The organism is Caulobacter sp. GW821-FHT10F06 (assembly GCF_058809215.1).
Map to the genome: position 1 here is coordinate 57672 of NZ_JBXASK010000001.1, position 54781 is coordinate 112452.

At 68.3% G+C, this 54781-nt stretch carries 55 protein-coding genes and 2 pseudogenes (2 of these 57 only partly in view); 32 read left to right on the forward strand and 25 right to left on the reverse strand.

Annotated features, from left to right (window positions below):
- Positions 1-256: the beginning of a TonB-dependent receptor gene (locus AC1RUS_RS00220; protein ID WP_492911844.1), read on the reverse strand. The gene continues 2570 nt to the left of window position 1, outside the view; the window shows 256 of its 2826 coding nt (coding positions 1-256); the start codon lies at positions 254-256; its stop codon lies beyond the left edge, outside the window.
- A 525-nt stretch (positions 257-781) separates the two neighbouring features.
- Here AC1RUS_RS00220 and queC point away from each other — a divergent pair.
- The 3 genes from queC to AC1RUS_RS00235 all read left to right on the forward strand — a co-directional run bounded on the left by queC (position 782) and on the right by AC1RUS_RS00235 (position 2677).
- Positions 782-1498: a 7-cyano-7-deazaguanine synthase QueC gene (gene queC, locus AC1RUS_RS00225; RefSeq protein ID WP_492911845.1), complete on the forward strand. Its 717-nt coding sequence runs from the start codon at positions 782-784 to the stop codon at positions 1496-1498.
- A 108-nt stretch (positions 1499-1606) separates the two neighbouring features.
- Positions 1607-2239: a 7-carboxy-7-deazaguanine synthase gene (gene queE / locus AC1RUS_RS00230; RefSeq protein ID WP_492911847.1), complete on the forward strand. Its 633-nt coding sequence runs from the start codon at positions 1607-1609 to the stop codon at positions 2237-2239.
- 72 nt (positions 2240-2311) lie between these two features.
- On the forward strand, positions 2312-2677 hold the full coding sequence (locus AC1RUS_RS00235; protein ID WP_492911849.1) for a 6-pyruvoyl trahydropterin synthase family protein: 366 nt from the start codon (positions 2312-2314) through the stop codon (positions 2675-2677).
- A gap of 9 nt (positions 2678-2686) precedes the next feature.
- Here AC1RUS_RS00235 and AC1RUS_RS00240 read toward each other — a convergent pair whose 3' ends face one another.
- From AC1RUS_RS00240 to AC1RUS_RS00280, 9 genes are all read right to left on the reverse strand, one after another.
- Complete coding sequence (locus AC1RUS_RS00240) at positions 2687-2938, reverse strand: hypothetical protein (protein WP_492911851.1); 252 nt, start codon at positions 2936-2938, stop codon at positions 2687-2689.
- Between the two features lie 96 nt (positions 2939-3034).
- Positions 3035-3529 carry a response regulator gene (locus AC1RUS_RS00245; RefSeq protein WP_492911853.1) on the reverse strand — a complete coding sequence of 165 codons (495 nt, stop codon included), beginning with the start codon at positions 3527-3529 and terminating at the stop codon, positions 3035-3037.
- Positions 3530-3696: 167 nt separating this feature from the next.
- Positions 3697-4818: a chorismate synthase gene (aroC, locus tag AC1RUS_RS00250; RefSeq protein WP_492911855.1), complete on the reverse strand. Its 1122-nt coding sequence runs from the start codon at positions 4816-4818 to the stop codon at positions 3697-3699.
- Between the two features lie 167 nt (positions 4819-4985).
- Positions 4986-6353, reverse strand: coding sequence for a pectate lyase (locus AC1RUS_RS00255; protein WP_492911857.1), 1368 nt, complete (start codon positions 6351-6353; stop codon positions 4986-4988).
- A 123-nt stretch (positions 6354-6476) separates the two neighbouring features.
- Positions 6477-8060: a M56 family metallopeptidase gene (locus tag AC1RUS_RS00260; RefSeq protein ID WP_492911859.1), complete on the reverse strand. Its 1584-nt coding sequence runs from the start codon at positions 8058-8060 to the stop codon at positions 6477-6479.
- Positions 8057-8434, reverse strand: coding sequence for a BlaI/MecI/CopY family transcriptional regulator (locus AC1RUS_RS00265; RefSeq protein ID WP_492911861.1), 378 nt, complete (start codon positions 8432-8434; stop codon positions 8057-8059). Before AC1RUS_RS00265 ends, AC1RUS_RS00260 begins: the two co-directional genes overlap by 4 nt.
- Positions 8435-8593: 159 nt before the next feature.
- A complete protein-coding gene (locus tag AC1RUS_RS00270; RefSeq protein WP_492911863.1) occupies positions 8594-9910 on the reverse strand; it encodes a serine hydrolase domain-containing protein in 1317 nt (438 codons plus the stop codon).
- A 119-nt stretch (positions 9911-10029) separates the two neighbouring features.
- Positions 10030-10548, reverse strand: a complete 519-nt coding sequence (locus AC1RUS_RS00275; protein ID WP_492911865.1) for a GNAT family N-acetyltransferase — start codon at positions 10546-10548, stop codon at positions 10030-10032.
- A gap of 60 nt (positions 10549-10608) precedes the next feature.
- A complete protein-coding gene (locus AC1RUS_RS00280; protein WP_492911867.1) occupies positions 10609-11841 on the reverse strand; it encodes a YihY/virulence factor BrkB family protein in 1233 nt (410 codons plus the stop codon).
- A gap of 82 nt (positions 11842-11923) precedes the next feature.
- Between AC1RUS_RS00280 and AC1RUS_RS00285 the strand changes: the two genes are divergently transcribed.
- From AC1RUS_RS00285 to AC1RUS_RS00300, 4 genes are all read left to right on the forward strand, one after another.
- The gene (locus tag AC1RUS_RS00285; protein ID WP_492911869.1) at positions 11924-12685 is read left to right on the forward strand and encodes an MOSC domain-containing protein; all 762 of its coding nucleotides are present in this window, start codon (positions 11924-11926) and stop codon (positions 12683-12685) included.
- A gap of 94 nt (positions 12686-12779) precedes the next feature.
- Positions 12780-13649: a peptide chain release factor N(5)-glutamine methyltransferase gene (prmC, locus tag AC1RUS_RS00290; RefSeq protein WP_492911871.1), complete on the forward strand. Its 870-nt coding sequence runs from the start codon at positions 12780-12782 to the stop codon at positions 13647-13649.
- Between the two features lie 243 nt (positions 13650-13892).
- Positions 13893-15032, forward strand: a complete 1140-nt coding sequence (locus tag AC1RUS_RS00295; RefSeq protein ID WP_492911873.1) for a DUF4167 domain-containing protein — start codon at positions 13893-13895, stop codon at positions 15030-15032.
- Positions 15033-15193: 161 nt separating this feature from the next.
- Entirely contained in the window at positions 15194-15769 is a 576-nt protein-coding gene (locus tag AC1RUS_RS00300) for a sigma-70 family RNA polymerase sigma factor (protein ID WP_492911875.1), read from the forward strand.
- Positions 15770-15772: 3 nt separating this feature from the next.
- Here AC1RUS_RS00300 and AC1RUS_RS00305 read toward each other — a convergent pair whose 3' ends face one another.
- The 4 genes from AC1RUS_RS00305 to ilvD all read right to left on the reverse strand — a co-directional run bounded on the left by AC1RUS_RS00305 (position 15773) and on the right by ilvD (position 19903).
- On the reverse strand, positions 15773-16864 hold the full coding sequence (locus AC1RUS_RS00305) for a winged helix-turn-helix domain-containing protein (protein ID WP_492911877.1): 1092 nt from the start codon (positions 16862-16864) through the stop codon (positions 15773-15775).
- 101 nt (positions 16865-16965) lie between these two features.
- Positions 16966-17499, reverse strand: coding sequence for an SRPBCC family protein (locus AC1RUS_RS00310; RefSeq protein ID WP_492911879.1), 534 nt, complete (start codon positions 17497-17499; stop codon positions 16966-16968).
- Complete coding sequence (locus tag AC1RUS_RS00315) at positions 17496-17861, reverse strand: ArsR/SmtB family transcription factor (RefSeq protein ID WP_492911881.1); 366 nt, start codon at positions 17859-17861, stop codon at positions 17496-17498. The genes AC1RUS_RS00310 and AC1RUS_RS00315 overlap by 4 nt, the downstream gene beginning before the upstream one ends.
- 188 nt (positions 17862-18049) lie before the next feature.
- Positions 18050-19903 (reverse strand): dihydroxy-acid dehydratase, encoded by a 1854-nt coding sequence (gene ilvD, locus AC1RUS_RS00320; protein ID WP_492911883.1) that lies wholly within the window; start codon positions 19901-19903, stop codon positions 18050-18052.
- Between the two features lie 95 nt (positions 19904-19998).
- Here ilvD and AC1RUS_RS00325 point away from each other — a divergent pair, with 95 nt between their 5' ends.
- Entirely contained in the window at positions 19999-20931 is a 933-nt protein-coding gene (locus tag AC1RUS_RS00325; RefSeq protein ID WP_492911885.1) for a LysR family transcriptional regulator, read from the forward strand.
- Here the strand turns inward: AC1RUS_RS00325 and aptA are convergent.
- Positions 20928-22247 (reverse strand): omega-aminotransferase AptA, encoded by a 1320-nt coding sequence (gene aptA / locus AC1RUS_RS00330; RefSeq protein ID WP_492911887.1) that lies wholly within the window; start codon positions 22245-22247, stop codon positions 20928-20930. The genes AC1RUS_RS00325 and aptA overlap by 4 nt on opposite strands.
- 83 nt (positions 22248-22330) lie before the next feature.
- Between aptA and AC1RUS_RS00335 the strand changes: the two genes are divergently transcribed.
- The 14 genes from AC1RUS_RS00335 to AC1RUS_RS00400 all read left to right on the forward strand — a co-directional run bounded on the left by AC1RUS_RS00335 (position 22331) and on the right by AC1RUS_RS00400 (position 39268).
- The gene (locus tag AC1RUS_RS00335; protein ID WP_492911889.1) at positions 22331-23011 is read left to right on the forward strand and encodes a GntR family transcriptional regulator; all 681 of its coding nucleotides are present in this window, start codon (positions 22331-22333) and stop codon (positions 23009-23011) included.
- A 64-nt stretch (positions 23012-23075) separates the two neighbouring features.
- A complete protein-coding gene (locus AC1RUS_RS00340) occupies positions 23076-24566 on the forward strand; it encodes an aldehyde dehydrogenase (RefSeq protein ID WP_492911891.1) in 1491 nt (496 codons plus the stop codon).
- 5 nt (positions 24567-24571) lie between these two features.
- Positions 24572-26008, forward strand: coding sequence for an NAD-dependent succinate-semialdehyde dehydrogenase (locus AC1RUS_RS00345; RefSeq protein ID WP_492911893.1), 1437 nt, complete (start codon positions 24572-24574; stop codon positions 26006-26008).
- Between the two features lie 181 nt (positions 26009-26189).
- Positions 26190-27551 carry an aspartate aminotransferase family protein gene (locus AC1RUS_RS00350; protein WP_492911895.1) on the forward strand — a complete coding sequence of 454 codons (1362 nt, stop codon included), beginning with the start codon at positions 26190-26192 and terminating at the stop codon, positions 27549-27551.
- Positions 27552-27708: 157 nt separating this feature from the next.
- Positions 27709-29088: a glutamine synthetase family protein gene (locus tag AC1RUS_RS00355; protein WP_492911897.1), complete on the forward strand. Its 1380-nt coding sequence runs from the start codon at positions 27709-27711 to the stop codon at positions 29086-29088.
- A gap of 74 nt (positions 29089-29162) precedes the next feature.
- Positions 29163-30260: an ABC transporter substrate-binding protein gene (locus AC1RUS_RS00360; RefSeq protein WP_492911899.1), complete on the forward strand. Its 1098-nt coding sequence runs from the start codon at positions 29163-29165 to the stop codon at positions 30258-30260.
- A gap of 158 nt (positions 30261-30418) precedes the next feature.
- Positions 30419-31327 (forward strand): ABC transporter permease, encoded by a 909-nt coding sequence (locus AC1RUS_RS00365; RefSeq protein WP_492911901.1) that lies wholly within the window; start codon positions 30419-30421, stop codon positions 31325-31327.
- Between the two features lie 187 nt (positions 31328-31514).
- The gene (locus AC1RUS_RS00370) at positions 31515-32369 is read left to right on the forward strand and encodes an ABC transporter permease (protein ID WP_492911903.1); all 855 of its coding nucleotides are present in this window, start codon (positions 31515-31517) and stop codon (positions 32367-32369) included.
- Positions 32366-33481: an ABC transporter ATP-binding protein gene (locus tag AC1RUS_RS00375; protein ID WP_492911905.1), complete on the forward strand. Its 1116-nt coding sequence runs from the start codon at positions 32366-32368 to the stop codon at positions 33479-33481. Before AC1RUS_RS00370 ends, AC1RUS_RS00375 begins: the two co-directional genes overlap by 4 nt.
- A 152-nt stretch (positions 33482-33633) precedes the next feature.
- Positions 33634-34449 carry a gamma-glutamyl-gamma-aminobutyrate hydrolase family protein gene (locus AC1RUS_RS00380; RefSeq protein ID WP_492911907.1) on the forward strand — a complete coding sequence of 272 codons (816 nt, stop codon included), beginning with the start codon at positions 33634-33636 and terminating at the stop codon, positions 34447-34449.
- Positions 34450-34537: 88 nt separating this feature from the next.
- The gene (locus AC1RUS_RS00385) at positions 34538-35941 is read left to right on the forward strand and encodes an aspartate aminotransferase family protein (RefSeq protein ID WP_492911909.1); all 1404 of its coding nucleotides are present in this window, start codon (positions 34538-34540) and stop codon (positions 35939-35941) included.
- The gene (locus tag AC1RUS_RS00390) at positions 35938-37341 is read left to right on the forward strand and encodes a glutamine synthetase family protein (RefSeq protein ID WP_492911911.1); all 1404 of its coding nucleotides are present in this window, start codon (positions 35938-35940) and stop codon (positions 37339-37341) included. Before AC1RUS_RS00385 ends, AC1RUS_RS00390 begins: the two co-directional genes overlap by 4 nt.
- A gap of 129 nt (positions 37342-37470) precedes the next feature.
- Positions 37471-38739 carry an NAD(P)/FAD-dependent oxidoreductase gene (locus tag AC1RUS_RS00395; protein WP_492911913.1) on the forward strand — a complete coding sequence of 423 codons (1269 nt, stop codon included), beginning with the start codon at positions 37471-37473 and terminating at the stop codon, positions 38737-38739.
- Positions 38740-39028: 289 nt separating this feature from the next.
- The gene (locus tag AC1RUS_RS00400) at positions 39029-39268 is read left to right on the forward strand and encodes a hypothetical protein (protein WP_492911915.1); all 240 of its coding nucleotides are present in this window, start codon (positions 39029-39031) and stop codon (positions 39266-39268) included.
- Here AC1RUS_RS00400 and AC1RUS_RS00405 read toward each other — a convergent pair.
- The 5 genes and pseudogenes from AC1RUS_RS00405 to AC1RUS_RS00425 form a co-directional block, all read right to left on the reverse strand.
- Complete coding sequence (locus AC1RUS_RS00405) at positions 39265-39873, reverse strand: TetR family transcriptional regulator C-terminal domain-containing protein (RefSeq protein ID WP_492911917.1); 609 nt, start codon at positions 39871-39873, stop codon at positions 39265-39267. The two genes, AC1RUS_RS00400 and AC1RUS_RS00405, sit on opposite strands and share 4 nt — an antisense overlap.
- Positions 39874-39904: 31 nt before the next feature.
- Positions 39905-40037, reverse strand: a pseudogene (locus AC1RUS_RS00410) (hypothetical protein).
- Positions 40031-40159 (reverse strand): annotated as a pseudogene (locus tag AC1RUS_RS00415) (aromatic ring-hydroxylating oxygenase subunit alpha); the annotation flags it as partial. The pseudogenes AC1RUS_RS00410 and AC1RUS_RS00415, both read right to left, overlap by 7 nt.
- An 8-nt stretch (positions 40160-40167) precedes the next feature.
- A complete protein-coding gene (locus tag AC1RUS_RS00420) occupies positions 40168-41811 on the reverse strand; it encodes a phytoene desaturase family protein (protein ID WP_492911919.1) in 1644 nt (547 codons plus the stop codon).
- A gap of 95 nt (positions 41812-41906) precedes the next feature.
- Positions 41907-42551 (reverse strand): glutathione S-transferase, encoded by a 645-nt coding sequence (locus tag AC1RUS_RS00425; protein ID WP_492911921.1) that lies wholly within the window; start codon positions 42549-42551, stop codon positions 41907-41909.
- 107 nt (positions 42552-42658) lie between these two features.
- Here AC1RUS_RS00425 and AC1RUS_RS00430 point away from each other — a divergent pair, with 107 nt between their 5' ends.
- Both AC1RUS_RS00430 and AC1RUS_RS00435 read left to right on the forward strand, forming a co-directional pair.
- Positions 42659-43228, forward strand: a complete 570-nt coding sequence (locus AC1RUS_RS00430) for a TetR/AcrR family transcriptional regulator (protein WP_492911923.1) — start codon at positions 42659-42661, stop codon at positions 43226-43228.
- Positions 43229-43307: 79 nt separating this feature from the next.
- Positions 43308-43511, forward strand: coding sequence for a hypothetical protein (locus AC1RUS_RS00435; RefSeq protein ID WP_492912943.1), 204 nt, complete (start codon positions 43308-43310; stop codon positions 43509-43511).
- Here the strand turns inward: AC1RUS_RS00435 and AC1RUS_RS00440 are convergent.
- On the reverse strand, positions 43508-44869 hold the full coding sequence (locus tag AC1RUS_RS00440; protein WP_492911925.1) for an aminotransferase-like domain-containing protein: 1362 nt from the start codon (positions 44867-44869) through the stop codon (positions 43508-43510). The two genes, AC1RUS_RS00435 and AC1RUS_RS00440, sit on opposite strands and share 4 nt — an antisense overlap.
- Positions 44870-44951: 82 nt before the next feature.
- Between AC1RUS_RS00440 and AC1RUS_RS00445 the strand changes: the two genes are divergently transcribed.
- The gene (locus AC1RUS_RS00445) at positions 44952-45359 is read left to right on the forward strand and encodes a DUF983 domain-containing protein (protein ID WP_492911927.1); all 408 of its coding nucleotides are present in this window, start codon (positions 44952-44954) and stop codon (positions 45357-45359) included.
- On the opposite strand, the gene AC1RUS_RS00450 is transcribed toward AC1RUS_RS00445, so the two are convergent.
- On the reverse strand, positions 45360-45674 hold the full coding sequence (locus AC1RUS_RS00450; RefSeq protein WP_492911929.1) for a polyhydroxyalkanoic acid system family protein: 315 nt from the start codon (positions 45672-45674) through the stop codon (positions 45360-45362).
- A 108-nt stretch (positions 45675-45782) separates the two neighbouring features.
- On the opposite strand from AC1RUS_RS00450, the gene didA reads away from it, so the two are divergent.
- The 5 genes from didA (at position 45783) to AC1RUS_RS00475 (ending at position 50768) form a co-directional block, all read left to right on the forward strand.
- A complete protein-coding gene (didA, locus tag AC1RUS_RS00455) occupies positions 45783-45989 on the forward strand; it encodes a DNA damage-induced SOS-independent cell division inhibitor A (RefSeq protein WP_492911931.1) in 207 nt (68 codons plus the stop codon).
- 57 nt (positions 45990-46046) lie between these two features.
- Entirely contained in the window at positions 46047-47060 is a 1014-nt protein-coding gene (gene dgcA / locus AC1RUS_RS00460) for an N-acetyl-D-Glu racemase DgcA (protein ID WP_492911933.1), read from the forward strand.
- Between the two features lie 232 nt (positions 47061-47292).
- Positions 47293-48567 carry a dicarboxylate/amino acid:cation symporter gene (locus AC1RUS_RS00465; RefSeq protein WP_492911936.1) on the forward strand — a complete coding sequence of 425 codons (1275 nt, stop codon included), beginning with the start codon at positions 47293-47295 and terminating at the stop codon, positions 48565-48567.
- Positions 48568-48599: 32 nt separating this feature from the next.
- Positions 48600-49625 carry a mechanosensitive ion channel family protein gene (locus AC1RUS_RS00470; RefSeq protein ID WP_492912945.1) on the forward strand — a complete coding sequence of 342 codons (1026 nt, stop codon included), beginning with the start codon at positions 48600-48602 and terminating at the stop codon, positions 49623-49625.
- A gap of 93 nt (positions 49626-49718) precedes the next feature.
- The gene (locus AC1RUS_RS00475) at positions 49719-50768 is read left to right on the forward strand and encodes an HpcH/HpaI aldolase/citrate lyase family protein (protein ID WP_492911938.1); all 1050 of its coding nucleotides are present in this window, start codon (positions 49719-49721) and stop codon (positions 50766-50768) included.
- A 132-nt stretch (positions 50769-50900) separates the two neighbouring features.
- Here AC1RUS_RS00475 and AC1RUS_RS00480 read toward each other — a convergent pair whose 3' ends face one another.
- The 3 genes from AC1RUS_RS00480 to AC1RUS_RS00490 form a co-directional block, all read right to left on the reverse strand.
- The gene (locus AC1RUS_RS00480) at positions 50901-51314 is read right to left on the reverse strand and encodes an OsmC family protein (RefSeq protein ID WP_492911940.1); all 414 of its coding nucleotides are present in this window, start codon (positions 51312-51314) and stop codon (positions 50901-50903) included.
- Between the two features lie 71 nt (positions 51315-51385).
- Positions 51386-52762 carry a cytochrome P450 gene (locus AC1RUS_RS00485; protein ID WP_492911942.1) on the reverse strand — a complete coding sequence of 459 codons (1377 nt, stop codon included), beginning with the start codon at positions 52760-52762 and terminating at the stop codon, positions 51386-51388.
- A gap of 93 nt (positions 52763-52855) precedes the next feature.
- On the reverse strand, positions 52856-53056 hold the full coding sequence (locus AC1RUS_RS00490) for a hypothetical protein (RefSeq protein ID WP_492911944.1): 201 nt from the start codon (positions 53054-53056) through the stop codon (positions 52856-52858).
- A 274-nt stretch (positions 53057-53330) separates the two neighbouring features.
- On the opposite strand from AC1RUS_RS00490, the gene AC1RUS_RS00495 reads away from it, so the two are divergent.
- Together AC1RUS_RS00495 and AC1RUS_RS00500 are read left to right on the forward strand one after the other, a co-directional pair.
- On the forward strand, positions 53331-54293 hold the full coding sequence (locus AC1RUS_RS00495; protein WP_492911946.1) for an acetyl-CoA carboxylase carboxyltransferase subunit alpha: 963 nt from the start codon (positions 53331-53333) through the stop codon (positions 54291-54293).
- Positions 54294-54386: 93 nt separating this feature from the next.
- Positions 54387-54781, forward strand: partial view of a carboxymuconolactone decarboxylase family protein gene (locus AC1RUS_RS00500; protein ID WP_492911948.1) — the 5' portion only. It continues 40 nt past the right edge of the window; the window shows 395 of its 435 coding nt (coding positions 1-395); the start codon lies at positions 54387-54389; its stop codon lies off the right edge, out of view.

Here is a 54781-nt window from a genome sequence, read left to right on the forward strand (position 1 = left end):
TCGGGATCGCCTGCTGGAGGTTGGGGCCCCCGTCGATCTTCTGGGCTTCCAGGGTGTCCTGGCTGAAGGCGGAGACCGCGATCGGCACGTCCTGAAGGGCTTCTTCCTTCTTCTGGGCGGTGACGACCAGTTCCTCGATGACGGTGGTCTGCTGGCCGCTGGCCTGCTGGGCGAAAGTGGGGGTGGCGATGGCTGTCAGCGCGGCCGCCGAAGCGCCCATGGCCAACAGGCTCCGCAAACGCAGAGATTGCGACATTCGAATTCCCTCCCTGAACGCCGCGAGTCCTTTTGCCGGACTTCTGCGGGCGTCGTTTGTTTCCTCGGCGCCGTACAATTGGCGCTACGCGGGCGTACGGCCGACCCCTCGCAGCATAAGGCGATTGCATACTTGCGTTCTTTGACTGTCAACTGCCGCCAACCTAAGTGATCAGCGATAGGTTACGCCTTTTCACTTTCCCCCGCGTCACGTTCTCCTGTTTGGAGCAAGTTTCCACTCATATTAGAAAAACGGGTTTGGCGCTTACGTTACGGAAATCTGTTCCTTAACGCCCAAAACTCAAGCATGGCTGTGAGCAGGGTTCTCAAGACTATCCGGCTTCATGAGTCGGGTATCGTCAAGCAAAGTCCATTTTTCGGGGTTTCGGAGGCCTGTCCGGCGCGCGGAAACGACGTCGCGCCGCCTCGGGCGTTTCGAGCCGACGCCGCCTCGTGTAGAGGGAGGCCATGGTTTGCCTTTTCGACCTTCAAGCCGCTCGGCGCGCGCCGAGCCGGAGATCCGTTCATGACTGACGCCGCCCTGGTGCTGTTCTCCGGCGGCCAGGACAGCAGCGTCTGCCTGGCCTGGGCGCTGGAGCGCTACGACCGCGTCGAGACGGTCGGCTTCGACTACGGCCAGCGCCATGTCGTCGAGATGGAGGCGCGCGTGGCCGTGCGTCACCAGATCGCCGCGCGCTTCCCGCATTGGGCGCAGCGCCTGGGCGAGGACCACGTGCTGGACATCCGGAGTTTCGGCGCGGTGGCCCAGTCGGCCCTGACCGACGATCGCGCCATCGAGATGACCGAGCGCGGCCTGCCCTCGACCTTCGTGCCGGGCCGCAACCTCGTGTTCCTGATCTACGCGGCCGCCCTGGCCGACCGCCGGGGCCTGAACGCCCTGGTCGGCGGCATGTGCGAGACCGACTTCTCGGGCTATCCCGATTGTCGGCGCGACACGCTGGACGCCATGCAGTCGGCCCTGAACCTGGGCATGGACCGCGACTTCCGGGTCGAGACCCCGCTGATGAAGCTGACCAAGGCCGAGACCTGGGCCCTGGCCAAGACGCTGGGCGGCGAGGACCTCGTCGACCTGATCGTGGTCGAGAGCCACACCTGCTATCAGGGCGAACGCGGCGACCTTCACCCCTGGGGCCACGGCTGCGGTGACTGCCCGGCCTGCGACCTGCGCCAGAAGGGCTATGAGGAATGGGACGCGGCGGGCCGGGAGGTGCTCGGTGCGTGAAAACCTCGCCCTTCGACAGGCTCAGGGTGAGGTTTTCAGTCTGGCCATCCGCAGTCGTCCTCATCCTGAGCTTGTCGAAGGACGAGGACGGGCCCAGGTAGCGGTCCGATGACCTACACCGTCAAGGAGATCTTCCTGACCCTACAGGGCGAGGGCGGCCAGGCAGGCAAGGCGGCGGTGTTCTGCCGCTTTTCCGGCTGCAACCTGTGGACCGGGCGCGAGCAGGACCGCCACAAGGCCGTCTGCACCTTCTGCGACACCGACTTCGTCGGGACCGACGGCGAGAACGGCGGCAAGTTCCCCACGGCCGAAGCCCTGGCAGACGCGGTCGAGGCCCAATGGACCGGCGGCCCGGACGATCGCCTGGTGGTCTGCACCGGCGGCGAGCCGCTGCTGCAACTGGACCAGGCCGCCATCGACGCCCTTCACGCCCGGGGCTTCATAATCGCCTGCGAGAGCAACGGCACCGTCGTCGCGCCCGAGGGGATCGACTGGGTTTGCGTCAGCCCCAAGGCCGACGCGCCGGTCGTGCAGACCAAGGGCCAGGAGCTGAAACTGGTCTATCCGCAGGACAAGGCGCTTCCGGAGCGTTTCGCGGGCCTGGATTTCGAGCGTTTCTACCTGCAGCCGATGGACGGCCCGGACCGCGAGCGGAACACGCAATTGGCGGTCGCCTATTGCCTTTCCCACCCTCAATGGCGTTTAAGCGTCCAAACGCACAAATATCTCGGCCTGCCCTGACGGATAAGGCGCTCGACTTGGTGACAGGGTCGTTGCGCTAGAGCCTCCCAGGCCTAGTCAAAGAAGCAACAGATGAAGCCCGTCTTCGAGATCACGAAGGCCGCGCATTTCGACGCGGCGCATTACATCGAGCAAGGTCCCGCCGACCATCGCTACCGCAAGCTGCACGGCCACTCGTTCAAGGTGGAAGCCAGCGTGAAGGGGACGATGCAGGATGCCGGCTGGGTCGCCGACCTGGATGGCCTGGACGCCGCGCTCAAGGCGGTGGCCACCGAGCTGGATCATGGCCTGCTGAACGATCGCCCCGGTCTGGAAAGCCCGACCCTGGAGCGCATCTGCCTCTATTTCGCCGAGCGCCTGACGCCGGCGTTTCCCGGCCTGTCGCGCGTGGTGATCTCGCGCCCGACCATCGGCGAGAGCTGCGCGCTCAACCTCTAGGGGCTGGGATCAGCGCGAGCGCTTCCACTCGTCGTATTCGCGCTTCTCGCGATCCTTGTCGCTTTCGCCGGGGATGACCGCCTTGCCGGTGGCCACCACGGCCTTGCCGCCGACCTTGGCCGCGCCGCCGACTACGGCTCCGGTGACGCCGATCGCGGTGCCGGCGACGGTGCCGACCGCGCTGGCCGCCATGCAGCCCTGCAGGCTCAGGCCGAGCGTGACGACGGCGGCGACGGAGAGGAGCTGTTTGGCGCGGGTCATGATGGGCTCATGGCGAAGGACAACGGCTTCATCATGGCTAACAGGTCTTAAGGCTGCGTGAGCGCCTGGCGTCCGGCCCGCGCGGATTGTCGCACCTCAGATGGCGATGGCGTCCTCGTCGCGGCGCCACGGCCCCTTGTGGTCGTCGGCGACGCGGCGGCGACGGTCCGGGCCGAAATAGTCGCCGCTGCGCACATAGGCGCGGGGCTGGTCGATCAGCAGGGTCAGGCGGTGGACCAGAGCGCGGCCTGTCACCGGCTTGGTCAGGAACTCGTTGACCCCCGCGTCGCGGGCGTCCTGCACGCGGCGCGCCGTCGAGTGGCCGGTCAGCATGATCACCGGGGCGAACGGGTTGGGGCTGTCGGGCGAGCGGCGGAGCTGGTTGACGAAGTCGATGCCGCCCAGGCCGCCCATCTTCAGGTCGCTGATGACGATGTCGATCGGCACGCGACGCATCAGGGCCAGCGCCTCCATGCCGTCCAGCGCCTCGAAGATGTGGCGCACGCCGATGGCGCGCAGCATCTCGGTCAGCAGCAGCCGCATGTGGCTGTTGTCGTCGACCAGCAGGATTTTCAGCGGATCGAAACGCACGCGCTGCTGTCTTCCCCCAAGGCTTGCCCTTGCAACCTTTTGGGGAATTTCCCCAAGGTTATTCGCCTGCCGGAAGCATTACAGTTTTGCAATGTGGAAGGTCAAGCCGCCCCGCCGAGCGTTTTGACGGAGCGGCCCGCCGTTTCCGGTATCGATCGATGCCCGTTCTAGATCCGACCCTCTTGGCCAGGCTGGAAGGCCCCGCCGCCGGTCTGGGCGCGGTGGCGCAGGAAGGCGTCGGCCAGCACGCAGGCGGTCATGGCCTCGACCACCGGCACCCCTCTGATGCCGACGCAGGGGTCGTGGCGGCCCTTGGTGCGCAGCTCGATGTCCTGGCCCGCCTCGTTGACCGTCTCGCGCGGGATCAGGATCGAGGACGTCGGCTTGAAGGCCACGCGGGCCACCACCGGCTGGCCGGTCGACAGGCCGCCCAGCACGCCGCCGGCGTGGTTGGTCAGGAACACCGGGCCGTCATTGCCCATCCGCATCTGGTCGGCGTTGTCCTCGCCGGTCAGGGCCGCGCTGGCGAAGCCTTCGCCGATCTCGACGCCCTTGGCGGCGTTGATCGACATCAGGGCGGCGGCTAGTTCGGCGTCGAGCTTGCCATAGAGCGGCGCGCCCCAGCCGGCGGGCACGCCCGTGGCCTCGACCTCGACGACGGCCCCGGTCGAGGAGCCGGCCTTACGGATCTTCTCCAGGTGCTCTTCCCAGACGGGGATGATCGCCGCGTCGGGCGACCAGTAGGGGTTCTCGGTCGTCTGGTCCCAATCCCAATTGGCGCGATCGATCGCGTGCGGGCCGATCTGGACCAGGGCCGCGCGAACCGTCACGCCAGGGATCACCAGCCGGGCCACGGCGCCGGCGGCCACGCGGGCGGCGGTCTCGCGGGCCGAACTGCGGCCGCCGCCGCGGTAGTCGCGCACGCCGTACTTGGCGAAATAGGGATAGTCGGCGTGGCCCGGCCGGAAGGCCTGGGCGATCTCGCCATAGTCCTTGGACCGCTGGTCGGTGTTCTCGATCATCAGGCTGATCGGCGTGCCGGTGGTGCGCAGGCCGTCTGTGCGCTCGTCCTCGAACACCCCCGACAGGATGCGCACAGCGTCCGGCTCCTGGCGCTGGGTGACGAACTTGCCCTGGCCGGGGCGGCGCTTGTCGAGGAAGCCCTGGATCATCTCGGCCGTGATGGCCAGGCCGGGCGGCACGCCGTCGACGACGCAGCCAAGCGCCGGCCCATGGCTTTCGCCCCAGGTGGTGACGCGGAACAGGTGACCGAAGGTGTTGTGCGACATGGCGGCGCTTCTAGCGGAAAGCGCGCAGGCGGGCAAAGGCGGGTCGGTGATTGCGCGCTCGCCCCCTCCGCGCTTCGCGCTCCTCCCCCATAGGGGGAAGATGAGGTCGGTTCATCCGCCCCCTATGGGGGCGGACGATCGCGAAGCGATCCGGTGGGGGCGAGTGTTCAGCCCCGCACCTTCGCCGCATCGGCCAGATAGAGCTCCAGGTTCGTCCAGCCCGAGCCATCCTTGGCCAGCGCCGCGCCGTCGGCCTTCTTCGGGTTGAAGCCGTGCGCCGTCTCCCAGGCGTCGGGCATGCCGTCGCCGTCGGTGTCGAGCGCCGCCTTGCCAGTCGCCAGGGCGGGCCAGCCGCCGACGTCCTGTTCGTTGTTGATGACCTTGCCGGTTCGGGTCTTCACGCCCTCGATCACCCGCAGGTCGACCGCGTCGCGGCTGACCGAGGCTCCGGCGGCGGCCAGGATGCGGCCATAGGCGCTGGCCGCCGGTTCGGGCGTGATCGGCGCGATGTCGATCGGGGCGGTCTGGCGGTAGCCCTCGGCCTGGACGCCGGTGACCAGGCTCCACGGATCGGCGGGGATCTCGCCGTTCATGCTGTTGCCGGCAAAGTAGGCCTTGGCCAGCGTGTTGCTCTCCTGGAAGGCCACCATCTTCTCGGAATTGGGCCCGGCCACGTAGCTGTTGTCGACGAAGTTGTAGGCCACCAGCGCGGCCTTGTCGGCGTCGTAGCCCGCATAGCCCTTGCCCCAGTTGTAGAAGATGTTGGAGCGGAACTCGATGAAGGCCCCGAGCGGGTCCTTCTCGGGGGCGTCGTAATTGCCCGGACGCGGCATGCGGGCCATGTGGTTGGCCCACAGATTGTGGTGGAAGGTGATTTTTGAACCCTTGCCGCCGCGGATCAGGCTGCCATAGCCGTGGTCGCCCTTGACGTGGATCGAGTGGGCCAGGCTTTCGGCGATCACCGACCACTGCACGGTCAGGTCATAGAAGCCCTGGTCGGGATTGTCGAAACGGGCCGAGGCCGAGAGGGTCTCGTCCACCGACCAGCTGGCCGAGACGTGGTCGAGGATGATCCTGCGGCCCTTGGCGATCCAGATGGCGTCGCCCTCGGTCTTGCTCTCGGCCCCCAGGCGCGAGCGGATGAAGCGGATGATCACGTCGTCGGCCGCGACGACCAGGGTGTGGTCGCGGACCGTGATCCCGCCGCCCGGCGCGGTCTGGCCGGCGATGGTGATCTGGCCGTTGGCGATCTTCAGCTCGCTCTTCAGCTGGATCGTACCGGCCACGTCGAAGACCACGGTGCGCGGGCCCTTGGCCTCGATCGCGGCGCGCAGGGAGCCGGGACCGGCGTCGTCCAGGTTGGTCACCCGGAGCACCGCCCCGCCGCGACCGCCGACCGAGAGGCGACCCGCGCCCTCGGCGCCGGGGAAGGCGACGACATCCTTCGGGGCGGCGACGGACGGTCCCGTCGCGCAGGCCGTTGCGGCGAGAGCCAGGGCGACGAGCCCGGCGGCGTTCTGAAGGTGGCGGCGCATGCTGTGTTTCATCCCCGACGGACCGGCGGCGTCTGATGCGCCGCCTGAAGGTTCGGGGCGAAAATGCCGGTGGAAAATGGCTTTGTCCACCGGTGTCATTTCCGAGATTGCAGGCGTTTGGACCTAGAGCGGCTTGGTGACGATCTTGACCACGGTGGTGAGATCCTTCTCGCGGCCCTTGCTGGTCACATCCAGGCCCGCGATGCTGTCGAGCGGGACCGTGTCGGGGTCGAACCCGGCCGGCTGCCTCACGCCATTGAGCAGATAGGTCGGGTGCGCGGCGCCGGACAGGATCGCGGGGTGTTGCGAAAGCCGTTTCACGTCGCCGAAAGATTCCTGCGGCTTTGCGGCGGCGGACGGGATCGAGCTGCTTCCGGCCTCAGGACCCGACTTGGCCAGGGTGACGTCCAACGTGACGTTGGTGTGCTCGCCATCGAGACGGTTGGTGACCACCACGCGCTTGATCGCGCCAGGGGGCAGGCGGTCCGGAGCGAAGTCGGCCGGCGCGGCGCGGCCGTCGACCAGGATGACCACAGCCGGAGATTTCTGCCGGACCTTCATGCGGACATCGCCTTCATAGGCCGAGACGTCCTTGCCCAGGATCTGGGCGTAGGCGCCGGTGATCTCCACGTCGATGCGCCGCCCTTTTTCGTCGGAACGGATCGTGGTCCGGTTCACCGCATGGCCGCCTTCGCGATGTTCGGCGGCGGCGAACGAGCAGGCGCCGACGGCGGCCAGGGCCAATGCGCCCATCATGGTCAGGACCGCTTGACGGGCCAGAGCGGCGGGGCGGCGGGGTTCGAGGATGGCTTTCAGGCGCATGACGGTCGGGTGTCCTTCCTTGCCGGTGAAGGCGGGGTGGAGCGAGGGCGCGGCGCGCAGGCGCAGCACCTGGATCAGGCTGTCGGCATAGGCGCGACGGGCCTGGGGCGGGGCGTCGCGCAGGGCCAGACGATCGCACAGCTCCTCGCGGGCGGCGTCGGCCCGGGCGCGCAAGGTGATCGCCGGCGGGACCATCCAGAACAGGCCGCCCAGTACGCTTTCGGCCAGCAGCCGCCAGTTGTCGCGGCGCTTCAGATGCGCCAGCTCATGGGCGCAGATCAGGGTCAGGCGCTCGACGTCCAAGCTGTCGGCCAGAGGCGACGGCAGCAGGATGGCCGGACGGCGCAGGCCGGCCAGCAGCGGCTGGTCGACCGCGTCGCTGAGCAGCACCGGCGGCGCGGTCACGCCCAGGCGAGCGGCGGCGGCCTGGGTCGCCCGTGACAGCGCGGCGGACGCGGGACGAGCGTCGCGCACGATCCTGGCCAGTCGCTTCAAGCCCACGCCTTGACGCATGGCGGCGACGGCGAGACCGGTGAGCGAGACGGCGATCAGGGCGGCGGCGCCCAGTTCGAATAGGTTGGGCAGGTCGGGGAGGGCCGGAGCCTGGGCGGCGATGGCCTGGCCCACGGCCTGAGCCTTGGCGACCGTCTCCGGAGCGGCGAAGGTTTCGACCACCGGCGGGGCGACGCTGGCCGGGATCTGCGAGGCCAGCGCCAGCAGGCTCAGGGTGGCGAAGGGCAGAGCGCGGGCCAGGGCCCAGGTCTTGGCGCGCGGGCCCGGATCGTCTGTGACGGCGTCGGCGGTCTTGCCCAGGGCCCAGCCCAGGCCGGCGGCGGGCCAGGCGGCCAGCAGGCCGATGGCGGTCGAGGTCAGCAGCGCGCTCATGACGGCTTGTCCGGATCCAACGTGGCGTTCAGCAAGGTCTCGAGTTCGGCGATCTCGTCGGCCGACAGGATCTGGCTGCCGGCGAAGGCCGAGGCGGGCAGGCGGCCGTCGATCTCCAGCAGGCCGCGCAGGCGCTTCAGCACGCCGCCGATCACGTCGACCTTGGCCTTGTGGGCCTCGTAGACGGCCAAGCCATGCACCGATTTCCTCACCAACAGGCCCTTGGCCACCATGCGCTCGATCACCGTGCGGGTGGTCGACGGCGTCCAGCCCAGTTCGGGGGCGATCAAGGACTGGGCCTCGCGAGCGCTCATCGCGCCGCCGCGCCAGAAGGCCTTCAGGACTTCGAGTTCAAGATCGGAGGGGTCGGTCACGGCGGCTCACGGCATTATGTAGTGAGTACGCTACAAATGTCACGAGTGGGCGTCAAGTGTGGTTTGGAGCGTCGCTCGCCCTTCGCGCCTGCTGGGCTCCTGCCTACCGAGTCGTTTGCTGGGTCTGGGAGGACTGGCCTGCTCGACCGGCCGCCGACCTCACCCCGGGACGCGCGCTTGCGCGATCGCCGTCGTGGCCGGGGCGTCCTTCAACTCCAGCCAGTCGGTGAACGGCAGGCCATAAGCGCGGTCGAACACCTCGGCCTGGAAGCGGAAGGGCAGGTTGGCGTCGCTGTTCCACAGCATCACCACGCCGGTCCTGGTCGCGGGATCGAACATCATGGTCGAGCGATAGCCCGACACCCCGCCGCTGTGGCCGATCAGGCGGTGGCCCTTGTAGGTGAAGCTGCGCATGCCCAGGCCATAGCCGGCGTTCTTCAGCTCCCGCCCGATCGACAGCCGGCCGTAGGGGCGGGCGGTGTTGACCCGAGGCTGCTGGACGGCGGCCAGGATCGGGGCCGGCAGCACATCGGGCCGCAGTCCCATCTGGGCCTGCATCCAAAGCGCCAGATCGACGATGGTGGAGTTCACCCCCGCCGCCGCCGGCACCCGGTAATAGGCCTCGGACATCGTCAGGGTCTTGCCGTTGCGATGCGGACGGGCCCATTCGGCGGCGCCGGTCAGGCCCGCCGCGCCGATCGTGGCGCTGGTCATGCCCAGCGGCGCGAACAGGCGGCGCTGCACGGTGGCGTCATAGGCCTCGCCGGTGCGGGCGCGGATGACCTCGCTGATCGTGTCGTAGGCGACGTTCTGGTAGCTGTGGCAGGTGCCGGGCGCGCAGGCCTCCGGCACCGCGCCCAGGGCGGCGCGGATCGCGGCCGGGTCCTGGCCGTCCTCCAGCCGGTCGTCATAGGCGTTCTTGGGCAGGCCCGTGCGCTGCGACAGCAGCTGCTCCACCGTCAGGCCGCGCTGAGCGTCGCCGGGCAGGCGCAGGCTGGTGTGGAAGAGCTCCAGCGGATCAGTCAGCGAGAACACGCCGTCAGCCGCCAGCCGGGCGCTGAGCGTGCCCGAAACCGTCTTCGACAACGAGGCCCAGCGGAACACCGTGCGGGCGTCGACGGGTTGGCCGTGCTCGGCCGAGGTCAGGCCATACCCATGGACGAACGACAGCCGGCCGTCCTCGACGACGGCGATCGCCAGCCCCTCCATCGACGGGTCGGTCATCATGGCGTTCAGCCGTCCGTCCAGCGCGCGATAGTCGATCTTGCCGCGCCAGTCGGCCGGCTTGGTCGGCAAGACCAGCGGCGCGGCGGCGGGGATCGAGGTCCGGGCTTTAGGGCCGCCGGTCTTTGAATGGGGCCACAGGAACGCGCCCAGCAGCAGGAGCGGCGCCAGGCCGGCGGCCAGCCACTTCAGCCGGCGGCGCAGGACCAGCGGATCTTGGGTGGGTAGGCCTTGTTGGCCTGCGTCCGGCACGGGCGTCTAACTCTCGAAACAGGCTGGCAAATCAGGCGACGAACACTTCGCCGCCCATCCTTATTGGCCCCTGTCGCGGGCGAGGTAAACGCCAAATCCCGCACCGTGGCGACGCGCCGCTACAGCGCCTTTTCCATCACCGCGAACTTCAGCTCGCTGGTGGTGTCGCCGATCCGGCGGTCGTTGTAGGGGAAGGGCTCGAAGCCGGCTCGCTGGAAGCCCCGCCGCTCGTACCAGGCGATCAGGGTGTCGCGGATGTCGATCACCGTCAGCTTCAGGAGCTTGCCGCCGCGGGCGCGGACATAGGCCTCGCTCGTCTCGATCAGGGCGCGCCCGGCGCCGCTGTCCTGGCGGTGGGGGTCGACGGCCAGCATGCCCAGCAGCCAGACGTCGTCGGCCTGCGGCTCCAGCCAGACGCAGGCGAAGGGACGGTCGTATTCGTTGTCGCGCAGGGTCAGGATCACCGCGCCCGGCTTGGCGGCCAGGTCGGCGCGCAGACTGGCCGAGTCAGTGCGCTTGCCGCCCATGAAGGCCGCCTCGGTCGTCCAGCCCTTGCTGGCCTCGCCGCCGCGATAGGCCAGGTTGACCAGGTCGGCGACGGCGGGAAGGTCCTTGTCGTGGGCGACGACGAGCAGCATGTGGAGCTCCGGAAAAAACGGCAGCGGACCTAGCCATGGCCGGACCGGTTTTCCAAGCCCTCAGCGCCGCCGGACCTTGCCCCAGGCCCCGCCGGCCACGCGGCGCACCATGCCCGCCTCGCGCTTGATCATCTCCCAGGGGTGGAAGGCCAGGCCCACCGTGTCGGCCATGGCCGCGCCGCGCTCGCCCATCGGACGCTCGGGACCGGTCGTCGAGTCGATGGCGGTCTGGTGCTCGATCTCGGCGTTCAACTCGGCCCCGACCAGCACGGCCATGATCGAGAACCACATCCAGATCATGAAGGCGATCACCGCGCCCAGCGGGCCGTAGGTGGCGTCGTAGTGAGCCACGCGGGTGAGATAGACCGAAAAGCCCAGCGACCCGGCCAGCCAGCCGCCGGCGGCCAGCAGCGCCCCCAGCACCACCCATCGCCATCTGGCCCGGGCCCGGCAGGGGGCGAAGCGATAGAGGATGGCGAACGCGACGGCGGTCATCAGCCAGACCAGCATCCAGCGGATCGGGGCCCAGATCTCGACCAGGGCCGACAGGCGCGCGCGCTCCATCAGGATCGGGGTGGCGATCAGGATCACGGCCGCGGCGGCCGCGTAAAGCACCCCGCACAGGGTGAAGAGGTAGGTCAGGGCGGTGCGCGTAACCAGGTGGCGCTTCTCTTCCTCGTCATAGGCGATGTTCAGCCCATCGAAGAGCGCCTTCATGCTGGCGTTGGCGCTCCACACCGACAGCAGAAGGCTGATGATGAAGGCCGCGCCCAGCTTGGTCTGTTCCTGGCTGGCCAGACGCAACATCTGCTCGCCGACGATCTGGATGACGCTGGCGGGAAAGACGCCGGACATCTCGTTCAGCTGCTTCTGCACCTGGCCGACATCGGCGAAGAGGCCGTACAGCGACACGAAGGCGCCGATGGCCGGGAACAGGGCCAGCAGGCTGTAGAAGGTCACGCCCCCGGCCACGGCCGGCAGCCGGTCGACGGTGATCTCGCGCCAGGTGCGCCAGGCGATATCGCGCCAGCCCAGCAGGGGGATGTGGCGCGGATGACGCGCGGCCCGACCGCGCATCGGCTCGGCCTGGTCGAAGTCGTCGGGCGGCAGGACGCGATCCTCCGACAAGCCCGGCGGAGCTTCGTGGACGATCTCCTTGGGCTTGGGAAAAGCGAAGGGGGCCAGGGCCAGCAGCACGATCCACGGCGTCAGGCCGTAAGGACGCGAGGCCAGCCAGCCCCGGATCGGTCGTTTCGGTCCAGGCGCGGAGTCAGGCGCGGCGTCTTCGGTCATGGACCCTCCCGCGGAAGGAAAGCGTGAGCACGCGGGCCGTTCCCGCCTTGCGTCACGGCGAGTCGTCGCCGACCTTGGCCGCATGGAAGCCCGCATCGCCGCCCTCTATCGCCATCCCGTCAAGGGCTTCACGCCCGAGCGCCTGGAAACGGCCGACCTGGCGGCCGGCGCGTGTTTCCCCTGCGACCGGCTCTACGCGGTGGAGGACGGCCCCAGCGGCTTCGATCCCGCCGCGCCGGCTCACATCTCGAAGATGAAGTTCACGGTGTTGGCCAAGATCCCGGCCGTGGCCAAGGCCCGCACCGCCTATGACGAGGCGACGGGCGTCTTCCGCTGCACGGCCGAGGGCGCGCCCGACTTCGCCGGCGACCTGAGCACGAACGCGGGGCGGGCGGGCCTCGAGGCCTGGCTGACGGCTTTGCTCGACGGCGACATCAAGGGCCCGCTGCGCGTGGTCGAGGGCCCGGGCGCCTACCGGTTCATGGATAGCCGCTCGGGCTACGTCTCGATCGTCAACCTGGCCAGCGTGCGCGACCTAGAGGCCAGGCTCGGCGTGCCTGTCGATCCCTTGCGGTTCAGGGCCAACCTCTATGTCGAGGGCTGGCCGGCCTGGATCGAGAATGACTGGACGGGGCGGACGATGACCGTGGGCGGGGCGGTCGCCGAGGTGCTCAAGCCCATCGTCCGCTGCGCGGCCACCCACGTCGACCCGGTCACCGCCGAGCGCGACATCGAGCTGGTGAAGAGCCTCTTCGACCTCTACGGCCACATGTTCTGCGGAATCTATCTCAACGTCACCGAGGGCGGCGCGGTGGCGGAGGGGGATCTTTTGGCGTTGGCGTGACCCACCCTCACGCCCTCGGCTTTTGCCGGGAAAACGGGTGAAAAAGCCGAATCCAGATTCGCCTTGATTGTCTTGTGGGAGTAAGAGCCCGCCCATGACCCTGACCCTCGTCAAAGCCTGGACCGCCGCCAAGGAACGACTGAAGAACGTTCAGATCGACCAGCCGGCCATCGACGCCCGCCTGCTGCTGGAGGTGGCCGCCGACGTCAGTCGCACCGAGATCATCACCGATCCCTATCGCGTGCTGACCCAGGCCCAGATGGACACCCTGGACGACTATCTGAACCGCCGCGCCCGCCGCGAGCCGGTCAGCCACATCATCGGCCGCAAGGGGTTCTGGAAGATCCTGCTGCAGGTAAACAAGAACGTCCTGACGCCGCGTCCCGAGACCGAGGTCATCGTCGACGAGGTGCTGAAGGCCTTCCCGGAGAACATGGCCTTCAACATGCTGGACCTGGGCGTCGGCTCGGGCACGATCCTGCTGGCGGTGCTGGCCGAGCGTCCGGCGGCCAAGGGCCTGGGTGTCGATGTCTCGGAAGAGGCGCTGGCCGTGGCCCGCGAGAACGCCGCCAATCTCGACCTCAACACCCGCAGCACCTTCCTGCGCGGCGACTGGACGGCAGGCCTGCACGACAACGGCTTCGACCTGGTGGTCTCCAACCCACCCTACATCGCCACCCACGTCATCGAGACCCTGGAGCCGGAGGTTCGCGATCACGAACCGCGCCTGGCCCTGGATGGCGGCGCCGATGGCCTGGACCACTACCGCCTGCTCGCGCCCGAGATCCTGCGGGTGCTGAAGCCGGGCGGCATGTTCGCCGTCGAGATCGGCTACGACCAGTCGGCCGACGTCGAAGCCCTGTTCCGCCAGGCCGGCGCGATGGAGGTCCGGACTATCAAGGATCTGTCGACGCATGACCGCGTGGTGGCCGGGGTGAAAAATCCCTTGGAAAGCCTTACGTGACGGGCTAGACGAGAGAGGTCTCCTCTCCAAAAGCCGGGTGACGGGAAAAGCGATCGTCGAAGACGGTCGTAAAGCTCCTCCGGCAGGCGCGCACGGTCCCAAAGCCGGTCGCCGCGCCAGAACCAGGGCGGGGGCTCTACGGAAACCAGTGTCTCGAGAACTTTCAGGGTTCGACCCGACTAGAGACCAACAAGACCGGATGGCTCAGCTCAGACTGACACCCGGACAGGTTCAGAAGAGAACATGAGAGATTTCAAGGGCATGAAGCGCCAGCGCGGCCGCAACAATCGCGGCGGCGGCAACAATGGCGGCAAGCCTCAGCAGCACAACGCCAACCGCGCCTTCGATTCGAACGGCCCCGAAGGCGTCAAGGTGCGCGGCGCGGCCCAGGGCGTTTACGAGAAGTACCAGCAGCTGGCTCGCGACGCCTCGTCGTCCGGCGACCGGGTTTTGGCCGAGAACTACCTGCAGCACGCCGAGCACTATTTCCGCGTCCTGCGGGCCATCCAGCCGAATCGTCCCGTCAGCGACATCATCGGCAAGGACGCCTACTCGGCGTACGAGATCGACTTCGAGGCCGAGCCCGAGGAGGCTCCGGAAGTCGTCGAGACCCCGGCCGCCGAAGGCAATGACGACGGCGAAGGCCAGCGCGACGACCGTCCCCGCGACCGGTTCGAGAACCGTCCCCGCGAAGATCGCCAGAACCGCGACGATCGCCCGCGTGATCAGAACCGCGACGGCCAGAACCGCGACCGTTACGACAACAACCAGAACAACCAAGGGCAGGGCCAGAGCCGCCGTGACCGCTGGCGCGACCGCGACGACCGTCCGCGTGACGGCCAGAACCAGAACCGCGACGACCGCCCTCGCGATGATCGCCCCCGTGACGATCGTCCGCGCGAGGATCGCTTCCGCGACGACCGTCCCCGTGATGATCGTCCGCGTGACGACCGCCCGCGCGAAGAGCGCGCGCCCCGAGAGGACCGCTTCCGTGATCGCGACGACCGCCCCCGGGAAGACCGAGTGCGCGAGGAGCGTCCGGCCGCCGTCGAGGCCGCTCCGGCCGAGGCGCCCGTCGCCGAGGGTCGCCGCGAGCGCGCCCCGCGCCGCGAACGGGCTCCCCGCGACCGTGATCCGTTGGCCGTGATCGAGCCGCAGGCCACGCCGCTGACCGAAAGCGCCGGCGAGGGTTCGCCCGTGCTGCGCGGCCAGGACGGCGCCGTCAGCCACGCCCCGGCCTTCCTGGGCCGCTCGTCCGCCGCGCCGGAGGCTCCCGCCGTCGAGGGCGGCGAAGAAGTCAAGAAGCCCCGTCGCCGCCGCGCCCCGCGCAGCTTCGAGGGCGGCGAAGGCGCGCCGACTCCGTCTGAGTCCGAAGAGGCCTGATCGGCGTCTTCATCGAAGTTGGAAGGGGTCGCGAAAGCGGCCCCTTTTTTCGTTGCGCGTCGCTTTAAGCGGCGGAGGGATGCAACCCCAAACGGTCCAGCTTCGTTAGGTCCCTGTCAGGGCGCGAAGGTTCGGTCCTGGCTGTTTGATTGGAGCGACCCATGACCGCTTGCGCCGCCCCCGATTTCCAGCGCGACCTGATCGCGCTTATCCCGCAGATGCGGGCCTTCGCGCGCAGCCTCTGCAACGACGCCACCGCCGCCGACGACCTGGCCCAGGAAGCCCTGGCCAAGGCCTGGAAGAGCCGCGAGAGCTACGCCCTCGGCACCAATCTGCGCGCCTGGGCCTTCATGATCCTGCGCAACCAGTTCTATTCGGAAAAGCGCCGGTCGTGGCGTTCGACGCCGCTCGACCAGGAGCAGGCCGAACGCACCCTGGTGGCGGTCAACAACGCCGAGGACGTCCTGGCCATCGACGACGTTCGCCAGGCCATGGCCATGCTGCCCGACACCCAGCGCGAGGCGCTGGTCATGGTCGGCGCCGGCGGGTTCTCGTACGAGGAAGTCGCCGAGATCACCGGCGTGGCCATCGGCACGATCAAGAGCCGGGTCAGCCGCGCACGGGTCGACCTGCAGAAGATTCTCGAAACCGGCCGCTATCCCCGCGACGGCCAGCCGGCCGACTGCGCCATGGCGTCCCTACTGGCCCAGGCCGGCATCCGCGAGATCGCCGCCTAGCCTTCAGTTCAGCGGGGCGGCGTGGCCGTCCCGCGCGAGGCTTCGCGCCGCCAGCGCCATGGCCGCCGCCACGCAGGCGCCGAACAGCGCGCCTTCTGCCGCGCCGGTCACCGCCTGGCTGAGCGGGCCGAAACCCGCCTCGCCGAACAGCCCTCCCACCTCGTCCAGTCGCAGACGCGAGCCTGGGAAACTGCGGGCCAGCAGGTCCAGGCTGCCGCCCATCAGCCGACCGCCCAGCAGGATAATGGCCAGGGCCCCCACGCCGCCTGTCAGGCCGCCGGCGATCAGGCCGCGGCTCCATCCGATCCGGTCTGGGTCACGCGCCGCCAGCCAGACGCCCAGGCCGACGGCCGCGCCCAGCGCCAAGCCCTCGAACGCGCCGGTGATATCGCCGGGCGATCGGCCGAACAGCAGGTCGAAGGCGTCCAGGCCCAATAGCTTGACTCCGGCTCCCACCACCAGTCCGCCCCCGCCGCCGCCCAGCAGGGCCCGCAGCCACGCCCGTCCCGGCGCCAGGCTGGCGGACGCGACGCCGAACCCGACCCCCGCGCCGCCCAGCAAACCGACCAGCACGGTCAGGCACAGCAGCACCAGCAGCACCGACGCCGCGCCCATGTCCGGATGCAGCGGGTGGGAAGTGAGGAGGCCGTAGAGCACGCCGCCCACGGCGCCCGCGAAGCCGCCGCCCGCCGTCCCGGCTCCGCCCAGCACGAAGATCCTGCGCCAGACGCCGGTCGGCGTCGCCGCCGTGGGCGCTGGAGCGGTGGGCTCGTGCTCCACCCAGTCGACCGGTGCGATGAAGCGATAGCCGTGCTTGGGCACGGTCTGGATGAAGCGCGGGCTGCCGGCCTCGTCGCCGAGCTGCCGACGCAGGGTGCGGATGCACTGGGTCAGGGCCTCGTCCGTCACCGGCGCGCCGCGCCAGACCTCGTCCAGAAAGCGGTCCTTGGAGACCAACTGGCCATGCTCGCGCAGCAACAGGGCCAGGGCGTCCAGATAACGGGCGTTCAGGGCCACGGGGGCGTCATCGCGCCGAAGCTGGCGGTCTTGCAGGTCCAGGGAAAAGCGTTCGAAGCGGAAGCTGCCGCGGGCCACGATCGGGTCAGACCTTTGAATTTTCGCCACTCGGCCGCAGCCCGAGCCGCCGCAGACTCACCTACGCCGAAAGGCAAGGCAAGGTCGACGCGCTCGAAGGCCTACTCCGGCAAGCGCTTTTCGTAGTCGGCCTTCAGGGCCTGCCAGCCTTCCCAGAAGGTGGTGGCGGGCTGTTTGCCGGCCAGCTTGGCGGCCAGGACGTCCAGGTGCATGTGCCAGCCGGCGCTGACATTGAGCGTGCTGGAGCGGTCAGGCAGGCGGCGGTGGATGACCGTCAGCAGCACCTCCTCGCCCTGAGGCTCCAGCTCGAACGACACCTCGCCTTGGTTCCAGGCGATGGCCAGCTTGCGGTTGGGCTCGAGGGCCAGGATGCGGCTTTCCAGGCGATGCTCGGTGGGAAAGCCCTCGGGCCGCTGGCCTGGCGGGTCGGTCAGCTCGTCGTTGCGCCAGACGAACTCGAACGGCGAGTCGACGGCCATCTGCATCGCCCCCGAGGCCAGCCATTGGCGGCGCAGCTCGCTCTGGGTCAGATAGGCCCAAACCCGGTCGACGGGGCCCGGCAGCAGGCGCTGGATCTTCAGCGTGGCGGGCTCGATCAGGACGCCGTGGGCGTCCAGGGTCACGGCGTCGGTCATTGTTCGTCTCCGGAGGGAAGGGGGGCGTTGGCGGCGGCGTCCAGGCGCAGCAGGCCTTCGAGCACGTCGAGGCGACTGGTCCAGAAGCGTTCGTAGAAGCTCAGCCATTCCTGGGCGCTGGCCAGGGGCGCGGGCTCCAGGCGGCACAGGTGGGTGCGGCCGCGCACCTCGCGGCGGATCAGGCCGGCGCTTTCCAGGGCCTTGATGTGCTTGGAAGCGGCCGCCAGCGATATCGAGAACGGCTCGGCCAGCTGGCCCACCGTCCGCTCGCCGCCGGCCAGCTCGCGCAACATCCGCCGCCGCGTGGCGTCGCCGAGCGCGTGGAAGACGGTGTCGAGCTGGGGCGCGGATAATTCAACCATGTGGTTGAATATGTAGGTGCGAGATTAGAGAGTCAACCGATTGGTTGAATGTGGCGCGTTGCGTCCTTCGAGGCCCGCTGCGCGGGCGCCTCAGGATGAGGAGATCAAAGGCAAAGAGTCCTCATCCTGAGGTGCTCGCCCCCAGGCGAGCCTCGAAGGACGCAAGGGTTCTCCAGGTTCGTGCAGTCCTACGACCGCTCCACCTGGCTGACGTCGCGCACGGCGCCGCGCGCCGCGTTGGTGGTCATGGCCGCGTAGGCGCGCAGGGCGGGGGAGACCTCGCGCTTGCGGTCCAGGGGCTTCCAGGCGTCCTTGCCCCGGGCCAGCATGGCCGCGCGGCGCTCGGCGATCACCGCGTCTGGCAGGTCCAGGGTGATGCCGCGGTTGGGGATGTCGATGACGATCGGGTCGCCGGTCTCGACCAGGGCGATCAGGCCGCCTTCGCCGGCTTCGGGCGAGACGTGGCCGATCGACAGGCCCGAGGTGCCGCCCGAGAAGCGGCCGTCGGTGATCAGGGCGCAGGCCGCGCCCAGGCCCTTCGATTTCAGATAGGTGGTCGGGTACAGCATCTCCTGCATGCCCGGACCGCCCTTGGGGCCTTCGTAGCGGATGACGACGACGTCGCCGGCCACGACCTTGCCGCCCAGGATGCCGCTGACCGCCGCGTCCTGGCTCTCGAAGACCTTGGCCTTGCCGCTGAACTTCAGGATCGACTCGTCGACCCCGGCGGTCTTCACGATGCAGCCTTCCGGGGCCAGGTTGCCGAACAGCACGGCCAGGCCGCCGTCCTTGGAGAACGGGGTCTCGACCGAGCGGATCACGCCCTTCTCGCGGTCCAGGTCCAGTTCTTCCCAGCGCGCGGCCTGGCTGAAGGCGATCTGGGTCGGCTTCCCGCCCGGCGCGGCGCTGAACAGGTCGCGGGCCGTCTGGCTGTTGGTGCGGCCGATGTCCCAGCGGCCCAGGGCTTCGGCCATGGTCGTGGCGTGGACGGTGGGCTGGGCGGCGTCGATCAGGCCGCCGCGCTCCAGCTCGCCCAGGATCGACATCACGCCGCCGGCGCGGTGGACGTCCTCCATGTGAACGTCGGCCTTGGCCGGGGCCACCTTGCACAGGCAGGGCACCTGGCGCGACAGCCGGTCGATGTCGGCCATCGAGAACTCGACCCCGCCTTCGTGGGCGGCGGCCAGCAGGTGCAGCACGGTGTTGGTCGATCCGCCCATGGCGATGTCCAGGCTCATGGCGTTCTCGAACGCCGCCCGGGTGGCGATGCCGCGCGGCAGGGCCGTAGCGTCGTCCTGCTCGTACCAGCGCTGGCAGAGGTCGACGATCAGGCGGCCGGCTTCCTTGAACAGGGCCTCGCGGTCGGCGTGGGTGGCCAGCACCGAGCCGTTGCCGGGCAGCGACAAGCCCAAGGCTTCGGTCAGGCAGTTCATCGAGTTGGCGGTGAACATGCCCGAGCACGAGCCGCAGGTCGGGCAGGCGGCCTTCTCGATCGCGGTGACTTCCTCGTCGGTATATTTGTCGTCGGCGGCCACGACCATCGCGTCGACCAGGTCCAGCGAGCGGATCTGGCCCTTGATCGTCACCTTGCCGGCCTCCATCGGCCCGCCCGAGACGAAGACCACGGGAATGTTCAGCCGCATGGCGGCCATCAGCATGCCGGGGGTGATCTTGTCGCAGTTGGAGATGCAGACCATCGCGTCGGCGCAGTGGGCGTTGACCATGTATTCGACGCTGTCGGCGATCAGGTCGCGGCTGGGCAGCGAATACAGCATGCCGCCGTGGCCCATGGCGATGCCGTCGTCGACCGCGATGGTGTTGAATTCCTTGGCCACGCCGCCGGCCGCCTCGATCTCGCGCGCGACCAGCTGGCCCAGGTCCTTCAGGTGCACGTGCCCCGGGACGAACTGGGTGAAGCTGTTGGCCACCGCGATGATCGGCTTGCCAAAGTCCTCGTCCTTCATGCCGGTGGCGCGCCACAGGCCGCGGGCGCCAGCCATGTTGCGGCCGTGGGTGGAGGTTCTCGAGCGATAGGGAGGCATGGGAAAATCTCGTGTTGACCGTGGGGTTATTACAGCGGCCGACAACGCTCTCAAAATATATTAGAAAACCTCGATTAAGTCGCTTGGAATATCAGATGGACGTTCGCCAGCTCCGCCACTTCGCCGCGGTCGCCGACACCCTGCATTTCGGCCGCGCCGCCGAGCGCCTGAGCATGACCCAGCCGCCACTGAGCCAGTCGATCATGGCGCTGGAAAAGACGCTGGGCGCACCGCTGTTCATCCGCACCAAACGCAGCGTCCGGCTGACCCCCTTCGGCGAGCAGTGGCTGCCCCAGGTGCGCGCGGCCCTGGCGGCGGTCGACGCCCTGCCGGACGGCGCCCACCGCCTGCGCGACGGGGTCAGCGGCCACCTGTCGCTGTCGTTCGTCAGCACCGCCGACTACAGCGTCCTGCCCGATCTGGTCCGCCGCTACGCCGACGCCTTTCCGGACGTGGAGATCCGCCTGGTCGAGGCCACCAGCGACGTGCAGATCCCCGCCCTGCTGGCCGGCGAGCGCCATGCCGGCATCATCATTCCGCCGCACGACAGGGCCCTTCCCCAGCCCCTGGACTATCGGCGGCTGGTGTCCGAGCCCCTGGTGGTCGCCGCGCCGGCGGCCTGGATCGAGGATGGCCGTTTGCCGGTCGAGGGCGGCGTCCTGGCGTCGGAGGCCCTGGTCGACGCGCCGTTGATCCTCTTTCCCCGCACCGTCGCCCCGGCGTTCCACGACCTGGTCACCGGCTATTTCGCCGCCCGGGGCCGACCCGCGCGGGTGGTGCAGGAGGCCATCCAGATGCAGACCATCATCAGCCTGGTCTCGGCCGGTCTGGGCGTGGCCCTGGTGCCGGCCTCGCTGCGCAACCTGGCGCGGGCGGGCGTGGCCTATGTCGACATCAAGGCCCCGCCGACCCTGGAGACCGGCCTGGCCTGGCGCCGCGACGACGACACCCCGACCCTGCGCGAAATGCTGCAGCTTTTGGGGCCGTCCGACCCGTCGCCGGCGCCGGCCCTGGAGACGGCGCCTTAGTCGACCTTGTTCAGCACGGTCCGCAGCGTCTCGACCACTTGGTCGATGTGGGCCTTCTCGATGATCAGCGGCGGCGACAGGGCGATGATGTCGGCCGTGACGCGGATCAGCAGGCCGGCGTCGAAGGCGGCTTCGAAGACTTCCATGGCCCGCGCCGTGGGCGCGCCGGGGCGGGCCTCCAGTTCGATGCCGGCGACCAAGCCCAGGTCGCGGATGTCGATGACGTGGCGGGCGTCACGCAGGCCGTGGATCGCCTCGCGCCAATAGTCCTCCATCGCCGCGCCGCGCCCGAAGAGGTCGTCTTCCTTGTAGGTCTCCAGCGTCGCGATGCCGGCCGCGCAGGCCAGCGGGTGGGCCGAATAGGTGTAGCCGTGGAAGAGCTCGATGGGGGCGTCGGCGCCCTCCATCATGGCGTCGTAGATCCTGCCGCTGGCGGCGACGGCGCCGCAGGGCACGGCGGCGTTGGTCAAGCCCTTGGCCATGCAGATCAGGTCGGGGGTGACGCCGAAGCGGTCGGCGGCGAACGGCGCGCCCAGACGGCCGAAACCGGTGATCACCTCGTCGAAGATCAGCAGGATGTCGTGCTTGTCGCAGATGGCCCGCAGGCGCTGCAGATAGCCCTTGGGCGGGATCAGGACGCCGGTCGAACCCGCCACCGGCTCGACAATGACGGCGGCGATGTTGGAGGCGTCGTGCAGGGCGACGATCTTCTCCAGCTCGTCGGCGAGGTGGGCGCCGTGCTCGGGCTCGCCCTTCGAGAACAGGTTGCCGGCCACGCCGTGGGTGTGGGGCAGGTGGTCGACACCGGTCAGCAGGCTGCCAAAATACATCCGGTTCTTGGGGATGCCGCCCACCGAGATGCCGCCGAAGCCGACGCCGTGATAGCCGCGCTCGCGGCCGATCAGCCGGGTCTTGGTCCCCTTGCCCCGGGCGCGGTGATAGGCCAGCGCAATCTTCAGGGCGGTGTCGACCGACTCCGAGCCGCTGTTGGTGAAGAAGATCCGGTCCAGGCCGGCGGGGGTGATCTGGGCCAGCTGGCTGGCGAAGGCGAAGGCCAGCGGGTGGCCCATGTTGAAGCAGGGGGCGTAGTCCATCTCGGCGGCCTGCTTCTGGATCGCCTCGCGGATTTTCGGCCGATCGTGGCCGGCGTTGACGCACCACAGGCCCGAGGTGGCGTCGAGGATCTCGCGGCCCTCGGGAGTGCGGTAGTGCATGTCCTTGGCCGACGCCAGCATGCGCGGATGGGCCTTGAACCGCCGGTTGGGCGTGAACGGCATCCAGAAGGCGTCGAGATTATTGGCGCCGAAATCGGGCATGAGCTGGATCCTTCGCGAGCCCTTGCATTGTGATCGCAATTGGGTGCGATCATGCAACCCCCAATGCACGAGGAGAGGGGAGGATGGCCGAAACCAAGTCACGTCGCCCGCTCGCCGACTCCACCGCAGTGCACGACCAGGTCTATGAAGCCATCCGCCAGCGGCTGATCACTGGCCGCATCGCGCCGGGCGTCGGGGTCAGCCTGCGCAGCCTCGCCGGCGAACTCAATGTCAGCCCCATGCCGGTGCGCGACGCTGTGCGAAGGCTGGTGGCCGAGCGGGCCCTGGCGATCAATCCAGCCAACAAGCGCCTGTCCGTGCCGTCCCTGACCGCCGCCCGCCTGGAGCAATTGTCCCAGGCGCGTCTTTGGATCGAGCCGGAGCTGGCCGCCCGCGCCGCGCCGCTGGCCGACGAAGCTCTGATCAAGACGCTGCAGGCCATCGACGCGCGACTGGACGCGTCGCTCGCGGCCGGCGACGTCGACGGCTACATGACCGCCAACCACGCCTTCCACTTCGCGATCTACGAGCGCTCGGGCGCCGACGTGCTGCTGTCGATGGCCGGCGGATTGTGGCTGCAGATCGGCCCGTTCATGCGGGTGGTGTTCGGCCGCGTCGGCACGGGCAGCCTGCCGGCTGACCGCCACGCCGAGGCCATCTCCGCCCTGAAAGCTAGAGACGTCGACGGCGCCCGTCGCGCCATCGCCGCTGACCTTTCCGAAGGCATGGACAAGATGCGCGCGGCCGTGGAGGCGGGAGCGTGAGCGCCCGGATTGACAGTGACGCTCGGTCCGCGAACTGTGATCACAGTTTCAGGAAAGCTTACCCGTGACCCTTCCCGCCGCCATCACCGACGCCATCTCTCGCCTGGCCCTGCCGGGCGTGGCCGTGATCGACGGGGCATTGGTCGAGGCCGCCTCGGGCGCGACCTTCCACAACGTCTCGCCGCGCGACGGACAGGTGCTGAACCTGGTGGCCTCGTGCGAGGCGACCGATGTCGAGCGGGCGGTGGCCTCGGCTCGCGCCGCCTTCGAGGACGGCCGCTGGCGCGACCTGGGTCCGCGCCAGAAGAAGGCGATCCTGTTCCGCTTGGCCGAGCTGATGGAGCGCGACGCCGAAGAGCTGGCGCTGCTGGAAAGCCTGGATGTCGGCAAGCCGATCCGCGACGCGCGGGCGGTCGATATCCCGCTCGCGATCAACACCTGCCGCTGGTACGCCGAGGCCTTGGACAAGGTCTATGGCGAGGTCGGAACCTCGCCGGTCGATCGGCTGAGCTACGCCGTCCATGAGCCGCTGGGCGTGATCGGAGCGATCGTGCCGTGGAATTTCCCGCTTCACATGGCGATGTGGAAGGTCGCCCCCGCCCTGGCCATGGGCAATTCCGTGGTCCTCAAGCCCGCCGAGCAGTCGCCGATGACCGCTCTGAAGCTGGGCGAACTGGCCCTCGAAGCGGGGCTTCCTGCCGGGGTGCTGAACGTGGTCCCGGGCCTCGGCTCGACTGCGGGCGAGGCGCTGGCCCTGTCGATGGACGTCGACATGATCGCGTTTACGGGTTCGGGCCCCGTTGGTCGCAAGCTGATGGAATATTCGGCCCGCTCAAACCTCAAGCGCGTGTCGCTGGAGCTGGGCGGCAAGTCGCCCCAGATCGTCTTCGCCGACTGTCCCGACCTCGATGCGGCCGCCCAGGCCGCCGCCTGGGGCGTGTTCTATAACCAGGGCGAGGTCTGCACGGCGGCCTCGCGGCTGCTGGTCGAGGCCTCGATCAAGGACGCTTTCCTCGACAAGGTCGCCGCCGTGGCCAAGGGCATGGTCCCGGGCGATCCGCTGGACCCGGAGACCGTGTTCGGGGCCATGGTCAGCGAGCGACAGATGAACACCGCGCTCGACTACATCGCCACCGCCGACAGCCAGGGTGCGCGGCGCGTGCTGGGCGGCCGGCGTGTGCGGCAGGACAGCGGCGGCTTCTATGTCGAGCCGACCATCTTCGACCGCGTCGAGGCCGACCAGACCCTGGCCCGCGAGGAGGTGTTCGGCCCCGTTCTGGGCGTGATGGGCTTCCGGAGCGAGGACGAGGCGCTCCGTCTGGCCAACGACACCGTCTACGGCCTGGCCGCCGGCATCTGGACCAGCGACATCAACCGCGCCCTGCGCGGGGCTCGCCGACTGAAAGCGGGTCTGGTCTGGGTCAATGGCTGGGACGCCTGCGATATCACCATGCCGTTCGGGGGCTTCAAGCAGTCCGGTTTCGGCCGTGACCGCAGCCTTCATGCGTTGCACAAGTACGCCGACCTGAAGTCGGTGTCCGTGACGCTGAGGTGATCCCCATGAAGCTTGTAGAGACCGAAGCCCTCATTGACGGCCTGTGGATAACCTCGCCGACGACCTTCGAGGTGACCAATCCCGCCGACGGCTCGGTCATCGCGCAAGTGGCCGACCTGGGCGCGGCCGAGACCCAGATCGCCATCGAGGCCGCCCACCGCGCCTTCCCGGCCTGGGCGGCCAAGACCGCCAAGGCGCGCGGCGCGATCCTGCGTAAGTGGAGCGACCTGATGCTCGCCCACACCGAGGACCTGGCCCGGCTGATGACCGCCGAACAGGGCAAGCCGCTGGCGGAGTCTAAGGGCGAGGTCGCCTATGGCGCGGCGTTCATCGACTGGTTCGCCGAGGAGGCCAAGCGCGCCTACGGCCATACGATCCCGAGCCCGATGCCGGGCAAGCGCCTGGTCTCGATCAAGCAACCGATCGGCGTGTGCGCGGCGATCGCGCCATGGAATTTCCCGATCGCCATGATCACCCGCAAGGTCGGTCCGGCCCTGGCCGCCGGCTGCACGGTGGTGGTGAAACCCGCCGCCGAGACGCCGCTGTGCGCCCTGGCCATCGCCCGGCTAGCGGTGGAAGCGGGCGTGCCGGCCGGCGTGCTCAACATCGTCACCGGCAAGGACTCCAGCGCCATCGGCAAGGCGCTGTGCGATGACAGCCGGGTGCGGAAGCTGTCGTTCACGGGCTCGACGCCGATCGGCAAGGTGCTCTACGCCCAGTGCGCCGGCACGATGAAGAAGCTCAGCCTAGAGCTGGGCGGCAACGCGCCCTTCATCGTCTTCGACGACGCCGATCTGGAGGCCGCCGTCGACGGCGCGATCGCCAGCAAGTACCGCAACACCGGCCAGACCTGCGTCTGCGCCAACCGGCTGATCGTGCAGGCCGGCATCCACGACGCCTTCGCCGCCCGGCTTACGGAAAAGGTCGCGGCGATGAAGGTCGGGCCTGGCACGGGCGAGGGCGTGACCATCGGTCCGCTGATCAACGACAAGGCGCTGGCCAAGGTCGAGACACTCGTGAGCGAAGCCATGGGCCAGGGCGCCAAGGCGACGGTCGGCGGCGCGCGGCATGACCTCGGCGGGCTGTTCTACCAGCCCACGGTGCTGACTGGCGCGACGGCCGACATGCGCCTCTTCCAGGAAGAGATCTTCGGCCCTGTCGCCCCGATCGTGAAGTTCGAGACCGAGGCCGACGCCATCGCCCTGGCCAACGCCACGCCATTCGGCCTGGCGGCCTATTTCTACAGCCGCGACGTCGGCCGCTGCTGGCGGGTTGCCGAGGCGATCGAGGCGGGGATGGTCGGGATCAACGAAGGCCTGATCTCGACCGAGGTCGCGCCGTTCGGCGGCGTCAAGGAGTCGGGTCTTGGGCGCGAGGGGGCGTCCGAGGGGCTCGATGAGTATCTGGAGACGAAGTACCTGTGCTTTGGCGGGGTGGGATGATTGGTTCGCGCCGCCATTCCCCCATCTCCCGTCATTCCCGCCCTTGTGGCGGGAACCCCTCTGTCCGCCGCAAGGGCAGGGGTGTGGCGGGCTGGCCCGCCGATGCGCCTCACGTGTCAGCTGAACCAGGGGTTCCCGCCACAAGGGCGGGAATGACGGGAGTAGGGGGAGGCGCCACGCGATGATCGCCGAACTCACCAAAACGCTCTCCGACCTGATGCAGGCCGAAGCCGCACGCTTCACCGCCGAGCATCCGCGCAGCGTCGCCATGGCCCAGGCCTCCGCGAAGGTCTGGCGTGGCGGGGTTCCGATGCACTGGATGGGCGATTGGGCGTGTCCGTCGCCGATCTTCGCAGCCCAGGGCGTCGGGGCGCAGATCACCGACGTCGACGGCAAGCTCTACGACGACTTCTGCCTGGGCGACACGCCGTCGATGTTCGGCCACGGCGATCCGGCCGTGGCCTCGGCAGTGGCCGACCAGGTCAAGCGTGGGGCAGGCTTCATGCTGCCGACGGCGTCGTCGGTGATCGTCGGACGGCTGCTGGCCGAGCGCTTCGGCCTGCCGCTGTGGCAGACGGCGACCACGGCCAGCGACGCCAACCGCGCCGCCCTGCGCTGGGCGCGGGCGGTGACCGAGCGTCCCGTGATCCTGGTGTTCGACGGCTGCTATCACGGCATGGTCGAGGACGCCTTCGTGATGCTGAAGGACGGCGAGGCGACGATGAAGCCGGGCCTGCTGGGCCAGGTCCACGACCTCACCGTCACTACCCGCGTCGTGCCGTTCAACGACGTCGCGGCGCTGAAGGCGGCCCTGGCGCCGGGCGATGTCGCCGCCGTGCTGGCCGAGCCGGTGATGACCAATTGCGGGATGATCCTGCCCGAGCCCGGCTTCCTCGACGCGCTGAGCATCCTGACCCGCGCGGCCGGAACCTTGCTGATCCTCGACGAGACCCACACCCTGTCCAGCGGCCCCGGCGGCTATGCCCGGCTGCACGACCTGGCGCCCGACATGCTGGTGATCGGCAAGGCCATCGCCGGCGGCGTGCCCGCCGCGGTCTGGGGCGTCACCGCTGAGCTGTCCGAACGGATGGACGAGGCCCAAGCGCGGATCGGTCCGGGTCAGTCGGGGATCGGCACCACGCTGTCGGGCAACGCCCTGGCCATGGCCGCGATACGCGCCATGCTGTCCGAGGTGATGACCGACGACGCCTATGCCAGGATGCAGGCCGGCGCCGAACGGCTGGTCGCCGGCCTCCAGGGCGTTATCGCGGCGCGTAGGCTGCCGTGGTCGGTGGTCCATGTCGGGGCGCGGGTCGAGCTGGTGTTCGCCGATCCGCCGCCGAAAAACGCAGCCGCGATGCGCAAGGCGCTGGACCCGGACCTCGTGGCCGCGCTTCATCTGTGGCTGATCAACCGGGGCGTGCTGATCGCGCCCTTCCACAACATGATGCTGGCGTCGCCGGTGACCGAGGACGCCGCCATCGACCGCCTGGTCGAGGCGGTGGACGGGTTCGCCGGGGCGCTGGAGGGACTTTCGGGATGATGGTCGTTTTTCAATTTCCCTCCCCCTTGGATGGGGGAGGGGCAGGGGTGGGGGTGACACCGTTGGCAGGCTTGAGCTCGGCCGCGCCACATCCTGACACGCTGTCACCCCCATCCCCGACCCTTCCCCCATCAAGGGGGAAGGGGGAGTGTTGCTCATGACCACGGTCGCCGATCCCCAGGAATGCCGCGACTTCCTCGCCGCCAATCCTCAGGTGCGGTTCGTCGACGTGTTCTTCACCAGCATGACCGGCGTGCCGCGCGGCAAGCGGCTGCGGATCCACGAACTGCAGGCGGTCTATGACTATGGCCGCTTCCTGCCGGGCTCGATTCTGGTGGTCGACACCACCGGAGCCGACTGCGAGGACACGGGCCTGGTCTGGGAAGATGGCGACGCTGACCGCCGCGCGCGGCCGGTGCCGGGCACCCTGACGCTCGCCCCCTGGCTGGGCGACGACATGGCCCAGGTGATGCTGTCGCTCTACGAGCTGGACGGCACGCCCAATGATCTCGACCCTCGCCACGTGCTGCAACGCGTGCTGGACCGCTACGCCGCGGACGGCCTGACGCCGGTCGCCGCGTGCGAGCTGGAATACTACCTGGTTGACCTGGAGCGCACCGCCGACGGCGATCTTCAGCCGCCAAAGTCCCTGCAGACTGGCCGCCGGCCGCATGGCATCGAGGTCTATGGCCTGCCCGAGCTGGAGGCGATCTCGCCGTTCCTGCGCGAGCTGTGGGACACGGCCGACGTGATCGGCGTGCCGCTGGAAGGGGCGATCTCGGAGTTCGCGCCCAGCCAGGTGGAGCTGACCCTCAAGCACAAGCCCGACGCCCTGCGGGCCTGCGATGACGCGCTGCTGTACAAGCGGATGGCCAAGGGCGTGGCCCTTCGCCATGGCTGCGAGGCCACCTTCATGGCCAAGCCTTGGGCCGACCGGGCGGGCAACGGTTTCCACGTCCATGTCAGCTTCAACGACGCGGACGGAAACAACCTGTGCGCCGCCGAGGATCCCGAAGGCTCGCCGATGCTGCGCCACGCGATCGGCGGCATGAAGCAATTGCTGGGCGAGGGCATGGCCATCCTGGCGCCCAACGCCAACAGCTATCGTCGCTTCAAGGCCAACAGCTACGCCCCCGTCGCCGCGACCTGGGGCGTCAACAACCGCACCGTTTCCTTGCGCATCCCGGCCGGACCGGCCCCGACGCGCCATGTCGAGCATCGCGTCGCGGGCGCCGACGGCAATCCGTATCTGGTGCTGGCCGTGCTGCTAGCCAGCGCCCATCACGGCCTGACGAACAAGATCGATCCGGGCCCGGCGGTGGTCGGCGACGGCTATGCGGCGGCCGCCAAGGAGAAGTCGCGCCTGCCGGCCAACTGGTTCGCGGCGGTCGATCTGTTCGACCAGTCCACGGTGCTGCGCGACTATCTGGGCGACCGCTTCGTGGACATGTTCGTGTCGGTCAAGCGCACCGAACAGGCGAGGTTCTTCGAGGTGGTCACCAGCCTCGATTTCGATTGGTACCTGCGCAACGCCTGACGTTGCGTGGTGAAGACTTGAGTTGAACCGCCGGTTGACGCCGGCCTCGGACGGACAGGGAGCTTAGAGGGACCATGAGCACCATCACTCAACGGGGACTGAACCGCCGGTCGATGCTGGCGGCGACCGGCGCGGCCGCCATCGGCCTGACCTTCACGGCCTGTAGCCCGAAGGACGCGGCCAAGCCCGCCGCCGGCGGCGAAGAGGCCAAGCTCAACTTCTACAACTGGGACACCTATATCGGCGACACCACCCTGGCCGACTTCAAGAAGGCCACCGGCGTCGACGTGAACATGAGCCTGTTCGCGACCAACGACGAGCTGTTCGCCAAGCTGAAGGCGGGCAATCCTGGCTTCGACGTCATCGTGCCGTCCAACGAGTTCGTCACCCGCATGGGCCAGGCGGGCCTGCTGGAAGTGCTGGATCACACCAAGATTCCCAACACCAAGAACATCGACCCGGCCTTCATGAACCCCGACTACGACCCGGGTCGCAAGTTCTCGATGCCCTATACCTGGCTGGTGCTGGGCATCGGCTATCGCAAGAGCAAGGTGAAGGGCGTTCCGGACAGCTGGAAGTACCTGTTCGATAGCAACCAGTACGCCGGCAAGATCGCCCTGCTGTCGGAAAGCGCCGACCTGATCCGCCTGGCCGCCAAGTACAAGGGCCACAGCGTCAACAACATCCCGCCTGAGCTCGTCGCCGAGATCGAAAAGATGCTGATCAAGCAGAAGCCGTTCATCAAGGCGTTCCACGACGACAACGGCCAGGACATGCTGGCCTCGGGAGAGGTGGACCTGGTTCTGGAATACAACGGCGACATCGCCCAGCTGATGAAAGAAGACGAGGACGTCGACTTCGTAATCCCCAAGGAAGGATCGCTGATCAACTCCGACACCCTGTGCATCCCCAAGGGCGCGCCGCGTCCGCTGAACGCGCACAAGTTCATCAACTACCTGCTGGACGCCGAGGCCGGGGCGACGATCTCCAAGACCATCCTCTATCCGACGCCCAACGCGGCGGCGAAGGCGCTGATGCCCGAGGACTACAAGAACAACCCGGTGATCTTCCCGCCCCCGGCCGTGATGGCCAAGTGCGAGTACGGGGCGTTCGAGGGGGCCGAAAAGGCGAGCGAGTACGAGGAAGTCATCACGCGGGTGCGGGCGGCTTAGCGGCCGTTCTCCCTTCCCCCTTTTGATGGGGGAAGGGCCGGGGATGGGGGTGACACCGTCGGCGGATTGCACGCCGACCGCGCCTCATCCTGAACCGCTTTCACCCCCAACCCCCGCCCTTCCCCCATCAAGGGGGAAGGGAGCCTTCGGAGGACCCGATGGAGCAAAGCTGGAAACAGGCCAAGGCGGTGTTCGCCGCGGCGCTGGGCCCGCCGCTGTTCTGGCTGGTGCTGTTCTTCCTGGTCCCGCTGGCCATCGTCTGGGCCTACAGCTTCGGCCACAACGACGGCCTGACCGACATCGCCATCACCGGCACGTTCAAGAACTACGCCCGGGCGATCGAGCCGCTGTACCTGAAGATCTTCATCAAGTCGGCCTGGGTGGCGGCCCTGACCACGTTCCTGTGCCTCGTGATCGGCTTCCCCGTCGCCCTGGCCATCACCTTCGCGTCCGACAAGGCCAAGACCTGGCTCTTGCTGCTGATCATGCTGCCGTTCTGGACGAACCTGTTGATCCGCACCTACGCCCTGATCGCCGTGCTGCGCACCGAGGGCTATATCAACATGGGCCTGGAGTGGATCTGGAAGGGCGGCGGCGTGGTCGGCGCCCTACTTGGCCTGCAGCCGATCGGTGAGTTCCAGCCGCTGGAGCTGCTGCACAACAATTTCGCCGTCGTTCTGGGCCTCATCTATGTCCACCTGCCGTTCATGGTGCTGCCGCTCTATTCGGCGCTGGACCGGCTGGACAAGTCGCTGCTGGAGGCCAGCCTCGACCTGGGCGCCGGGCACCTGCGGACCCTGTTCAAGGTCGTCGTGCCCCTGGCCTTGCCGGGCATAGCCTCGGGGGTGCTGATCACCTTCATCCCAGCTCTGGGCGCCTATCTGACCCCCGATCTGCTGGGCGGTCCCGACAGCCAGATGATCGCCAACGTCATCGAGCGCCAGTTCAAGCGCGCCAATGACTGGCCGTTCGGCGCGGCCATGTCCTTCGTGCTGATGTACCTGACCTTCATCGCCATCGCGATCCAGGCGGTGCTGTCGCGTAAAGCGCCTGAGGGGAAGGCATGAGCCGGTCGCTCAGAGCCATGACGCCCCCTCCGTCATGTCGCGTATTCGCGCCATGCCACCTCCCCCGTTTCACGGGTGAGGAGAAGAGAGCCGCTTCCTCCTCCCATGCGAAGCGGGGGAGGTGGCGCGCTGCGAATACGCAGCGTGACGGAGGGGGCGTCCGGCCCTTTCAGAAAGGGGCGCTGTGATGCCGAAACGCTCCGCACCCGGCCCCCTCGAATATCTCCGCCGCTGGCAGATGCAGGCCTGGCTGGCGGCCGTGGCGATCTTCCTCTACGCGCCGCTGATCGCCCTGATGGCGTTCAGCTTCAACGACAGTCGACGCAACATCGTCTGGAAGGGCTTCACCCTCAAATATTACGACAAGGCCTTCCACAATGACGGCCTGATCGAGGCGTTCGGCAACAGCCTGACCATCGCGGCGGTGTCGACCGTGGTTAGCGTCGCGCTCGGGGCCATGGTCGCCCTGGCGCTATGGCGGTTCCGCTTCCCCGGCAAGACGGCGCTGGACGGGGCCCTGGCCCTGCCGATCGTGGTGCCCGAGATCTGCATGGGCGTGGCGATGCTGGTGTTCTTCGCCAAGGTGATGCCGTGGCCGCAGGGCATGGTGTGGCCGCTGAACTTGGGCGCGATCATCATCTCGCACGTGTCGTTCTCGTTCCCGTTCGTGGCGGTGGTGGTGCGCGCGCGCATGGCCAGCTTCAACCGCGAGATGGAGGAGGCGGCGCGGGACCTGGGCGCGGGCGAGTGGCGGACGATCAAGGACGTGATCCTGCCGCACATGGCGCCGTCGCTGGTGGCCGGGTCGCTGCTGGCCTTCACGCTCAGCCTGGACGACTTCGTCATCACCTTCTTCACGGCTGGACCCGACACCGTGACCTTCCCGGTGAAGGTCTATTCGATGGTCCGCTTCTCCGTGACGCCCGAGGTCAACGCGGCCTCGACCATTCTGATCGTGCTGACCGTGATCCTGACGGCCGTCGCCCTGAAGCTGCAGGGCAATTCGGCGGCGACGGCGGGACATGGTGGGGAAAAGTCATGAGCATCATCACCTTCGAGAACGTCACCAAACGCTTCGGCAAGATGGTGGCGGTCGACAATGTCTCGCTCAGCGTCGAGGAGGGCGAGTTCTTCTCGCTGCTGGGCCCGTCGGGCTGCGGCAAGACCACGCTGCTGCGGATGCTGGCCGGGTTCGAGACCCCAACCGAGGGCCGGATCCTGATCGACGGACAGGACATCTCCAACGTGCCGCCCAACAAGCGGCCGGTGAACATGGTGTTCCAGTCCTATGCGGTGTTCCCGCACATGACCGTAGCCGACAACGTCGCCTATGGCCTGAAGGTCGACAAGGTGGCCAAGACCGAGCGCGACCGGCGCGTGGCCGAGGCGCTGGAGTTGGTGCAGCTGGGCGGCCTGGGGGCGCGCAAGCCCGACCAGCTTTCCGGCGGCCAGCGCCAGCGCGTGGCCCTCGCCCGGGCGCTGGTGAAGCGGCCCCGCGTGCTGCTGTTGGACGAGCCGCTGTCGGCCCTGGACGCCAAGCTACGGGAGCAGATGCGCACCGAGCTGTGCACCCTGCAGGAGAAGGTCGGCATCACCTTCATCATGGTCACCCATGACCAGGACGAGGCGCTGGCGCTCGCCACCCGCTGCGCGGTGATGAACCGGGGCGTGCTGCAGCAGGTGGCCACGCCCAGCGACCTCTACGAGTTCCCCAACAGCCGCTTCGTGGCCGACTTCATCGGCAGCGTGAACCTGTTCGAGGGCGTGCTGGCGGTGGACGAGCCCAGCCACGCGGTGATCCGTTCGCCCGACATGCCGGTGGACATCTTCCTGGACCACGGCGTCACCGGCCCGCGCGGCGGCGCGGCCTGGGCGGCGATCCGGCCCGAGAAGATCGAGCTGCACAAGAAGGTCGCGGGCGCCGAGGCTCCCAACCTCGGCGACGCGCCCAAGGGCTCCAACGCCGTGGAAGGGACTATCCGGCATGAGGCCTATCTGGGGGGCTCTTCGGTCTATGAGGTCGAGATCGCCGGCGGGCGGCGGGTGAAGGTGCATCGCTCGAACCTGACCCGCTGGGACCAGGAGGACTTCAAGCTCGGCGAGGATGTCTGGCTGTGCTGGCACGCCTGTTCGCCGGCGGTGTTATTGAGCTGAGTGATGACGGACCCTTCCACATCGTCCTTCCCCCTTGATGGGGGAAGGTGGCCGCGAAGCGGTCGGATGGGGGTGAACGCGAAGCGTTCTTCGCGCGGCCGGCGCCGCATCACCCCCATCCCCGACCCTTCCCCCATCAAGGGGGAAGGGAGATGAGGCCCGTCGCCGGCATCATCTGCTGCACCCGCACCGTCGGGATCGAGCCGGCCCAGGCGGTGATGAACCGCTATGTCGCCGGCGCGATGCAGTATGCCGACGCCGCGGCCCTGCTGGTCCCGTCGATGCCGGAGCTGATGAAGGCGTCCGAGGTCGCCGCGCGGTTGGACGGTTTGATGCTGACCGGCAGCCCGTCAAACATGGGCGCGAACCTCTACGGCGAGGACGCTCCCGACGCGCCCGGCCCGTTCGATCCGGCCCGCGACACCATGACCGCCGACCTGATCAAGGCCATGCTCGATCTGGGCCGGCCCGTGTTCGGGGTGTGCCGAGGCTTCCAGGAGATCAACGTCGCGTTCGGCGGCTCACTCCGCCGCGACATGGCGTCGAGCGCCGAGCTGATCGCCCACCATGCGCCGGCCGACGTCGATTTCAACAGCATGTTCGACCACCTGCATCTGGTCGATCTGACCCCCGGCGGTGTGCTCGCGACGGCGTTCGACACCGACCGCGCGGTGGTCAATTCCGTGCACTACCAAGGCGTCGACCGGCTGGGCGAAGGCCTGTCCATCGAGGCCCGCGCCGAGGACGGTGTGGTCGAGGCCGTGTCGGCCACCGTCAACGGCGCGCCCGTCCTGGCCGTGCAGTGGCACCCCGAGTGGAAGCCCGCCGCCAACCCGCAGTCCCAGATCTTTTTCGAACTATTCGGCAAGGCCCTGCGGGGACAACAAATCTCTTCCCTCCCCCTTGATGGGGGAGAGGCAGGGGTGGGGGTGACAGCGCCGGCGGGTTTCAGCGCGGCCGCGCCATGACCTGAACGTCTGTCACCCCCATCCCCAACCCTTCCCCCATCAAAGGGGGAAGGGAGAAAGAAACGAAATCGTCCAGGAGTCGCCCATCATGACCGTCCCGATCCGCAACCACAACATCGCCGAGCTCAAGCGCCTGGACCTGGCCCATCACCTGCCGGCCCAGACCGACTACAAGCTGCAGCAGGAACTGGGCGGCAGCCGGATCATCACCCGCGCCGACGGGGTCTATATCCATGACGGCGAGGGCCACCAGATCCTCGATGGCATGGCCGGGCTGTGGTGCGTCAATGTCGGCTATGGCCGCACCGAGCTGGCCCAGGCGGCCTATGACCAGATGCTGGAGCTGCCCTACTACAACACCTTCTTCAAGACGGCCTCGCCGCCGCCGATCCAGCTGGCGGCCAAAATCGCCGAGAAGATGGGCGGTCATCTGAGCCACGTGTTCTTCAACTCGTCGGGCTCGGAGGCCAATGACACCGTCTTCCGCCTGGCGCGCCACTACTGGAAGCTCAAGGGCCAGCCGCAGCGCACGGTCTTCATCAGTCGCTGGAACGCCTATCACGGCTCGACCGTGGCCGGGGTCAGCCTGGGCGGCATGAAGCACATGCATGTGCAGGGCGATCTGCCGATCCCCGGCGTCGAGCACGTGATACAGCCTTACGGCTTCAGCGACGGCTTCGGCGAGGACCCTGCCGCGTTCCGCGACCGCGCGGTGCAGGCCATCGAGGACAAAATCCTGGAGGTCGGTCCCGAGAACGTCGCGGCCTTCATCGGCGAGCCGATCCAGGGGGCGGGCGGGGTGATCATCCCGCCCGACGGTTACTGGCCGGCGGTCGAGGCGGTCTGCCGCAAGTATGGCATCCTGCTGGTCTGCGACGAGGTGATCTGCGGCTTCGGGCGCCTGGGCCAATGGTTCGGCCACCAGCATTACGGCGTGAAGCCCGACATGATCGCCATGGCCAAGGGCCTGTCGTCCGGCTACCTGCCGATCAGCGCCGTGGGCGTTGCCGACTTCATCGTCGCCGAGCTGAAGGAGAAGGGCGGAGACTTCATCCACGGCTTCACCTATTCGGGTCACCCGACCGCCGCCGCCGTGGCTCTGAAGAACATCGAGATCATGGAGCGCGAGGGCCTGGTCGGGCGCACCCGCGACGACACCGGTCCCTATCTCGCCAAGGCCCTCGCCAGCCTGAACGACCACCCGTTGGTCGGCGAGACCCGCTCGCTGGGCCTGATCGGCGCCGTCGAGATCGTCCGCGAGCAGGGTACGAACCATCGCTTCCTCGACAAGGAAGGCGAGGCGGGGCCGATCGTCCGTGATTTGTGCATCAAGAACGGCCTGATGGTCCGCGCCATCCGCGACAGCATCGTCTGCTGCCCGCCGCTGATTATCACCCACGCCGAGATCGACGAACTGGTGGGGATCATCCGCAAGTCGCTCGACGAGGCCGAGCCCGTCCTGCGCGCCCTGAAACCGGAGGGCGTGTCATGAAACATCCCAAGCACAAGAAGGCCAAGCCGGACCAGCGGATCAACCGCGGCGTCTCGACGCTGGAGGAGGCCCAGGCCTGGTTCGCCCGCCAGAACATCGAGGAGATCGAGTGCGTGGTGCCCGATCTGGCCGGCGTGGCGCGCGGCAAGATCATGCCGGTGCGCAAGTTCCTGGGCACGCCGTCGATGAACCTGCCGCTGGCGGTGTTCTACCAGACCATCACCGGGGACTTCCCCGAGTTCGCCGGGGCGGTGAACGCGGTGCAGTCGGACACCGACATCTTCCTGACCCCCGACTTCGCCACCCTCGCGGTGGTGCCCTGGGCCCAGGACCCGACCGCCCAGGTTATCCACGACGCCTTCCATCCCGACGGCCGCCCGGTCGAGGAAAGCCCGCGCCAGGTGCTGCGGCGGGTGCTGGCGCTGTACAAGGACAAGGGCTGGGATCCGATCGTTGCGCCGGAGATCGAGTTCTACCTCGTCGACAAGAACACCGACCCCGACTACCCGCTAAAGCCGCCGATCGGCCGCTCGGGCCGGCCCGAGACCGGTCGCCAGGGCTACTCGATCGCGGCGGTCAACGAGTTCGATGCGCTGTTCGAAGATATGTACGAGTATTCCGAGCGTCAGGGCCTGGAGATCGACACCCTGATCCACGAAAGCGGCGTGGCCCAGATGGAGATCAACCTGCGGCACGGCAATCCGCTGGAGTTGGCCGACCAGGTGTTCATGTTCAAGCGCACCATCCGCGAGGTGGCGCTGGAGCACGAGATCTACGCCACGTTCATGGCCAAGCCGATGGCGTCCGAGCCGGGCAGCGCCATGCACATCCACCAGTCGATCGTCGGCGCGGACGGCCAGAACCTGTTCTCGCACCACAAGACCGGCGAGGAGACGACCCAGTTCCACAACTTCATCGCCGGCCAGCAGACCTATCTGCCGGCGATCATGGCCATCCTGGCGCCCTACGTGAACTCGTACCGCCGGATCGCCAAGGACAGCGGCGCGCCGGTCAACAAGCAGTGGGGCTACGACAACCGCACCTGCGGCCTGCGCGTGCCGCCGTCGGACGTCGCTAACCGCCGGCTGGAAAACAGGATTCCCTCCTCTGACGCCAATCCCTACCTGGCGATCGCCGCGACCCTGGCGGCCGGTTATCTGGGCATGGTTCAGGGTCTGACGCCCAGCGCACCGGTCGAGACCGACGCCAGCACGCGCGGCATCGAACTGCCGCGCAGCCTGACGGAGTCCCTGCTGCTGTTCGAGAGCGCCGAGCCGCTGGTCGAGATCCTGGGGCCGGGCTTCTGCCAGGCCTACGACACGGTCAAGCGCGCCGAGTACGAGACCTTCATGCGCACCATCAGCCCGTGGGAGCGGGAGTTCCTGCTGCTGAATGTGTGATGGCGGCAGCCACTTGCCCCCTACGGATCGCTTCGCGATCGTCTTCCCCCATAGGGGGAAGATGAAGCGCGCCGCCCCCAATCTTCCCCCTATGGAGGAGGAGCGCCGCAGGCGCGGAGGGGGCGAGTGATGGCCAGTTCGAGCTTCTACGCCGACACCGCCACGCCGTTCCCGCCCCAGCCGGCGCTGACCGATGATGTGCGGGCCGACGTCTGCGTGATCGGCGCGGGCTACACTGGCCTGGGCGCGGCGCTGGAACTGGCCCGGCGCGGCGTCTCGGTGATCGTGCTGGAAGCCAACACCGTCGGCTCCGCCGCCTCGGGCCTGAACGGCGGCCAGGTCCATACGGGCCAGCGGCGCGATCAGGTCTGGCTGGAGAAGACGGTCGGCCCGGACAACGCCATGGCCCTGTGGCGCCTGGCCGAGGACGCCCGGGTCCATCTGCACGCCACCGTCGCAGAGCACGCCATCGCCTGCGACCTGAAGCCGGGCATGATCCACGCGCGACATCGCCCGAACGGCGAGACCGAGGACGCCGCCCACATCGAGCACATGGCCAAGCGCTATGGCTATGACGCGCTGTCGCTGATCGAGACCGACGACCTGGCGCATGAGCTGGGGACTGACGTCTATCACGGCGGCCTTATCGACCGGGGCGGCGGCCACCTGCACCCGCTGAACCTGGCGTTGGGCCTGGCGCGCGCCGCGATCTCGGCCGGGGCGACTATTCACGAGCAGACCCGGGCATTGGCCTGGCGGCGCGATAGCGGCAGGATGGTGGTCGAGACGACGTCCGGTCGGGTGACCTGCGACCAGTTGATCCTGTCCGGCGACGGCTCGCTGAACCGCATGGCCGGCAAGGCGCGCGCGCGGGTGATGCCGATCAACAACTTCATCCTCACGACCCAGCCGTTGGGCGCGCGGGCCGCCGAGATCCTCCGCTCGGATGCGGCCGTGGCCGACAGTCGCTTCGTCGTGAACTATTTCCGCAAGACATCCGACGGCCGGCTGCTGTTCGGGGGCGGCGAGAACTGCCGGCCGGGCTTTCCGTCCGACATTGCGGGGTTCGTGCGCCGGCACATGCTGAAGATCTATCCTCAGCTCGCCGACCTCGAGATCAGCCACGCCTGGGGCGGGACCCTGGGCATCACGATGAACCGCGTGCCCTTCGTCGGCGAGGTCGCGCCGGGGGTGCGCGCAGCATCCGGCTATTCGGGCCAGGGGGTGATGCTGGCGCCCTATGTCGGCAAGCTGCTGGCCGATGCGGCGTTGGGCGAGGGGGAGGGTGTCGAGCTGCTGTCGCGCTTGCCGACGCCGCCGTTTCCAGGCGGCCGGCTGCTGCGATGGCCGCTGACGGTGGCGGGTCTGAGCTGGTACGCGCTGCGCGATCGGCTGTGAATGGACATCCCTCTGCGCGCCCTCTCTGCTCGCCGCGGCGCTCGAGCAAGCCGAGGCGATCGCCGGCGATCCGATGGTGAAGGGCTGAGTCGACCACCCGACTCATTGCGCCTTAAAATTCAACTGAGCGGGGAGCTACGCCTTAAAGTTGCTTGCTCGTTCACCATCAAAACCCTTGGTATGGCTCGTGCAGTGTGCAATGCAACGTCGATGTTGCTGTGCAGCATTGAAACGGTTGTCTCATGCGGCCGGTATCACCGACCCTGAGGCCAGAGCGAGGAGCACTGCAATGTCCTACGAGCACAACTATTTCGTTCGACCCGTCTCCGGCGTCTGGCACGTCACCTGGAACGAAGCCGCCGACCTGATCGGCTCCTATTCGTGCCAGCCTGAAGCGGTGGCTGTGGCCGAGCTTCTGGCCAAGCACATGCGCAGCCAAGGCAAGAGCGCCAAGGTCCACGTGTCCGAACCCGAAGTCCGCCGCGTCAGCTGGGGCCGCAGCTTCGCTGGCGCCCAGGTGGCTGCCTAGTCCACGAACAGCGGCGCTGGCGAGTAGCTCGCCAGCAGCCGTTCGGCGATCGCGCTGGCCTCGGCCGGCGTGAAGACGGTCGGGTCCAGGCACAGCTCCAGCCACAGGCCATCGACCACGGCGGTCAGGCCTATCGCCGCCAGCCGCGCATCGGCGTGGGGGCGGCAGGCCGCCAGCAATTCCTCCAGCCTCGCGCGATAGCCGGCATAGGTCCGGCGGTGGATCGCTGCGATGCCGTCGTCCACCTTCGCCAGGCTCCGGAACCCCAGCCAGGCGGATAGCAGTTGTGCGTCCAGCACCGGCGGCCGGAAGCTGGCGGTCAGATAGGCCGACAGCCGGGCGTGAGGATTGTCGCCGGCCTGCGCGACCGCATCCTCCAGCGCTGCGGCGATCCGCTGGCTCACCGCCTCGTAGGCCGCCGCGATCAGGGCGTCGACGCCGTCGAAATAGTGGCGCAGCAGACCCGGCGAGACGCCGGCTTCGGCACAGATGGTCCTGACTGACGTTCCCGCAACCCCGTCGCGGGCGAGCACGGTTTCGGCGGCGGCGACCAGGGCGCTGCGGCGGACGTCGGCGGTTTCGCGGGTGAAGGGGGCGCGGGTCATCCGAGGCTGGACGCCCCCTCCGTCACGTCGCCTATCGGCGCCGCGCCACCTCCCCCGCGAGCGGGGCGGGAGCAGAGCGGCTGAACCCTCCTGCCCCGTGAAACGGGGGAGGTGGCGCGATGCGAATACGCATCGTGACGGAGGGGGCGTTCTGACCTCACCACCCCTCCGACGGCCGATTCAGCCTCGTCTCGGGGATCAACGCTCGCATCTTCCGGCCGAAACTCCGCAGGCTGACCTCGCTGTTGACCTGACGGTTGATCCGCCAGTTCAGAGAGCGGACCGCCATGCTCATCACCGCCCCACCGCCGACAACTTCACCGCCGTGACGAAATCCCGATCCCGCAGGATCTCCCGCGCCGCATTGCGCCCCGGATTGCCTGAGACCCCGCCGCCCGGATGGCAGCCCGCGCCGCACATGTAGAGCCCTTCCAGCGGCCCACGATGGCTGGCGTGGCCCAGGATCGGCCGCGCCGCCCACAGCTGATCCAGCGACATGCGCCCATGCATGATGTCGCCGCCGACCAGGCCCAGCTTTCGCTCCAGATCCAGCGGCGACAGGATCATCCGCCCCACCACCGAGGTCTTGAAGTTCGGCGCCCAGTCATTGACCGTGTCGATGATCAGGTCGGCGGCGGCCTCGCGCTCGTCGTCCCAGGATCGGCCGTCGGGAAGCTCCGGCGCGAACTGCTGGCAGAACAGGCTGGCGACGTGCTGGCCCTTCGGGGCCAGGCTGTCGTCCAGGGTCGAGGGGATCAGCATCTCGACGATAGGCTTCTTGCTGATGCCGAAGGCCTTGGCGTCGCGATAGGCCTCGTCCATGTAGTCGAGGCTGGGCGAGATCACGATGCCGCTCTGATGGTGCTCGGCCACGGCCTTGCCGGGCAGGCAGGTGAAGTCCGGAAGCTCCGATAGCGCCACGTTCATCCGGAAGGTGCCCGAGCCGTTCTTGTAGCCCTTGATCGCCTTGGCGAAGGCCGGCGGCAGGGCCGAGGGCGCGATCAGCTTGCCGTACAGCAGAGCCGGGTTGAGGTTGGACGAGACGATCGGGGCCATGATCTGACGGCCGTCGACCAACTGTACCCCCGTCGCCTTCGCGCCCGTCTTGCCGTTCTCGACATGCACGGCCTCGACGGGAGCGTTGAGCAGGATCTCGACCCCGGCCGCCTCGCAGGCCTTGGCCATGGCTTGGGTGATCGACCCCATGCCGCCGATGGCGTGGCCCCAGGCACCCTTCTTGCCGTTCACCTCGCCGAAGGTGTGGTGCAGCAGAACGTAGGCCGAGCCCGGCGAATCCGGGCTGGCGAAGTTGCCGACCACGGCGTCGAAGCCGAAGCTGGCCTTGACCGCGTCGCTCTCGAACCAGCCGTCCAGGACGTCGCGGGCGCTCTTGGTGAAGAGGTCCAGCAGGTCCCTTTTCCGCTCCTTCGACAGGAACGCCAGCCGCGTGCCTTGGCGCACGCCGCGCAGCAGGCCGTGCAGACCGTCGCCGAGGTTGGGCGGGGTCTCGGCGGCCAGGACGCGCAGCACGTCGCCGATCTCGTCGAGCATGGCGTAATAGGCCGGCAGCACCTCGGCGTCCTTGCGCGAGTACTGCCGGAACGCCTCCTGGGTGCGCTCCAGACCGCCGCCCAGCTTCAGGTATTTGCTGTCGCTGACCGGCAGGAAGTTGGAGATCGGTCGCTCGACGATCTTCAGTCCGTAGCCGTAGAGGCCCATGTCGGCGATGATCTTGGGGCTGAGCAGGCTGACCGTGTAGCTGGCCACCGAATTGCGGAAGCCCGGATGGAACTCTTCGGTCACCGCCGCCCCGCCGACCACGCCGCGCGCCTCGCAGACCGTGACCTTCAGCCCGGCCTTGGCCAGGTAAAAGGCGCAGACGAGGCCGTTATGTCCCCCACCGATGATGACCGCGTCGCGGGTGTGAGCAGCGGCCATGTCGTGTGTCCCCAGATATCGGGGCGAGGTTACTATACGACTGTATAATAGGCAAGGGGCGGAGCGCGCCGCGAGCGCCTCCGCCCCATTTCCCGTCAGGCCGGGTTCTGGACGCTGGGCCTTTGCTCGACGCGCGTCCGCCAGGCCGACAGGGCGACGCAGTCGTCGGGCACGGGGATCTGCGCGAAGCCGGCGAACACCAGCCCTTCCAGAACGGTGATGTCGGCCATCGAGAAGGCGTCGCCGGCCACATAGGGCTGGTCGCGCAGGACGCCGTCGAAATAGCGCATGCCGGCCACGGCCTTGTCGCGCTGCATGCGGCCCCACTCGCTGCGGCCGGTCCAGTTCGGACTCTTGTGGGCCTGAAGCGCGGGGCCGAGGCCCCGCGTGGCGTGGTGGAAATAGCCGCCCACCGCATCGATCAGCTCGGATTCGGCGCGCTTCTGCATCATGTGGATCACGCCCTTCTCGCGCGGTGTCCTGCCGGTGAGGACTGGCTCGCCGTCCAGATTGTCGATGTACTCGGTGATGGCGGTGCATTCGGAGATGTGCAGGCCGTCGTCCAGTTCCAGCACCGGCACGGTTCCGGTCGGGTTGCGAGCCAGGAAGACTTCGCCCTTGTGCTCGGCGCCGGGCAGGTCGACAGACACGAACTCGACCTGCGAGGCGAGACCCTTCTCGGCCAAGGCGATGCGGATGCGCAGAGGGTTGGGGAAGCCGGGGACGTCGTGAATCTTCATGGTCGATCTCCAATTCTACCTATCGATAGGTAGATGGCGGAAATAGCGATCTTTCCTTCGGCGGTGTCAAGGCCTATCTACCGATAGGTAGCCAGGAGCTAAGAGCCTTGAAGACGGCGATCGATACGCGCGAAACCATCATGACGACGGCCCGATTGATGGTGCAGGCGGCGGGCTACAATGCGCTGAGCTTCCGCGAGATCGCCAAGGCGGTGGGGATCAAGAGCGCCAGCATCCACTATTATTTCCCGACCAAGGGCGACTTGGGCGCGGCCCTGGCCAAGCGTTACACAGAGGACGCAGCGGGCTATTTCGAGACCCTGTTGGACGCGGGCCACGACGTTCGGACCTGCATCGATCTCTATGTCGACGTCTTCCGCGCGGCGCTGCGCAGCGACAACCGCATGTGCCTCTACGGGATCATGGCGGCGGAGTACGGCGACCTGCCGCCCGAGGTGCGGATCGAGGTCGACCGCTTCACCCTGGCCAATGTCGACTGGCTGGTCCGGCTGCTGGCGGGGCGGCGAGAAGGCCTTGATCCGGAGATCGCCCGCCAGAGGGCGCTGGCGATCTTCGCGGCCATCGAGGGCGCGCAGCTGGTGGCGCGCGGGCGCGGCGACATCGGCGTGTTCGACCAGACCATCCAGGCCTACCGCGTCGCAGGCCTGCTTCCCTAGGCGCGGCGCGCCGAGACAAGGCGTGGCGAAGTCGGTCGCGGAGGCCTATATCCGCGCCTTGATTTTACCGGAGCCGACCATGGCCAAGCTGCAGCCCCTTCAGTCGTTCAGCCTGCAAGAGACCGAGGACGGCTATCGCCTGCTGGTCTCGGCGATCGGCGGCGACGCCCTCTATGTGTCGATCACGCCCGACCAGATGGACGACATCATCGACTCCCTGGAACTGGCGGTCGGCGGCGAGGACGACAGCGAAGCGTCCGAAGAGGACGAGGACGCGTTCTAGGGCTTCGGCCGCTCCTCCAGCAGCGCCGCTACCGCCTTCAGCGCCCGGGCCAGGGTCGCGGCCTTGCTTGGCGCGCCCAGCGACAGTCTGACGCCCTCGCGCTTGACGCCCGGGGCCCGGAAGGTCGCGGCGTCGACCAACGACAGGCCCCGCGCGCGCGCCGCCTCCAGCATCCCATCCGCGCTCCAGCCGGCGGGCAGGTCCAGCCAGACATGCAGGCTCTCGGGACCGCCGATCGCCGCGGGCAAGATCTCGGCCGCCAGTCGCCGGCGCGCGATCGCCTCGCGCCGCACGCCGTCCAGCACGCGCAGGGCGTCGCCGTCACGGATCCAGGCGGTGACCACGGCGGCCATCAGCGGTGCGGGCATCTGGGCGATGGCGTGCAGGGCCTCGGCCGTCTCGGCGACCCGATCGGCCGGAGCCACGACCGAGGCGATGCGCAGGCCCGGCGACAGGGTCTTGGCCATGGTGACGACGTGGAACACGCCTTCGGGCCATAGACTCGCCAGCGCGGGCAGGGGCGTGGTCGGCAGCAAACCGTAGGCGTCGTCCTCGATGATCGGGACGCCCGCCGTCCGGGCGACGGCGACGATCGCCTCGCGCCGCGCCAGGCTCATGGTCGCGGTGGTCGGGTTCTGGAGGGTCGGAGTGCAGCAGATCGCGCGCGGGCGATGGTCGGCGCAGAGCCGTTCCAGGACCTTCGGTTCCAGGCCCTCTGCGTCCATCGGGCAGGGGATGACGCGCAGGCCGCGCTGGGCGGCGGCGGTCAGCAGGCCCGGATAGGTCAGTTCCTCGACGAGGATCGCTTCGCCAGGCGCGGCCAGCAAGGCGAGCAGGGCGTTAAGCGCCGTCTGGGCGCCGCTGGTGATCAGCACGTGGTCGGGGTTTGTCGAGGCGAGCGTTGGCGCGCGCCAACTGACCATCGCGGTCCGTTGCGCCAGCGACCCCGAGCCCGGGTGATAGGCCATCAGCACCGCCGGATCGGTGCGGGCCAGCACCGCGCTGGTCGTCTCGCGCAGCAGGGCCCCGAGGTTCAGGCCCTGGGGCTGCGGCGGCAGGTTCATCGACAGGTCGACCAGTCCCGCCTCGTCCTCACCCGTTCGCCCACGGACGAAGGTGCCGCGTCCGGTGGTTCCCTCGATCAGGCCGCGCTCGCGGGCCAGGGCGTAGGCGCGGGTGACGGTGGTGAAGTCGATCCCCATCAGCCGGGCCGCCTCGCGCTGGGCGGGGATCTGGTCGCCGGCCTGCAGCTCACCGTCGGCGATGGCGGCCTCCAAGGCCTGGGCCAGGCGCTTGTAGGCAGGGCCGGACAAGGTTCCGGCGCGTTTCAGCCAGGCGGGAGGAAGGTGCGGCGGCATGGCGGTTGTCTTGCGACCCAGAAATACATACATTGTATATGTAATGTATGTGTTAAATTCCCGATTGTAGGAAGGGCTTTCGATGGCCGATCCGCTTTATGACTCCCCCGAACCGATCGTCTCGGGTCTGCGCTGCCGCTGTCCGCGTTGCGGCGAGGGCAAGCTGTTCCAGGGCTTCCTGAAGCTGGCGCCGGCCTGCGACAAGTGCGGGCTGAGCTACGCCTTCGCCGACCCGGCCGACGGTCCGGCCTTTTTCGTGATGAGCGGCGTGGGCGTGATCATCATCGCCGTCTTCGCCTGGGTCGAGATCGTCTACCGCCCGCCGGTCTGGGTGCACTTCGTCACCGTCTTCCCGGCGCTGATCCTGGGTTGCCTGGGCACGCTGCGCCCGGTGAAGGCCTGGCTGGTGGCCTCGCAGTTCATCCACAAGGCCGAGGAAGGCCGGTTCGAGAGCATCGGCCGTCACGAGTTCGACAGCCGACGGATGTAGCTACTTCTTCTCCAGCAGCAGCTGTCCGCGCTTGGAGAGCTCGGTTTTGATCTTGCCGGCGATCATGCCCAGCATGCCGGGCAGGACGACGTCGAGGCGGACATGGTCGTCCAACACGTTCACCGCGCCGCTGATCGCCTGGCCCATGGCCAGGGCCGAGAAGTTCAGGGTGTCGCCGGCCCAGCTCTGGGTGAAGCGCGTGGCGTCGCCGCCGGGAATCTGGCTGGCCAATTGCTCCAGGCCGCTCTCCAGCCGACGCCGGGCCTCGGCTGCGCCCAGTTGGTGCGGGATGGTGATGCTGATCGGCTTGGCCATGGTCGGGTCTCTGTTGAAGGTCTTGGATCAACGTGCGGACGGCGCGAACGTTCGGCGACCGTTTCTGACGTACAGGCGAGTCAGGTTCAAGCCTCCAAGGAGGACGCCATGACCGACTACGCCATGCCCCACGCTTTCCAGGCCACCCGCAAGCCGGCGCGTCCGGGCCGTCCGACCGGCGTGCTGGGCGCGATCAACTACGCCGGGGTGCTGCTGGTCTGGGCGGCGCTGTTCGTGGTCGATCGGCCGCTGGCGATGAAGGTGTTCCGCGAGCGCCGCGCCGACTCGCCGATCCCGCGCGACTGGAAGTGGTAGCTCTCGAAAGCGAACGGTGAGAAGCCAGGGGCGGTCGCTCCCGAAAGGCTGCTTGGCATGTCGCTGTCCGTCACCGCCCGCTCCGCCAGCTATCCGCTGAAGGCTCCCTTTCGCATCTCGCGCGGGGTCAAGACCGCCGCCGACGTCGTGGTGGTCGAGGCCCGGGCCGACGGTCATGTCGGGCGTGGCGAGAGCGTGCCCTACGCCCGCTACGGCGAGACCGTCGATGGCGTGCTGGCCCAGTTGAAGCCGGCGCTGGAGGTCCTGGAGCGCGACGGCGACGACGGCGCGGCTCTGGCGCTGCTGCAGCCCGGCGCGGCCCGCAACGCCCTGGACTGCGCGCTCTGGGACCTGCGCGCCAAGCGCACGGGCGTGGGCGTGGCCGAGGCCATCGGCCTGCCAGCCCCCGCCTCACTGGTCACCGCCGTCACCGTCAGTCTCGACGCGCCCGAAGCCATGGGGATCGCCGCCCGAGCCGTGGCCGACGCGCCGCTGATCAAGATCAAGCTCGGCGCCGAGGACCCCGCCGCCCGCCTGCGCGCCGTGGCTGACGCCGCTCCGCACAGCCGCTTCATCGTCGATCCCAACGAGGGCTGGACCTTCGAGATCCTGCACGGCCTGCGGTCACTGCTGGCCGACCTGCCCATCGCGCTGGTCGAACAGCCCCTGCCGGCCGGCGCGGACCAGGAGCTCGACGGCTACGACCCGCCCTATGTGATCTGCGCCGACGAGTCGGTGCATGTCGGTCACGACCTGGCGGCCTTGCGTGGCCGCTACCAAGCGGTGAACCTCAAGCTGGACAAGACCGGAGGGCTGTCGGAGGCCGTGCGGATGCTGGAGCAGGCGCGGGCGCTGGGGTTCGAGCTGATGACCGGCTGCATGGTGGCCTCGTCGCTGGCGATTGCGCCGGCATTGCACCTGGCCGGCGGCTGCCAGTACGCGGACCTGGACGGGCCCTGGTGGCTGTCGGTCGATCATCCCGGCGGGCTGCGGGTCGAGGGCGGGATCATCACGCCGCCGAAGGCTGGGTTCTGGGGGGATGGAGCGGACGCTCACAATCTTTGGCTCTAAACAGCTTGTCATCCCGGCCGCAGCGAAGCGGAGAGCCGGGACCCAGGGGTCACCACACCGCTCTTGGCTCCTGGGTCCCGGACAGCCTCTGCGAGGCTTCCGGGATGACAAGTTTGGACAAGCTCGGAAGTAGACGGTTTTCGCTTCACCGCCCGTCATCCGGTCATGCGCCCTTGACCAACACTCCGACGCGCCATGGTCTGGACGTCGCAAGCTCAGCCGGACCCGCCGCATGACCGACACGCCCGCCGCCCGCACGTCGCCGCTCGCATGGTGGTTCTCGGTTCCGCTCTACCAGCGCATCCTGGGCGCGCTCGTTCTGGGGGCCATCGTCGGCTATTTGTGGGGCGAGGGCGCGACCAGCCTGAAGATCGTCGGCGACGTCTTCGTGCGGCTGATCCGGATGCTGGTCGCGCCGCTGGTGTTCGTGATCATCGCCACAGGCGTGGCCGAGCTGGGCGATCCGAAGCGGCTGGGCGGCATCGGGTTGAAGACCATCTCGATGTATTTCCTGACGGTGTTCCTGGCCGTCGTGGTGGGCCTGGCCTGCGCCAGCCTGTTCCAGCCGGGCCTGGGCGCGAACCTCTCCCACGTGGCTCCGCAAGCGGTGGGAACGCCCAAGTCGCCGGCCGAGATCTTCATCGGCATCGTGCCGCTCAACCCGATCAAGGCCCTGGCCGAGGGCGAGACCCTGGCGATCATCTTCTTCGCGGTGATGGTCGGGGCGGGCGTGATCGTGGCCGGCGAGGCGGGCAAGCCCGTCGCCGTGCTGCTGAAATCCGGCACGGAGGTGATGCTAAAGCTGGTCGGCTTCGTGATGGAGACCGCGCCGTTCGGCGTCTTCGCCCTGATCGCCGTGGTGATGGGGACGAACGGGCCGTCGACCTTTGTCAATGTCGCGCGGCTGGCGGTCTGCGTGCTGGTCGGCTCGGCGGTGCAGACCTTGATCGTGCACGGCGCCATCGTGCGGCTTATGGCCTGGCTGCCGGTGGTTCCGTTCTTCAAGGGCATCACGGACGCGATGCTGATCGGCTTTTCGACCGCCTCCAGCTCGGCCAGCCTGCCGGTGGCGATCCGGGTGGCCGAGGACAACCTCGGCATCAAGCCGCCCGTGACCTCGACTGTCCTGCCGCTGGGCGCGACCATCGGGATGGACGGCACGGCGATGTATGTGGCCATGCTGACCCTATTCGCGGTGCAGGCCTTCGGCGTGCATCTGGCGCCAGCCCAGTACGCCATGATCGCGGTGACCACGACGATCGTCGCCATGGGCGTGGCGCCCGTGCCGTCAGGATCGCTGTTCATCCTCGCCGCCGTTCTGGGCTCGATCGGCGTCGGGCCCGAGCAGACGGCGTTGGTCGTCGGCTTCATCCTGCCGTTCGACCGGGTGCTGGACATGATCCGCACCGTGCCCAACGTCACCGCCGACCTGGCCGTCGCCACCGCCGTCGGGCGCTGGGAAAACGAGATCGACGTCGAGGTCTACAAGAGCCGCGACGCCTCTTGATCCTGGCGCGCGGCGCGGCTCACACTGGCGTTATGGTCGAGAACCCCCTGGAACGCCTGGACACCTTCGAACTGGTCAAGCTGGGCAAGGCCTCGGTGACGGTCGGAGGATTGGCGGCGGCCGTGCTGATCATCGCCGCGGCGCTGTTCGCCGCACGGCTGACAGCGGCCGGCCTGCAGAAGCTGCGCGCCAAGGCCGCCGGCAACGCCGCCTCGCTCTATGTGGTCGAGAAGGTCGTGACCTACGGCCTGGTGGTGATCGGCTTCGTGGCCGGCCTGTCGACCATGGGCCTGGATCTGACCTCGCTGGCGGTGTTCGCCGGCGCCCTGGGCGTCGGCGTGGGCCTGGGCTTGCAGGGCATGGTCAAGGACTTCGCCTCGGGCATCAGCCTGGTGTTCGAGCGGCTGGTTGCGGTGGGCGACTTCGTCGAGCTGCCCGGCGGCCAGCGCGGGGTGGTGCACGAGGTCGGACCCCGGGCCACCCGCATCCGCACCAATGACAGCACCGACCTGATCGTGCCCAACTCGGTGCTGGTCAACGACCTCGTCATCAACTGGACCCTGCGCAACACCAACCGCCGCATCCGCGTGCCCTTCGTCACCGCCTTCGGGGCCGACAAGCAGAAGGTGCGCGAGGCGGTGCTGAAGGCGGCCAAGTCGGTGGCCTTCACCTCGGCCGACGACGCGGTGCGCCGCACTCAGGTGTGGCTGGTCGGCTATGGCGAGCACGCCCTGAAGTTCGAGCTGATCGTCTGGCCGACGGTGGAGGCGGTGCGTCGTCCGGCGGCGATCTTCGCGGCCTATACCTGGGCCATCGACGACGCCCTGCGCGAGGCCGGGATCGAGATCCCCTATCCGCAACGCGACATCCGCGTGCGCGGCCTGTTCGGCGAGGAGGGCGAGGACGCCCTGACCAGCCTCAAGCTCGAACCCGCCGCTCGCCGCCGCAAGGCCGCCAAGGGCGCCGTGAAGGTCTCCGACAACGACGCCGCGCTCGACCTGGAACGCGACGATCCGGACGATCCGCCGATCCCCGCTCAGTCGCCGCCGAAGAGCTGATTTCTTACCGTTGGTAAGGTGAGCGCTTGACGCTCATTCCGCGTCGCCTCAGTCTTCTCGCAACTGCGAAAAGAACAATTCGGGGAGTAGCGGATGAAGACCGCGCGAGGCTTTTTCAAACCCTTGGCCATCGGCGCTCCGACGCCCTATCGCGAGCTCCCGGCCCGGGTCGAGCGGATGATCCACTTCGTGCCGCCGCACCTGGAGAAGGTCCGCGCCAAGGTCCCGGAGATCGCCCCGACCGTCGACGTGATCCTGGCCAACCTGGAAGACGCCATCCCCGCCGACGCCAAGGGCGCGGCCCTGGCCGGGCTGATCGCCATGTCGCGCGAGACCGATTTCAAGGCGTTGGAGGTGGGTTTCTGGACGCGGATCAATTGCCTGAACTCGCCCTGGCACCTGGACGAGGTGTCGACCATCGTCGAGAAGGCCGGCGACAAGATCGACGTCATCATGGTGCCCAAGGTCGAGGGGCCGTGGGACATCTTCTACATGGACCAGCTGCTGGCCTCGCTAGAGGCCAAGCATGGCGTCACCCGACCGATCCTGCTGCACGCCATCCTTGAGACCGCCGAGGGCGTGATGAACGTCGAGCAGATCGCCGCCGCCAGTCCTCGCATGCAGGGGATTTCACTCGGCCCAGCCGATCTGGCCGCCAGCCGCGCGATGAAGACCACGCGGGTCGGTGGGGGTCATCCCGGCTATCGCGTCATCGAGGACCCGCACGCCGACGGCGCGCCCCGCGCCTCGGTGCAGCAGGATCTCTGGCACTATACCTTTGCCAAGATGGTCGACGCCTGCGCCGCGCACGGCATCAAGCCGTTCTACGGTCCGTTCGGGGCGATCGACGATCCGGTCGCCTGCGAACAGCAGTTCCGCAACGCCTTCCTGATGGGCTGCGCCGGCGCCTGGAGCCTGCACCCCAGCCAGATCGCCATCGCCAAGCAGGTCTTCAGCCCGGCTCCGGACGAGGTGCTGTTCGCCAAGCGCATCCTGGAGGCCATGCCGGATGGCACCGGCGTCGCCATGCTGGACGGCAAGATGCAGGACGACGCGACCTGGAAGCAGGCCAAGGTCATGGTCGATTGCGCGCGGCAGATCGCGGGCAAGGACGCGGCGTACGCGGCGCTTTACGGGTTTTAGCAGCTAGCACTTGCCCCCTCCTGGCTGCTTCGCAGCCGTCCTCCCCCATAGGGGGAAGAGAAGGGGCGGCGCGCTCCATCTTCCCCCTATGGGGGAGGAGCGCCGAAGGCGCGGAGGGGGCGAGTGCCAGCCTCATCCCACCGTCGTCACCACCCGCGCCCCCTGCGTCAGCAGACGGTGGATCGGGCACATCTCCGCGATCTCCAGCAGACGCTTGCGCTGCTCGTCGTCGAGGTCGCCGTCCAGCGTGATCTCGCGATCGAAGCGTTCCGGCGGGGTCATGTCGGGCTCGCGCGAGCTGCGGACCTCGACATGCACCGCGCCCAGGGTCCAGTTCTTGCGCTTGGCATAGAGCCGCAGAGTCATGGTGGTGCAAGCCGCCAGGCCGGCGGCGATCAGGTCGTGAGGGTCAGGACCAAGATCCAGGCCGCCGGCCGCGACCTTGACGTCGGCCACCAGGCTGGTCGGGCCCGCCGTCACGAACATCTGCAGGCCGCCATGGCCGCTGTCGTCGGCGATGGCGCTGGGGCGGATGGCGTCGGTCATGGGCGGGGTTCCTCGAGGTCTGCGGCCAAGGTCGTGTCACACCCTGTTCTCGGCAAGAGCGCGCGGCTTGTCTATTCCCGCCGGATCGGCGTCAGTCGAAACCAGGGCTCGAGGCTGGGCGAGGTGGTGACGCCGCCCACCGGCATGATCTGGCGGAGATCGTCCAGCGTCACCTCGAACCGCGCCAGCAGCCGGCCCAGCATCACCTGGGCCTCGGCCAGGGAGAAGCTGGCGCCGATGCAGATGCGCGGCCCGCCGCCGAAGGGCATGAAGGCGCCGCTGGTCCAGGGCGCGCTCTTGCCCTCGAAGCGCTCGGGTCGGAAGGCCGTCGGTTCGCCCCACAGGACCGCGCGGCGGTGCATGATCCACGGGCTGATGGTGATCAGGCAGCCCGGCTCGACGGCGTGGCCCAGGATATCTTCGGTCTGGAGATTGGTGCGCAGGATCAGGCTGACCGGGGGATAGAGCCGTAGGGTCTCGAGCAGGCAGGCCTTCAGGCGCGGCCAGGCCTGCAGCGCGGCGAGGCTGTCGATCGTCTCGGGTGGCGTGGCGACGAGCTCGGCCCGGACGCGAGCCTGCTCGGCGGGATCGCGGGCCAGCAGGTAGGCGGTCCAGAACAGCAGGCGGGAGGTGGTCTCGAAGCCGGCGGCGATCATGGTGGCCGACTGCTCTCGGATCTCGGCGTCAGTCAGAGGCTCGCCGGTCTCGGGGTCGCGCGCCGCCAGCATCAGGTCCAGCAGGTCGCCGCCGGCCGAGCCGCGCGTCCGGCGCTCGGCGATCACCGCGTCGACCTCGGCGAACCAGGCCTTGGCGAAGCGCTTGCGCGGGCCCAGCGAGAAGCCGAAGTCGGTCTCGCGCTTGGCCAGGCCGTCCCACAGCTGCGCGCGGCCGGGGCCGGAGACGAAGGTCCGCACCATCTCCGCCATCCGCGCCTGGCGGTCGTCGGCGGGCAGGGAGAAGAGGGCGCGCAGCACCGCGTCCAGCGTCGCCTCATGGAAGACGGCGGACAGATTGACCCGGGGCTGGTCAGCGGCGCTGGCGATCATCGCCTCGGCCGCCTGGGCGAAGTGGGGCAGCAGGCCGCTGACATGGGCGGGCGTGAAGACCGGGGCCAGCATCCGGCGCTGACGTCGCCAGGGCTCGCCCTCGGCCAGCAGCAGCCCTCGGCCGGTGAAGGGCAGGACGGGCCGCACGGCGGCGATCGGTCGGATGTAGCGGCCCAGCGGCGCCGACAGCAGAGCGCGCGCCGCGTCGGGGTCGTTGAGCAGGAGGGAGTCGATACCGAGGATCCGGCGGCGGACGATCGGTTCGTCGAAGGTCCGCTGGCTCCAGATCGCCAAGGGGTTGGAGGTCATGCCCGCAGCGACGCGCCAGTCCGGCAAGTCGCGGGGATGGATTCTGGGCGCGGGCGGGATCAGCGGATCGGCGCGGGTCGCCAGAGCGTCCATGGGAGTCTCCGGAAGCGAGGAGCAAGTCCTCTACCGGAGGTATCTCCTAGCACCGCCCGTCCTTCATCGCCCGATGAAAATCGGGCGTGAGGATCAGGCCGCGCAGGCGTTGTGGGCCGACACGTCGAACACGCGCTTGGCCCCGCGCCAGACCTCGATCATGTCGCAGCGGCGATGCATGTCGATGAGCTCCAGCGCGCGCTGGCGAGCGGCATTGTCGTCGGCGTAAGGGGCGACGTCGAAGCGCGGAACGGAGCCGTCGGATTCAACGCAGAAGAAGGTGAACACCTGCATGGGAACTCTGTTCTCATCAGGCGGGTCCGAGCCATATTCGATGGGCGGGGGCCGCAGGCGCTGGTTTTCTTCGTCACCAGCTAGGAATCGACCATAGGACCAAATGTCGCGATTCACCATAGAAATGAGTCTTCAAAAGAGACTCTCTCGCGAACCATCTGGGGACGGTCGTGTGGATGAATCCGTGGGATTCGGGAACGTTCCAAAGCCGGTTCCCTTTTTACTGTGTAGCCTCTAGGTTCCCTCCCTTTCGTAACGGCGACGTTGAGACTCCATGGCCGCCCACTATCTCGATTTCGAACGCCCAATCGCTGACCTGGAAAGCAAAATCGAGGAGCTGAGCAAGCTCTCCGAGACCGCTGGACCGGGTGCGTTCGAGCTTGAGATCCAGGCGCTGCGAGATCGCGCTCAAGCTTTGCGCCAGGAGGCCTACGCCAATCTCGACCCGTGGCAGAAGACCATGGTCGCCCGGCACCCCCAGCGGCCCCATCTGCGCGATTATGTCGCAGGCCTGATCGACGAGTTCGTCGAGCTGCGCGGCGACCGCAAGTTCGCCGATGACCAGGCCATCGTCGGAGGCCTTGGCCGGTTCCGCGGCCAGCCGGTCGTGGTCATGGGCCACGAGAAGGGCCATGACGTCACCACGCGCCTGAAGCACAACTTCGGCATGGCCCGGCCCGAGGGCTACCGAAAGGCCGTGCGCCTGATGGACATGGCCGAGCGCTTCAACCTGCCGGTCGTCACCTTCGTCGACACCGCCGGCGCCTATCCAGGCCTGGGCGCCGAGGAGCGCGGCCAGGCCGAGGCTATCGCCCGCTCCACCGAGCGCTGCCTGACCCTGGGCACCCCGATGATCGCCACCATCGTCGGCGAAGGCGGTTCGGGCGGGGCCATCGCCCTGGCCGGCGCCAACAAGGTGCTGATCCTCGAGCACTCGATCTATTCGGTGATCAGCCCCGAAGGCGCGGCCTCGATCCTGTGGCGCGACGGCGCCCGGGCCAAGGACGCGGCGACCCAGATGCGCATCACCGCCCAGGACCTGATCAAGCTGGGCATCGTCGACCGCATCATCGAAGAGCCGGCCGGCGGCGCCCATTCCGACAGCGAGGCGGCCATCGCCGCGGTCGGCGACGCCATAGAGCAGGAGCTGAAGGCCCTGTCGGCGCTGGACGCCGCGGCCTTGAAGAAGCAGCGCTCTGAGCGCTTCTACGCCATCGGCCGCGTCGGCCTGCAATAGCCTGAACTTTCCTGGACGGCGGATGTCACATCCGCCGTCGCCATCTCGTCTTGCCTGCGAAGACCGATCCCCGGTCCAGCAAGGAGCAAGACCATGGCCAGCACCGCCGCCGCCTTCCGCCACGACCTGAACGTCCCCGCCGTCTACCGGGCCTTCATCGCCGCCGAGATGGCGATCGTCGGGACGGGGCTGAACAAGACCCTCCTGCACCTGGTCAAGCTGCGCGCCTCGCAGATCAATCAGTGCGCCTTCTGCGTGAAGATGCACGTCAAGGAGGCCCGCGACGACGGCGAGACCCAGGACCGCCTGGACCGCCTCGTGGTCTGGCGCCACGTCGGCGACTTCACCGCCGCCGAGAAGGCCGCCCTGGCCTTCACGGAGGCCCTGACCGTGATCGATCCCGCCGCCGACATGGGCCCGCACCGGACCGCCCTGCGCGAGCACTTCAGCGACCAGGAAGCCAGCGCCCTGACCAGCGCGGTGGCGAT

Bases quoted from the DNA above. Each gene is read 5' to 3' on its own strand.
- AC1RUS_RS00385 (WP_492911909.1), top strand. From the start codon at position 34,538: ATGACCGTCCCGATCCGCAACCACAACATCGCCGAGCTCAAGCGCCTG.
- AC1RUS_RS00255 (WP_492911857.1), bottom strand. From the start codon at position 6,353: ATGCGCCGCCACCTTCAGAACGCCGCCGGGCTCGTCGCCCTGGCTCTC.
- AC1RUS_RS00375 (WP_492911905.1), top strand. From the start codon at position 32,366: ATGAGCATCATCACCTTCGAGAACGTCACCAAACGCTTCGGCAAGATG.
- AC1RUS_RS00470 (WP_492912945.1), top strand. From the start codon at position 48,600: ATGGTCGAGAACCCCCTGGAACGCCTGGACACCTTCGAACTGGTCAAG.
- AC1RUS_RS00440 (WP_492911925.1), bottom strand. From the start codon at position 44,869: ATGCCGCCGCACCTTCCTCCCGCCTGGCTGAAACGCGCCGGAACCTTG.
- AC1RUS_RS00445 (WP_492911927.1), top strand. From the start codon at position 44,952: ATGGCCGATCCGCTTTATGACTCCCCCGAACCGATCGTCTCGGGTCTG.
- AC1RUS_RS00395 (WP_492911913.1), top strand. From the start codon at position 37,471: ATGGCCAGTTCGAGCTTCTACGCCGACACCGCCACGCCGTTCCCGCCC.
- AC1RUS_RS00435 (WP_492912943.1), top strand. From the start codon at position 43,308: ATGGCCAAGCTGCAGCCCCTTCAGTCGTTCAGCCTGCAAGAGACCGAG.
- AC1RUS_RS00490 (WP_492911944.1), bottom strand. From the start codon at position 53,056: ATGCAGGTGTTCACCTTCTTCTGCGTTGAATCCGACGGCTCCGTTCCG.
- AC1RUS_RS00370 (WP_492911903.1), top strand. From the start codon at position 31,515: ATGCCGAAACGCTCCGCACCCGGCCCCCTCGAATATCTCCGCCGCTGG.
- prmC (WP_492911871.1), top strand. From the start codon at position 12,780: ATGACCCTGACCCTCGTCAAAGCCTGGACCGCCGCCAAGGAACGACTG.
- AC1RUS_RS00425 (WP_492911921.1), bottom strand. From the start codon at position 42,551: ATGAAGATTCACGACGTCCCCGGCTTCCCCAACCCTCTGCGCATCCGC.
- AC1RUS_RS00300 (WP_492911875.1), top strand. From the start codon at position 15,194: ATGACCGCTTGCGCCGCCCCCGATTTCCAGCGCGACCTGATCGCGCTT.
- AC1RUS_RS00350 (WP_492911895.1), top strand. From the start codon at position 26,190: ATGATCGCCGAACTCACCAAAACGCTCTCCGACCTGATGCAGGCCGAA.
- AC1RUS_RS00275 (WP_492911865.1), bottom strand. From the start codon at position 10,548: ATGCTGCTCGTCGTCGCCCACGACAAGGACCTTCCCGCCGTCGCCGAC.
- AC1RUS_RS00480 (WP_492911940.1), bottom strand. From the start codon at position 51,314: ATGACCGACGCCATCCGCCCCAGCGCCATCGCCGACGACAGCGGCCAT.
- aroC (WP_492911855.1), bottom strand. From the start codon at position 4,818: ATGTCGCACAACACCTTCGGTCACCTGTTCCGCGTCACCACCTGGGGC.
- AC1RUS_RS00360 (WP_492911899.1), top strand. From the start codon at position 29,163: ATGAGCACCATCACTCAACGGGGACTGAACCGCCGGTCGATGCTGGCG.
- AC1RUS_RS00285 (WP_492911869.1), top strand. From the start codon at position 11,924: ATGGAAGCCCGCATCGCCGCCCTCTATCGCCATCCCGTCAAGGGCTTC.
- AC1RUS_RS00295 (WP_492911873.1), top strand. From the start codon at position 13,893: ATGAGAGATTTCAAGGGCATGAAGCGCCAGCGCGGCCGCAACAATCGC.
- dgcA (WP_492911933.1), top strand. From the start codon at position 46,047: ATGTCGCTGTCCGTCACCGCCCGCTCCGCCAGCTATCCGCTGAAGGCT.
- AC1RUS_RS00485 (WP_492911942.1), bottom strand. From the start codon at position 52,762: ATGGACGCTCTGGCGACCCGCGCCGATCCGCTGATCCCGCCCGCGCCC.
- AC1RUS_RS00475 (WP_492911938.1), top strand. From the start codon at position 49,719: ATGAAGACCGCGCGAGGCTTTTTCAAACCCTTGGCCATCGGCGCTCCG.
- AC1RUS_RS00380 (WP_492911907.1), top strand. From the start codon at position 33,634: ATGAGGCCCGTCGCCGGCATCATCTGCTGCACCCGCACCGTCGGGATC.
- AC1RUS_RS00235 (WP_492911849.1), top strand. From the start codon at position 2,312: ATGAAGCCCGTCTTCGAGATCACGAAGGCCGCGCATTTCGACGCGGCG.
- queE (WP_492911847.1), top strand. From the start codon at position 1,607: ATGACCTACACCGTCAAGGAGATCTTCCTGACCCTACAGGGCGAGGGC.
- AC1RUS_RS00405 (WP_492911917.1), bottom strand. From the start codon at position 39,873: ATGACCCGCGCCCCCTTCACCCGCGAAACCGCCGACGTCCGCCGCAGC.
- AC1RUS_RS00365 (WP_492911901.1), top strand. From the start codon at position 30,419: ATGGAGCAAAGCTGGAAACAGGCCAAGGCGGTGTTCGCCGCGGCGCTG.
- ilvD (WP_492911883.1), bottom strand. From the start codon at position 19,903: ATGCCTCCCTATCGCTCGAGAACCTCCACCCACGGCCGCAACATGGCT.
- AC1RUS_RS00260 (WP_492911859.1), bottom strand. From the start codon at position 8,060: ATGAGCGCGCTGCTGACCTCGACCGCCATCGGCCTGCTGGCCGCCTGG.
- didA (WP_492911931.1), top strand. From the start codon at position 45,783: ATGACCGACTACGCCATGCCCCACGCTTTCCAGGCCACCCGCAAGCCG.
- AC1RUS_RS00390 (WP_492911911.1), top strand. From the start codon at position 35,938: ATGAAACATCCCAAGCACAAGAAGGCCAAGCCGGACCAGCGGATCAAC.
- AC1RUS_RS00310 (WP_492911879.1), bottom strand. From the start codon at position 17,499: ATGACCGACGCCGTGACCCTGGACGCCCACGGCGTCCTGATCGAGCCC.
- AC1RUS_RS00450 (WP_492911929.1), bottom strand. From the start codon at position 45,674: ATGGCCAAGCCGATCAGCATCACCATCCCGCACCAACTGGGCGCAGCC.
- AC1RUS_RS00335 (WP_492911889.1), top strand. From the start codon at position 22,331: ATGGCCGAAACCAAGTCACGTCGCCCGCTCGCCGACTCCACCGCAGTG.
- AC1RUS_RS00325 (WP_492911885.1), top strand. From the start codon at position 19,999: ATGGACGTTCGCCAGCTCCGCCACTTCGCCGCGGTCGCCGACACCCTG.
- queC (WP_492911845.1), top strand. From the start codon at position 782: ATGACTGACGCCGCCCTGGTGCTGTTCTCCGGCGGCCAGGACAGCAGC.
- AC1RUS_RS00240 (WP_492911851.1), bottom strand. From the start codon at position 2,938: ATGACCCGCGCCAAACAGCTCCTCTCCGTCGCCGCCGTCGTCACGCTC.
- AC1RUS_RS00465 (WP_492911936.1), top strand. From the start codon at position 47,293: ATGACCGACACGCCCGCCGCCCGCACGTCGCCGCTCGCATGGTGGTTC.
- AC1RUS_RS00280 (WP_492911867.1), bottom strand. From the start codon at position 11,841: ATGACCGAAGACGCCGCGCCTGACTCCGCGCCTGGACCGAAACGACCG.
- AC1RUS_RS00315 (WP_492911881.1), bottom strand. From the start codon at position 17,861: ATGGTTGAATTATCCGCGCCCCAGCTCGACACCGTCTTCCACGCGCTC.
- AC1RUS_RS00355 (WP_492911897.1), top strand. From the start codon at position 27,709: ATGACCACGGTCGCCGATCCCCAGGAATGCCGCGACTTCCTCGCCGCC.
- AC1RUS_RS00420 (WP_492911919.1), bottom strand. From the start codon at position 41,811: ATGGCCGCTGCTCACACCCGCGACGCGGTCATCATCGGTGGGGGACAT.
- AC1RUS_RS00495 (WP_492911946.1), top strand. From the start codon at position 53,331: ATGGCCGCCCACTATCTCGATTTCGAACGCCCAATCGCTGACCTGGAA.
- AC1RUS_RS00400 (WP_492911915.1), top strand. From the start codon at position 39,029: ATGTCCTACGAGCACAACTATTTCGTTCGACCCGTCTCCGGCGTCTGG.
- aptA (WP_492911887.1), bottom strand. From the start codon at position 22,247: ATGCCCGATTTCGGCGCCAATAATCTCGACGCCTTCTGGATGCCGTTC.
- AC1RUS_RS00345 (WP_492911893.1), top strand. From the start codon at position 24,572: ATGAAGCTTGTAGAGACCGAAGCCCTCATTGACGGCCTGTGGATAACC.